54 protein-coding genes are annotated in these 55213 nt (G+C 72.4%); 29 read left to right on the plus strand and 25 right to left on the minus strand.

Features of this window, described 5'->3' with window-relative positions; translation table 11 throughout:
- From G3I41_RS18995 to G3I41_RS19035, 9 genes are all read left to right on the plus strand, one after another.
- Positions 1-521: WS/DGAT domain-containing protein (locus G3I41_RS18995; RefSeq protein ID WP_164401412.1), on the plus strand; the 521-nt coding region annotated here is incomplete at its 5' end.
- Between the two features lie 117 nt (positions 522-638).
- Entirely contained in the window at positions 639-1622 is a 984-nt protein-coding gene (locus tag G3I41_RS19000) for an aldo/keto reductase (RefSeq protein ID WP_164401522.1), read from the plus strand.
- A gap of 1 nt (position 1623) precedes the next feature.
- A complete protein-coding gene (locus G3I41_RS19005; protein WP_164401413.1) occupies positions 1624-1935 on the plus strand; it encodes an L-rhamnose mutarotase in 312 nt (103 codons plus the stop codon).
- A 1-nt stretch (position 1936) separates the two neighbouring features.
- On the plus strand, positions 1937-2794 hold the full coding sequence (locus G3I41_RS19010; RefSeq protein ID WP_164401414.1) for an amidohydrolase family protein: 858 nt from the start codon (positions 1937-1939) through the stop codon (positions 2792-2794).
- A gap of 33 nt (positions 2795-2827) precedes the next feature.
- Positions 2828-3688 (plus strand): DNA-formamidopyrimidine glycosylase family protein, encoded by an 861-nt coding sequence (locus G3I41_RS19015; protein ID WP_164401415.1) that lies wholly within the window; start codon positions 2828-2830, stop codon positions 3686-3688.
- 41 nt (positions 3689-3729) lie between these two features.
- Positions 3730-4485, plus strand: coding sequence for a LytTR family DNA-binding domain-containing protein (locus G3I41_RS19020; RefSeq protein ID WP_164401416.1), 756 nt, complete (start codon positions 3730-3732; stop codon positions 4483-4485).
- Between the two features lie 64 nt (positions 4486-4549).
- Positions 4550-4912, plus strand: coding sequence for a hypothetical protein (locus G3I41_RS19025; RefSeq protein WP_164401417.1), 363 nt, complete (start codon positions 4550-4552; stop codon positions 4910-4912).
- The gene (locus G3I41_RS19030) at positions 4909-6387 is read left to right on the plus strand and encodes a cation acetate symporter (protein WP_164401418.1); all 1479 of its coding nucleotides are present in this window, start codon (positions 4909-4911) and stop codon (positions 6385-6387) included. Before G3I41_RS19025 ends, G3I41_RS19030 begins: the two co-directional genes overlap by 4 nt.
- A complete protein-coding gene (locus G3I41_RS19035; RefSeq protein WP_164401419.1) occupies positions 6384-7574 on the plus strand; it encodes a histidine kinase in 1191 nt (396 codons plus the stop codon). The genes G3I41_RS19030 and G3I41_RS19035 overlap by 4 nt, the downstream gene beginning before the upstream one ends.
- Positions 7575-7614: 40 nt before the next feature.
- Here G3I41_RS19035 and G3I41_RS19040 read toward each other — a convergent pair whose 3' ends face one another.
- The 3 genes from G3I41_RS19040 to G3I41_RS19050 all read right to left on the minus strand — a co-directional run bounded on the left by G3I41_RS19040 (position 7615) and on the right by G3I41_RS19050 (position 9425).
- On the minus strand, positions 7615-8109 hold the full coding sequence (locus G3I41_RS19040; RefSeq protein WP_164401420.1) for a hypothetical protein: 495 nt from the start codon (positions 8107-8109) through the stop codon (positions 7615-7617).
- A gap of 134 nt (positions 8110-8243) precedes the next feature.
- Positions 8244-8801 carry a sigma-70 family RNA polymerase sigma factor gene (locus tag G3I41_RS19045; RefSeq protein WP_164401421.1) on the minus strand — a complete coding sequence of 186 codons (558 nt, stop codon included), beginning with the start codon at positions 8799-8801 and terminating at the stop codon, positions 8244-8246.
- 162 nt (positions 8802-8963) lie between these two features.
- The gene (locus G3I41_RS19050) at positions 8964-9425 is read right to left on the minus strand and encodes a universal stress protein (RefSeq protein ID WP_164401422.1); all 462 of its coding nucleotides are present in this window, start codon (positions 9423-9425) and stop codon (positions 8964-8966) included.
- A 162-nt stretch (positions 9426-9587) separates the two neighbouring features.
- Here G3I41_RS19050 and G3I41_RS19055 point away from each other — a divergent pair, with 162 nt between their 5' ends.
- On the plus strand, positions 9588-10430 hold the full coding sequence (locus tag G3I41_RS19055) for a polysaccharide deacetylase family protein (protein ID WP_164401423.1): 843 nt from the start codon (positions 9588-9590) through the stop codon (positions 10428-10430).
- 8 nt (positions 10431-10438) lie between these two features.
- Here G3I41_RS19055 and G3I41_RS19060 read toward each other — a convergent pair whose 3' ends face one another.
- Positions 10439-11098 carry a class F sortase gene (locus G3I41_RS19060; protein ID WP_164401424.1) on the minus strand — a complete coding sequence of 220 codons (660 nt, stop codon included), beginning with the start codon at positions 11096-11098 and terminating at the stop codon, positions 10439-10441.
- 313 nt (positions 11099-11411) lie between these two features.
- On the opposite strand from G3I41_RS19060, the gene G3I41_RS19065 reads away from it, so the two are divergent.
- Positions 11412-12077: a hypothetical protein gene (locus G3I41_RS19065; RefSeq protein WP_164401425.1), complete on the plus strand. Its 666-nt coding sequence runs from the start codon at positions 11412-11414 to the stop codon at positions 12075-12077.
- Positions 12078-12172: 95 nt separating this feature from the next.
- On the opposite strand, the gene G3I41_RS19070 is transcribed toward G3I41_RS19065, so the two are convergent.
- From G3I41_RS19070 to G3I41_RS19080, 3 genes are all read right to left on the minus strand, one after another.
- Entirely contained in the window at positions 12173-12727 is a 555-nt protein-coding gene (locus G3I41_RS19070; protein ID WP_164401426.1) for a hypothetical protein, read from the minus strand.
- Between the two features lie 164 nt (positions 12728-12891).
- Entirely contained in the window at positions 12892-13659 is a 768-nt protein-coding gene (locus G3I41_RS19075) for a DUF4239 domain-containing protein (RefSeq protein ID WP_164401427.1), read from the minus strand.
- Positions 13660-13674: 15 nt separating this feature from the next.
- Entirely contained in the window at positions 13675-14205 is a 531-nt protein-coding gene (locus G3I41_RS19080; RefSeq protein ID WP_343242168.1) for a hypothetical protein, read from the minus strand.
- A gap of 570 nt (positions 14206-14775) precedes the next feature.
- Between G3I41_RS19080 and G3I41_RS19085 the strand changes: the two genes are divergently transcribed.
- Positions 14776-15594: an SAM-dependent methyltransferase gene (locus tag G3I41_RS19085; RefSeq protein WP_164401429.1), complete on the plus strand. Its 819-nt coding sequence runs from the start codon at positions 14776-14778 to the stop codon at positions 15592-15594.
- Positions 15591-17765 carry an EAL domain-containing protein gene (locus G3I41_RS19090; RefSeq protein WP_164401430.1) on the plus strand — a complete coding sequence of 725 codons (2175 nt, stop codon included), beginning with the start codon at positions 15591-15593 and terminating at the stop codon, positions 17763-17765. The genes G3I41_RS19085 and G3I41_RS19090 overlap by 4 nt, the downstream gene beginning before the upstream one ends.
- Before the next feature lie 21 nt (positions 17766-17786).
- Here G3I41_RS19090 and G3I41_RS19095 read toward each other — a convergent pair whose 3' ends face one another.
- Entirely contained in the window at positions 17787-18689 is a 903-nt protein-coding gene (locus G3I41_RS19095; protein ID WP_164401431.1) for a LysR substrate-binding domain-containing protein, read from the minus strand.
- A 95-nt stretch (positions 18690-18784) separates the two neighbouring features.
- On the opposite strand from G3I41_RS19095, the gene G3I41_RS19100 reads away from it, so the two are divergent.
- Genes G3I41_RS19100 through G3I41_RS19110 form a run of 3 tightly spaced genes read left to right on the plus strand, consistent with a single transcriptional unit; the run spans position 18785 to position 22186 of the window.
- Complete coding sequence (locus G3I41_RS19100; protein WP_164401432.1) at positions 18785-19492, plus strand: succinate dehydrogenase; 708 nt, start codon at positions 18785-18787, stop codon at positions 19490-19492.
- 1 nt (position 19493) lies between these two features.
- Positions 19494-21443: a fumarate reductase/succinate dehydrogenase flavoprotein subunit gene (locus G3I41_RS19105; RefSeq protein ID WP_164401433.1), complete on the plus strand. Its 1950-nt coding sequence runs from the start codon at positions 19494-19496 to the stop codon at positions 21441-21443.
- Positions 21440-22186 (plus strand): succinate dehydrogenase/fumarate reductase iron-sulfur subunit, encoded by a 747-nt coding sequence (locus G3I41_RS19110; protein WP_164401434.1) that lies wholly within the window; start codon positions 21440-21442, stop codon positions 22184-22186. Before G3I41_RS19105 ends, G3I41_RS19110 begins: the two co-directional genes overlap by 4 nt.
- A 54-nt stretch (positions 22187-22240) precedes the next feature.
- Here G3I41_RS19110 and G3I41_RS19115 read toward each other — a convergent pair whose 3' ends face one another.
- Together G3I41_RS19115 and G3I41_RS19120 are read right to left on the minus strand one after the other, a co-directional pair.
- Entirely contained in the window at positions 22241-24010 is a 1770-nt protein-coding gene (locus G3I41_RS19115; protein WP_239081710.1) for a glycosyl hydrolase family 18 protein, read from the minus strand.
- Between the two features lie 248 nt (positions 24011-24258).
- Positions 24259-26682, minus strand: coding sequence for an excinuclease ABC subunit UvrA (locus G3I41_RS19120; RefSeq protein WP_164401435.1), 2424 nt, complete (start codon positions 26680-26682; stop codon positions 24259-24261).
- Between the two features lie 90 nt (positions 26683-26772).
- On the opposite strand from G3I41_RS19120, the gene G3I41_RS19125 reads away from it, so the two are divergent.
- On the plus strand, positions 26773-27258 hold the full coding sequence (locus G3I41_RS19125) for a hypothetical protein (protein ID WP_164401436.1): 486 nt from the start codon (positions 26773-26775) through the stop codon (positions 27256-27258).
- A 36-nt stretch (positions 27259-27294) separates the two neighbouring features.
- Here the strand turns inward: G3I41_RS19125 and G3I41_RS19130 are convergent, their stop codons facing one another.
- Positions 27295-27510, minus strand: coding sequence for a dodecin (locus G3I41_RS19130; protein ID WP_164401437.1), 216 nt, complete (start codon positions 27508-27510; stop codon positions 27295-27297).
- 201 nt (positions 27511-27711) lie between these two features.
- Here G3I41_RS19130 and G3I41_RS19135 point away from each other — a divergent pair, with 201 nt between their 5' ends.
- Complete coding sequence (locus tag G3I41_RS19135; RefSeq protein ID WP_164401438.1) at positions 27712-28968, plus strand: extracellular solute-binding protein; 1257 nt, start codon at positions 27712-27714, stop codon at positions 28966-28968.
- Between the two features lie 51 nt (positions 28969-29019).
- On the opposite strand, the gene egtD is transcribed toward G3I41_RS19135, so the two are convergent.
- Genes egtD through egtA form a run of 4 tightly spaced genes read right to left on the minus strand, consistent with a single transcriptional unit; the run spans position 29020 to position 33384 of the window.
- Positions 29020-29982: an L-histidine N(alpha)-methyltransferase gene (gene egtD, locus G3I41_RS19140; protein ID WP_164401439.1), complete on the minus strand. Its 963-nt coding sequence runs from the start codon at positions 29980-29982 to the stop codon at positions 29020-29022.
- A complete protein-coding gene (gene egtC, locus G3I41_RS19145; RefSeq protein ID WP_164401440.1) occupies positions 29979-30734 on the minus strand; it encodes an ergothioneine biosynthesis protein EgtC in 756 nt (251 codons plus the stop codon). Before egtC ends, egtD begins: the two co-directional genes overlap by 4 nt.
- Positions 30734-32068, minus strand: a complete 1335-nt coding sequence (egtB, locus tag G3I41_RS19150) for an ergothioneine biosynthesis protein EgtB (RefSeq protein WP_164401441.1) — start codon at positions 32066-32068, stop codon at positions 30734-30736. The genes egtC and egtB overlap by 1 nt, the downstream gene beginning before the upstream one ends.
- Positions 32065-33384, minus strand: a complete 1320-nt coding sequence (gene egtA / locus G3I41_RS19155; RefSeq protein ID WP_164401442.1) for an ergothioneine biosynthesis glutamate--cysteine ligase EgtA — start codon at positions 33382-33384, stop codon at positions 32065-32067. Before egtA ends, egtB begins: the two co-directional genes overlap by 4 nt.
- 147 nt (positions 33385-33531) lie before the next feature.
- Here egtA and G3I41_RS19160 point away from each other — a divergent pair, with 147 nt between their 5' ends.
- Positions 33532-34371, plus strand: a complete 840-nt coding sequence (locus G3I41_RS19160; protein ID WP_164401443.1) for a TIGR02452 family protein — start codon at positions 33532-33534, stop codon at positions 34369-34371.
- Between the two features lie 60 nt (positions 34372-34431).
- Here G3I41_RS19160 and G3I41_RS19165 read toward each other — a convergent pair whose 3' ends face one another.
- The gene (locus G3I41_RS19165) at positions 34432-34899 is read right to left on the minus strand and encodes a type II toxin-antitoxin system PemK/MazF family toxin (protein ID WP_164401444.1); all 468 of its coding nucleotides are present in this window, start codon (positions 34897-34899) and stop codon (positions 34432-34434) included.
- 76 nt (positions 34900-34975) lie between these two features.
- Between G3I41_RS19165 and G3I41_RS19170 the strand changes: the two genes are divergently transcribed.
- Together G3I41_RS19170 and G3I41_RS19175 are read left to right on the plus strand one after the other, a co-directional pair.
- Complete coding sequence (locus G3I41_RS19170) at positions 34976-35998, plus strand: LacI family DNA-binding transcriptional regulator (RefSeq protein WP_164401445.1); 1023 nt, start codon at positions 34976-34978, stop codon at positions 35996-35998.
- A 126-nt stretch (positions 35999-36124) separates the two neighbouring features.
- A complete protein-coding gene (locus G3I41_RS19175; protein ID WP_164401446.1) occupies positions 36125-36460 on the plus strand; it encodes a hypothetical protein in 336 nt (111 codons plus the stop codon).
- 27 nt (positions 36461-36487) lie between these two features.
- Here the strand turns inward: G3I41_RS19175 and trxA are convergent, their stop codons facing one another.
- Entirely contained in the window at positions 36488-36877 is a 390-nt protein-coding gene (gene trxA, locus G3I41_RS19180) for a thioredoxin (RefSeq protein ID WP_164401447.1), read from the minus strand.
- 119 nt (positions 36878-36996) lie between these two features.
- On the opposite strand from trxA, the gene G3I41_RS19185 reads away from it, so the two are divergent.
- The gene (locus tag G3I41_RS19185; protein ID WP_239081711.1) at positions 36997-38433 is read left to right on the plus strand and encodes an NAD(P)/FAD-dependent oxidoreductase; all 1437 of its coding nucleotides are present in this window, start codon (positions 36997-36999) and stop codon (positions 38431-38433) included.
- 22 nt (positions 38434-38455) lie between these two features.
- Here G3I41_RS19185 and G3I41_RS19190 read toward each other — a convergent pair whose 3' ends face one another.
- The 4 genes from G3I41_RS19190 to G3I41_RS19205 form a co-directional block, all read right to left on the minus strand.
- Positions 38456-41479 carry a WD40 repeat domain-containing protein gene (locus tag G3I41_RS19190; protein WP_343242174.1) on the minus strand — a complete coding sequence of 1008 codons (3024 nt, stop codon included), beginning with the start codon at positions 41477-41479 and terminating at the stop codon, positions 38456-38458.
- Positions 41480-41481: 2 nt separating this feature from the next.
- Positions 41482-42333, minus strand: coding sequence for a serine peptidase (locus G3I41_RS19195; RefSeq protein WP_164401449.1), 852 nt, complete (start codon positions 42331-42333; stop codon positions 41482-41484).
- Positions 42330-44372: an ATP-binding protein gene (locus G3I41_RS19200; RefSeq protein ID WP_164401450.1), complete on the minus strand. Its 2043-nt coding sequence runs from the start codon at positions 44370-44372 to the stop codon at positions 42330-42332. The genes G3I41_RS19195 and G3I41_RS19200 overlap by 4 nt, the downstream gene beginning before the upstream one ends.
- Positions 44373-44477: 105 nt before the next feature.
- The gene (locus G3I41_RS19205) at positions 44478-45065 is read right to left on the minus strand and encodes a histidine phosphatase family protein (protein WP_164401451.1); all 588 of its coding nucleotides are present in this window, start codon (positions 45063-45065) and stop codon (positions 44478-44480) included.
- Between the two features lie 259 nt (positions 45066-45324).
- Between G3I41_RS19205 and G3I41_RS19210 the strand changes: the two genes are divergently transcribed.
- Positions 45325-45540: a CbtB-domain containing protein gene (locus G3I41_RS19210; RefSeq protein ID WP_164401452.1), complete on the plus strand. Its 216-nt coding sequence runs from the start codon at positions 45325-45327 to the stop codon at positions 45538-45540.
- 32 nt (positions 45541-45572) lie between these two features.
- The gene (locus G3I41_RS19215) at positions 45573-46352 is read left to right on the plus strand and encodes a CbtA family protein (RefSeq protein WP_164401453.1); all 780 of its coding nucleotides are present in this window, start codon (positions 45573-45575) and stop codon (positions 46350-46352) included.
- A gap of 65 nt (positions 46353-46417) precedes the next feature.
- On the opposite strand, the gene G3I41_RS19220 is transcribed toward G3I41_RS19215, so the two are convergent.
- Together G3I41_RS19220 and G3I41_RS19225 are read right to left on the minus strand one after the other, a co-directional pair.
- A complete protein-coding gene (locus tag G3I41_RS19220; RefSeq protein ID WP_164401455.1) occupies positions 46418-46912 on the minus strand; it encodes a GNAT family N-acetyltransferase in 495 nt (164 codons plus the stop codon).
- Positions 46913-46978: 66 nt separating this feature from the next.
- A complete protein-coding gene (locus tag G3I41_RS19225; RefSeq protein WP_164401457.1) occupies positions 46979-47326 on the minus strand; it encodes a tetratricopeptide repeat protein in 348 nt (115 codons plus the stop codon).
- A gap of 121 nt (positions 47327-47447) precedes the next feature.
- On the opposite strand from G3I41_RS19225, the gene G3I41_RS19230 reads away from it, so the two are divergent.
- The 5 genes from G3I41_RS19230 to G3I41_RS19250 all read left to right on the plus strand — a co-directional run bounded on the left by G3I41_RS19230 (position 47448) and on the right by G3I41_RS19250 (position 52657).
- A complete protein-coding gene (locus G3I41_RS19230; RefSeq protein WP_164401459.1) occupies positions 47448-48413 on the plus strand; it encodes a pirin family protein in 966 nt (321 codons plus the stop codon).
- A gap of 132 nt (positions 48414-48545) precedes the next feature.
- Positions 48546-49319, plus strand: a complete 774-nt coding sequence (locus tag G3I41_RS19235; RefSeq protein ID WP_164401527.1) for a TIGR03084 family metal-binding protein — start codon at positions 48546-48548, stop codon at positions 49317-49319.
- 92 nt (positions 49320-49411) lie between these two features.
- A complete protein-coding gene (locus G3I41_RS19240; RefSeq protein ID WP_164401461.1) occupies positions 49412-50722 on the plus strand; it encodes an AarF/UbiB family protein in 1311 nt (436 codons plus the stop codon).
- Between the two features lie 214 nt (positions 50723-50936).
- Positions 50937-51959, plus strand: coding sequence for an NAD-dependent epimerase/dehydratase family protein (locus G3I41_RS19245; RefSeq protein WP_343242169.1), 1023 nt, complete (start codon positions 50937-50939; stop codon positions 51957-51959).
- Complete coding sequence (locus G3I41_RS19250) at positions 51956-52657, plus strand: maleylpyruvate isomerase family mycothiol-dependent enzyme (protein WP_164401463.1); 702 nt, start codon at positions 51956-51958, stop codon at positions 52655-52657. Before G3I41_RS19245 ends, G3I41_RS19250 begins: the two co-directional genes overlap by 4 nt.
- Positions 52658-52786: 129 nt before the next feature.
- Here G3I41_RS19250 and G3I41_RS19255 read toward each other — a convergent pair whose 3' ends face one another.
- Positions 52787-53584, minus strand: a complete 798-nt coding sequence (locus G3I41_RS19255; RefSeq protein WP_164401465.1) for a helix-turn-helix transcriptional regulator — start codon at positions 53582-53584, stop codon at positions 52787-52789.
- Positions 53585-53945: 361 nt separating this feature from the next.
- Complete coding sequence (locus G3I41_RS19260) at positions 53946-55001, minus strand: carboxymuconolactone decarboxylase (protein ID WP_164401467.1); 1056 nt, start codon at positions 54999-55001, stop codon at positions 53946-53948.
- Positions 55002-55213: the final 212 nt, after the last annotated feature.

Below are 55213 nucleotides of genomic sequence, written 5' to 3' on the forward strand. Positions count from 1 at the left end.
ACCCGCGCGCCCTGGTCCCGGTCTCGCGGCGCCGGCCGGGCGGCGCGGCCGTGGCGACCGGCAACCGGCTCTCCGCCTACCTCCTGGACCTCCCCGTCTCGGAGCCGGATCCCCGGGAGCGGCTGCGCGCGGTACGCGAGGCGATGGACCGCAACAAGGCCGCGGGCCCGCTGCGCGGCGCAGGAGCGGTCGCCGTGCTCGCCGATCAGCTGCCGTCGCTGGCCCACCGTTTCGGTGCCCCGCTCGCCGGGAACGCGGCCCGGATGCTCTTCGACGTCCTGGTCACCAGCGTGCCCCTGCCGCGCTCCCGCCTCTCGCTGGCCGGCTGCCCGCTGAGCGCGCTGTACCCGATGGCGCCGCTGGCCCGGGGGCAGTCGATGGCCGTCGCGCTCACGACGTACGGCTCGCGCGTGCACGTCGGAGTCGTGGGCGACGGCAAGGCGCTGCCGGGCCTGGACGGGCTGGCGCGGTGCGCCGACGAGGAACTGGACGCGCTTCTCGCAGAGGTGATCCCTACATAGATCGGACAGGTCGGCTCCCTTTCGCCGTAACCGGTGGCCGCAGGGGTGTTGACGCGCCCAAGTGATCCGATGAATATTCGCTGAGTGGCAGCGATCATCGAGGAGGGCGGCGGCAGCATGCGGCGCAACAGGCTGGGCGGCAGCACGGTCGCGATCACCGAACTCTCCTTCGGCGCGGCCGCCATCGGCAACCTCTTCAGCGAAGTGGAACCGGAACGGGCGGCGGCCACCGTCGACGCCGCCTGGGACGCGGGCATCCGCCACTTCGACACCGCGCCGCACTACGGACTCGGCCTCTCCGAACGCCGCCTCGGGGAGGCCCTGCGCCGCCGCCCCCGCGACGCGTACACGCTCTCCACCAAGGTCGGCCGCGTCCTCGAACCGCTGCCCGCATCGGAGACCGCCGCCCCCGACGGGCTCTCCGAGGGCTTCGCCGTCCGCGCCACGCACCGCCGCCGCTGGGACTTCAGCGCGGCCGGCGTCCGCCGCAGCATCGAGGACAGCCTCGACCGCCTCGGCCTCGACCGCATCGACATCGCGTACCTCCACGACCCCGACGACCACGCGGAACCCGCCTTCCGCGAGGCGTACCCGGAACTGGAGAGACTGCGCGCCGAGGGGGTCGTCGGGGCGATCGGCGCCGGTATGAACCAGACCGCGATGCTCACCCGCTTCGTCCGCGACACCGACGTCGACGTCGTCCTGTGCGCCGGCCGGTTCACCCTCCTCGACCAGTCGGCCCTCACCGACCTGCTGCCGGCAGCCGCCGCACGCGGCCGGAGCGTCGTCGTCGGCGGGGTCTTCAACTCCGGTCTCCTCGCCGACCCGCGCCCGGGCGCCACCTACGACTACGCCACCGCCCCGGCCGGCCTCCTCGACCGTGCCCTCCGGCTGCGGGCCGTCACCGAGGCCCACGGCGTGCCGCTGCGCGCCGCCGCCCTGCGGTACCCCCTCACCCACCCGGCCGTCGCGGGGGTGCTCGTCGGCACCCGCTCCCCGGACGAGGTGCGCGACGCCGCCGCGCAACTGCGCCGGGAGATCCCCGGCGCGCTCTGGGACGAGCTGCGCGACCAGGGCCTGCTGCCCGGGAACGGACACTGACATGCGCATCGCCCTGCACACCAAGGTCCGCGCCGACCGCATCGCGGAGTACGAGGCCGCGCACCGCGAGGTCCCGCCGGAGCTGATCCGGGCGATCCGCGCGGCCGGCGCCGGCTCCTGGACGATCTGGCGCAGCGGCACCGACCTCTTCCACCTCATCGAGTGCGACGACTACGCCCGCCTCCTCGCCGAGCTGGAGCAACTTCCCGTCAACGTCGCCTGGCAGGCCCGGATGGACGGCCTCCTGGACGTCGTCCACGACTACTCCGCCGAGGGCGCCGAAGCCGGGCTCCCCGTCGTCTGGGAGCTGTGAGATGACAGCACGGCCCCGCGTCGTGGACGCCCACCACCATGTGTGGGACCTCGCGGTACGCGACCAGGACTGGATCACGGGTGAGGCGCTGGCCCCCCTGCGCCGCGACTTCGCCCTCGCCGACCTCGAACCGGAGGCCCGTGCGGCCGGGGTCGCCGCCACCGTCCTCGTCCAGACCGTCACCGTGGCCGAGGAGACACCCGAGTTCCTGGCCCTCGCCGACGGAAGCGAGCTGGTCGCCGGGGTCGTCGGCTGGACCGACCTCACCGCTCCGGACATCGCCGACACCCTGGCAGCCCTGCGCGAACTCCCCGGGGGCGACCGGCTCGTCGGACTGCGCCACCAGGTCCAGGGCGAACCGGACCCCGAGTGGCTGCTGCGCCCCGACGTGCTGCGCGGTCTGGCCGCCGTGGCCGACGCCGGGCTCGTCCACGACCTGGTGATCCTCCCGCACCAGCTGCCCGCCGCGACCCGGGCAGCCGCCGCGCTCCCGGGGCTCGTCCACGTACTCGACCACGCGGGGAAGCCGCCGATCGCCACCGGGCGCACCCGGCCCTGGGCCGATGACCTGCGCGCGTTCGCCGCCCTCCCCAACACCGTCTGCAAGCTCTCCGGGCTGGTCACCGAAGCGGACTGGCACGCCTGGACCCCGGACGACCTGCGCCCGTACGCGGAGACCGTCGTCGACGCCTTCGGACCCGGACGGCTCATGTTCGGCTCCGACTGGCCGGTGTGCCGCCTCGCCGCCACGTACACCGAGGTCCTGGACACCGCCCGCGCCCTGATCCAGGACCTGAGCGAGGACGAGCGGGCCGCCGTGCTCGGCACCACCGCGGAACGCGTGTACGGCCTCCGATAGGCGTCCCGCGCGCCGCTGCGGCAGGCTGGGACCATGCCCGAATTGCCGGAAGTCGAAGCCCTGCGGCTCTTCCTCGACGACCACCTCGTCGGCAAGGACATCGACCGCGTCCTGCCCGTCGCCATCAGCGTCCTCAAGACCTACGACCCTCCGCTCACCGCCCTGCACGGCGGCACGGTCACCGATGTCCGGCGGCACGGCAAGTTCCTCGACATCGGCGTCGGCCCGCTCCACCTGGTCACCCACCTCGCCCGGGCCGGCTGGCTCCGCTGGAACGACGCCTTCCCGGCCGCCCCACCGCGCCCCGGCAAGGGCCCGCTCGCCCTGCGTACCGTCCTCACCGGCGGCGACGGTTTCGACCTGACCGAGGCCGGCACCACCAAACGCCTCGCCGTCCACCTCGTGCACGACCCGGCCGAGGTCCCCGGGATCGCCCGCCTCGGACCCGACCCGCTCGGCCCGGAGTTCGACCGGGACGCGCTCGCCGCGCTGCTCGACGGGGAACGCCGCCAGATCAAGGGCGCGCTGCGCGACCAGTCGCTCATCGCCGGCATCGGCAACGCGTACAGCGACGAGATCCTGCACGTCGCCAGGATGTCGCCGTTCAAGCCCACCGCGAACCTCACCGAAGACGAGATCACCCGGCTCCACGAGGCCCTGCGCACCACCCTGGAGGATGCCGTCGCCCGGTCCGGCGGGGTCGAGGCGGGACGCCTCAAGGCCGAGAAGAAGAGCGCGATGCGCGTCCACGGACGCACCGGCCAGGCGTGTCCGGTCTGCGGGGACACCATCCGCGAGGTCTCCTTCAGCGACTCCTCGCTCCAGTACTGCCCGACCTGCCAGACCGGCGGCAGACCGCTCGCGGACCGCCGTCTGTCCCGGCTGCTCAAGTAGGGGCGCGCGCTTCGCGGGGGCACGCCCTACACTCCGGCCTCATGCTCCGCGTACTCGCCGTCGACGACGAAGAACCCGCCCTGGAGGAACTGCTCTACCTCCTGCGCGCCGACCCCCGCATCCGCAGCGCGGAGGGCGCCACCGGGGCCACCGAGGCGCTGCGCCGCATCGGGCACGCCGTCGACGCGGGCCCCGACGACCCGTCCGCCATCGACGTGGTCTTCCTGGACATCCACATGGCCGGCCTCACCGGGCTCGACGTCGCCCAGCTCCTCGCCGGATTCGCCGCGCCGCCGCTCATCGTCTTCGTCACCGCCCACGAGGGCTTCGCCGTGCACGCCTTCGACCTCAAGGCAGTCGACTACGTCCTCAAGCCGGTCCGCCGCGAACGCCTCGCCGAGGCCGTGCGACGCGTCGCCGAGCAGGTGCAGGACCGTTCGGCGCCCGTCGTCCACGACACCGCGCAGGACCAGATGGCCGTCGAGCTGGGCGGCGTCATCCGCTTCATCCCGATCGACGACATCGCGTACGCCGAGGCCCAGGGCGACTACGCCCGGCTGCACACGACCACCGGCAGCCACCTCGTCCGCGTCCCCCTCACCACCCTGGAGGAGCGCTGGCGCACCCGCGGCTTCGTCCGCATCCACCGCCGCCACCTCGTGGCCCTCGGCCGGATCGACGAACTGCGCCTGGACGCCGGCAGCATGAGCGTCCGCATCGGCACCGCGGAGCTCGCCGTCAGCCGTCGCCACACCCGCGCGCTGCGCGACCTCCTGATGCGCGGTACCGGCCGCTGACCAGCCGCTACCCGCCCCGAAACCCCTTCCCAGCAGGGCCGGGTGCCGCCTACACTCCGGCCCCATGTCCGCAGAGCCCACACCCCGGCGCGAAGTGGTGACGGGGGAGCCCCGGCGGGTGCGCCCGCTGCCGCGCTACCGCACCCAGTCGGAGATCGACGAGCAGACCGCGCTCGGCGGCGCCTACGTCCGCTCGCTGATGCGCGGACAGCTGCGGGCCGGGCTGACCGCCTTCGCGGTGCTCGCCGCCGTCGTGGGCACCCTGCCCCTCGTCTTCGAGGCCCTGCACAGCTCCGCCGTCGTCTGGGCGGTCCTCGGCTTCGCCGCCTACCCGCCGCTCACCGTGCTCGCGTGGTGGTACGTGCGCCGCGCCGAGCGCAACGAGCGCGACTTCGCCCGGCTCGTGGAAGGCCGCCCCGCCCCGTGAGCCGCACGTACGCGGTGGCGGCCGTCGCCGCCGTCGTCCTGGCCACCGTCCTCGTCGGCGGCTTCGGACTGCGGATATCCCGCACCACCTCCGACTTCTACGTGGCCTCGCGCACCGTGCGCCCCCGGCTCAACGCCGCCGCCATCAGCGGCGAATACCTGTCCGCCGCCTCCTTCCTCGGCATCGCGGGCCTGGTCCTCGTGCACGGGCCCGACATGCTCTGGTACCCGGTCGGCTACACCGCCGGCTATCTGGTCCTGCTGGTCTTCGTCGCCGCTCCGCTGCGCCGCTCGGGGGCGTACACACTGCCCGACTTCGCCGAAGGGCGCCTGGAGTCCCGGCAGGTCCGCCGGCTCGTCAGCGTGCTCGTCGTCGGCGCGGGATGGCTCTACCTGGTACCCCAGCTCCAGGGCGCCGGACTCACCCTCAAGATCCTCACCGGGGCGCCCGGCTGGCTCGGCGACGTGCTGGTCGCCTCCGTCGTCGTCCTCGCCGTCGCCGCCGGCGGGATGCGCTCGATCACCTTCGTCCAGGTTTTCCAGTACTGGCTGAAGCTGACGGCGCTCCTCGTCCCCGCGATCTTCCTGGTGCTGGCCTGGCGGGATGACGGGCAGCCCCGCATCACCTTCGACGAACACCTCTCCGCGTTCCGCGCCGACCACCCCCTGTACGCGACCTACGGCCTCATCGTCGCCACCTTCCTCGGCACCATGGGGCTGCCGCACGTCGTCGTCCGCTTCTACACCAGCCCCAACGGCCGCGACGCCCGACGCACCACCGTCGCCGTCCTCGCCCTCATCGGAGTCTTCTACCTCCTGCCGCCCGTCTACGGCGCGCTGGGCCGCCTCTACGCCCCCGAGCTCATCCACGGCGGCGACGCGGACGCCGCCGTGCTCCTGCTGCCCGGCCGGGTCGTCGGCGGACTCGGCGGCGACCTGCTCGGGGCGCTCGTCGCGGGCGGCGCGTTCGCCGCGTTCCTCTCCACCGCGTCCGGGCTCACCATGGCCGTCGCCGGCGTCATCACCCAGGACGTGCTGCCCTCACGCGGGGTGCGGCACTTCCGGCTGGCCACCGTCCTCGCGATCTCCGTGCCCCTGGCCGGCTCGCTGATGGTCAGCCGGGTCCCCGTCGCCGACTCCGTGGGCATGGCCTTCGCCGTCTCCGCGTCCTCCTTCTGCCCGCTGCTCGTCCTCGGCATCTGGTGGCGCCGCCTCACCCCGCCCGGGGCGGTGGCCGGCCTCCTGCTCGGCGGCGGTTCCGCGCTGCTCTCCGTCGCCATCACGGTCAGCGGCGCGGTACGCCCGCCCGGCTGGCCGCACGCCCTGCTCGCCTGGCCCGCCGTCTGGTCCGTACCCGTCGGCTTCCTCGCCATGATCCTGGTCTCGCTCGCCACACCGAGCCGTGTACCGCCCGGCACCAACGCCGCGATGACCCGATTCCACCTGCCCGAGGCGCTCACCGGGAGGCACCGGTGACCGGGGCCGGATACGCCGTCATCGTCGTGCTCGCCCTCCTGCTGTTCGGCGGGGGCCTCCTGCTCGGCCGCCGGACCGCCCGGCCCCTGCGCACCAGCGACGTCGGCACGCCCGTCGAGCACGCCACCTTCGAGACCCTGCACACCGCGTCCCTGGCCGCGCCCCCGCTCCGCGCCGGGCTCACCGAGGACAGCGCCCGCCGGTCGGCGCGCCGACTGCGCTCGCTGCTGGGCACCGACGCGCTGTGCCTCACCGACCGCGGCGGGGTCCTGGTCTGGGACGGCGGGGGAGACCACCACGGCCAGGACGTCATGGAGCAGGTCGCGGGCGTCCTGGAGACCGGCCGCGACACCGCCTTCCGCAGCGACTGCGACGATCTGGACTGCCCGCTGAAGTGGGCCGTCGCCGTGCCGCTGACCGTCGACCACCGCGTCCTCGGCACCCTCGTCGCCTACGCCCCGCGCGAATCGGCGGTCCTGGCCCGGGCCGCGGGCGAGGTCGCCCGCTGGGTCTGCGTCCAGCTCGAACTGGCCGAACTCGACCGCTCCCGCACCCAGCTCATCGAGGCCGAGATCAGGGCCCTGCGCGCCCAGATCTCCCCGCACTTCATCTTCAACTCACTGGCCGCCATCGCGTCCTTCGTCCGCACCGACCCGGAGAAGGCCCGCGAACTCCTCCTGGAATTCGCGGACTTCACCCGCTACTCCTTCCGTCGCCACGGCGACTTCACGACCCTCGCGGACGAGCTGCACTCCATCGACCAGTACCTCGCCCTGGTCCGGGCCCGTTTCGGCGAACGGCTCTCCGTCACCCTCCAGGTCGCCCCCGAGGTCCTGCCCGTCGCCCTGCCCTTCCTCTGCCTCCAGCCGCTCGTCGAGAACGCCGTCAAACACGGCCTCGAAGGCGCCGTCACCTCCAGCCGCATCACCATCAGCGCCCTGGACGCCGGCTCCGAGGCCGAGGTCGTCATCGAGGACGACGGCACCGGCATGGACCCCCAGCGGCTGCGCCACATCCTGCGCGGCGAGGGCGGCCGATCGACCGGCATCGGCCTGCTCAACGTGGACGAACGGCTCCGCCAGGTGTACGGGGACGAGTACGGGCTCGTCATCGAGACGGGCATCGGCGCCGGGATGCGGATCACCCTGCGGCTGCCGAAGTACCGCGCCGGGGTGCACGGGTCCTGAGCGGCGCCCCGGTACGGCCGAGCCGCGTACGGGCGCGCCGTCAGTACAGGTGCACCGCCAGATGCCCCAGCGGCAGGCCCAGCTGCCAGGCCGGGGTCCATACCCGCGCCTCCTCCTCGGCACCCCCGCCCGGCTCCCAGGGCGGCAGCTGCCCGACGGCCTCCAGATCGGCGGCCAGCAGCTCGGTCTCCTCCAGCCACCGCCAGGCCGACCGGGCCAGCGCCAGATCCGCCCCGGTGCCGCCCGCCACCGGGGCGGCCAGCCGGGTGCGCACCCAGCGGCGCCACGGCGTCCCGGCCGCGGTGAGCAGCCGCAGCTCGTCCACCCGCGCGGCCGGCAGCGCCCCGGCCACCGCCCCGTCCAGCAGGAAGATGGTCAGCGCCAACGCGTCCCGCCCCGCCCGGAACTCCAGCGTCGCCGGCTCCATCAGGTCGCCGGTGCGCAGCAGCTCGTCGGCCAGGTACTCCGCGTACATCCAGGCCATCGGCACCGGCAGCCCGCCTGCGCCGGACCCCTCATGACGTTCCGGAGGCATCCCGTATCGCCCCATTCCCTCGGTCTCGGGGCCGTACGGCCGGCGGGCTGCCCGGCCGATCGCCCCACGCAGCATTGAACCGGGGGAGCGCGCCCGGCGTGGCCGGAAAGGCGGTATCCGCCGGACCGGTTCCGTCACAGGCACGAGGCGCCGACGACCGTCCGCCCCTGAGAGGGGCGGCGCGTGTAGCCGGGCAGATTCCGGGAGAGCAGCCGCAGTGCGTAGTGCGAACGCGATTTGACCGTGCCCGCCGGTATCCCCAGCACCTCGGCGGTCTCGCCCACGCTCAGCCCCCGGAAGTAGATCTGCACCAGCACCGACCGGTGCTCCGGGCTCAGGGCACGCACCGCCTCGCGCACATCGAGCGCCGCGACCGCGGACTCCGCCGTGTCGGCGCCCGCCGGCGCGCACTCCAGACCGGCGTCGCCGACCTCGGCCGGCCGGGCCAGCCGGGAGCGCCGGGCGTCGATCGCCAGCCGGCGCGCCACGGTGAACAGCCAGGGCCGCATCGACTCGTACGGGCCGTCGAATGCCTCCGGGTGCTGCCAGGCCCGCACCAGCGTCTCCTGGAGCAGGTCCTCGGCCCGCTGCCGGTCACCGAAGGTCAGACCGAGCAGGAAGTGGAACAGGGCGGGGCCGTGTTCACGCTGGAGCTCCGCGAGCGCCCGCTCATCGGTCTTCGTCGTGGTCATGGTGAACGCCCTTCCCGCCAAGGTCCCGCCTCGCTGCCGACCCGGCGTATACGAGCGCATCCGGGCCACGAGCAACAGGACAAACGCCGCACCGTGCGACGAGCGGTCGCTCGGAGCGGCGAATGGTGCGGTGAACGGTCGGGCGGCGCTCCGGGGAAGGCTCTACGGCACGACGGTGACCGGCCAGCGGCCCGCCTTCACCAGGCGGACGGCCACCGAACCGATGAAGCGGTGCCCCGCCGACTCCGACGCGCCGACCACCACGGCGTCCGCCTTGAGCTCGTCGGCGGCGGTCACCAGACCGTTGTACGGGTCACCCCGGAACGTGTGGAACTCCCAGCGGACATCCCATATGTCCTTCATCCGGGCCGTCGACTGCCGGATCTCCTCCACCAGCCCCTCGGCCACCTCGGCGGTCGCGTCGCTGACCGGAGCCCCGAGCGCCGCGCCCGCCGCCAGTACCGGCTGGACGTACACCAGGGCCAGCATGGCCCGCTGGCGCCGTGCGAGCCCGGCGGCGTAGGCCGCCGCGCGCATGGACGACTCGGAACCGTCGAGGCCCGCCACGATCACCTTCGGTCCGTCTGTGCCACGTTCGAACTGGTGGGAGTGCTGATCTGTCACGGCAGTGAGGCTATCGGCTCGCCCCGCGGCCTCCGGCTCGCCCTCCCGGCGTCCGGACCCGCTCACCCCGGACGCCGGGGCCTTCCCGCCATACGGGTGCGAAAACCTCGGTGGCCGGTGTCGCTGAAGCGGGCGGCGAGGCGGACGTGCGAGCAGTGGGGGATGAAGAGTGATCGCAGGCCACCCCTGCGGAGGACGGTCCTGCGGCTGGCCGCCGGCCTGGGCGCCGTCGCCGCCGTACGGCTCGTCGCCCCGGACCCCGTCACCTCCCCGGCCCGTCCGGCGACCCCCGTCCGGGGCGCGGCGGGCCCCCCGGCCGCCGCCTTCCGCGTCCGGGAGCTCGCCTATAGGCTGCGGCCCATGACGGGACAGACGTCGCCCCGGTACCGCCCGGCGGCCCCGCCGGTCCGCACCCGGCCGTTCGAGCAGCTGCCCGACATCGGGCACGCCATGGTGCTGTCCTTCGACGACGGGCCCGACCCGCTCCACACCCCGCACATCCTGGACACGCTGCGCGAGCACGACGTACGGGCGATGTTCTTCCTCTGCGGGGAGATGGCGAACGACAACCGCGACCTCGTCCGCCGGATCTCCGACGAGGGGCACACCGTGGGCAACCACTCGTGGACGCACCCCCTGGTCACCACGCTCACCCGGGCCGGGATCACCGATGAGCTGGGCCGTACCAGCGACGTCATCGAGAAGATCACCGGCGCGGCACCGCTCTGGTACCGGGCGCCCTACGGTGCCTGGAACCGCGACTCCTTCGAGATCGGCGCCGCGCTGGGCATGGAGCCGATGGCCTGGACCGTGGACACCCTCGACTGGACCGTGCCGGGCACCGACACCATCGTCGACCGGGTCAGGCAGGGTGCGGGCCCCGGGGTCGTGGTGCTCTCGCACGACGCGGGCGGCGACCGCTCGCAGAGCGTGGCGGCGCTGCGCCGGTATCTGCCGGAGCTGCTGGACGACGGATACCGGCTCACGGTGCCGCGGCGCCGCTGACGGGACCGTCAGCGCGTGTCCACGAGGCGGGCGAAGACCACGACGTTGCCGTCGTAGCCGTCGGCCTTGGTGTAGCCCCCGCCGCAGGTGATGACCCGCAGCTCCGGCTGCCCGGTGTCGCCGTACACCCGGGCGCCGGGGAAGTCGTTCTTGGCGAAGACCTCGACGCCGTACACCTCGAAGACCGCCACCCGGTCGTCGCTGCGGTCGACCTCGACGCGGTCCCCCTTCTTCAGCGAGCCGAGCGCGTAGAAGACCGCGGGCCCCGCCTTGTTGTCGACGTGGCCCACGATGACGGAGGTGCCGGTCTGACCGGGGGCGATGCCGTTCTGGTACCAGCCGGCCAGGTTGGGGTCCTCCGGCGGCGGGGTCTCGATCCAGCCGTCCGGGTCGAGATTCACATCGATGACCGGCGCGTCGACCTGGATGGAGGGGATCGCCACGCGGGCGACGGGGGCGTACGGGAGCGGCTTGACGACCGGGCCCGCGGCCGGGGGCGCCGGCGCGTTGTTCTGGTGGCCCACGGAGGCGGCGGCGACCGGCTGCGGGGGGCCGGGGGAGAGGTCGGCCCCGTTGCGCATGAGCGCCAGGCCGGAGAGCATCGCCAGGGCGAGTGCGCCCCACGGCGAGTGTCGGATCCGTTCCGGTCGCCAGTTGTCCCGGCCCATGGTTCTCCCTTCGTCGCGACGAGCAGAACGCTAGGCGCGGCGCCACCGGGCGGCGATCAGAGACGGGCGAACGGGTGGCGGCGTACCACCCGGATGCTCATCGGAGTAGCGCGCGGACAAAAATCCTGACGGCCCGTGACCTGGGCTTCCGTCAGCTTGCGGGGTGCCCGCACGGCGTGTCGGATCACCGGTCCGGAGCAGTGCCGAAATGCGTGCGATCAAGAATCTGGTGAGGGTTCGTCATGGGAGGCGTTCTCGTCGATCCATCCCGGCGCACAGGGCCCCGGGGCGCTTCCCGGTGGAGGTTGGAACGATGCGTGCTACACGCGCTCTGGTGGTCGCGGCGGCCGCCGTCGCCGCCCTCGGGGCCGGCGCCCCGATGGCGGCCGCCGGCGGAGACGTCGGGAACAACCAGAACAACAACCAGAACAACAACCAGAACACCGGCAACAACCAGAACGACTGGAACGAGCCGGGCGGCTGGAACAACGGCAACGGCAACAACAACGGGAACAACAACGGCAACAACAACAACGGCAACGGCAATGGCAACGGCAACGGCAATGGCAACGGGCGCAACAACGGCCCGAACAACGTGACCGTCGACCCCGAGCGCGTGCACCAGGGCGCGGCCATGCAGGTCAGCGCCGAGGGCTGCGGCCGGGGCGGCAGCGTCTCGTCCAACGCGTTCCGCACCACCCGGCTCTCGGCCGGCCGGGTCGGCCACGCCCGGGTCCGCATCTTCGACGACGCGACTCCCGGCACGTACAACCTGACGGTCCGGTGCGACGGCACCGACCGGACGGCGGGCCACCGCTTCACCGTGCTCGGCAGCCGGGGTGCCCAGGGCGGGCTCGGCGGCTCGATGGCGGCGACCCCGGCCGAGATGGGCGTCGGCGCCGGTCTCGTCGCCTCGGCGGCCCTCGGCGGAGGCGTGTACATCATGCGCCGCCGGAGGACGGGCCATGGGACGGCCTGACCGCCAGGACGCCCCCGCCGGACCGATAACGAAGTCGCCCCGGATCCTGTGACAGGATCCGGGGCGACTCTCGTTGCCCATTCCGCTCGTACCGGTCAGTGCGAGCGGCTCTCCCTGCGGCGGCGTACGAAGAACACGACGCCCGCCCCGGCGGCCACGGCGAGCGCGGTGCCCGCCACGATCTCACCGGAGTTCACGCTGTCGATGCTGCCGCCCAGACCGCCCTGCACACCGGCCGGCGACGCCGGGGCGGCCGCCGTGCTGGTCGAGCTCGTGGTGGGCGTGCCCGTGGCCGCGCTGACGGTGAGGTTGACCTTGGCCGTGGAGCTGGGCGAGGTGTTGCAGATGAACGTCACCTCGTAGGCGGCGCCCGGCTTGGCGTCCCGGTCGACGGTGGCCTGGGCGCTGCCGTTCATCGGAATGGTGACCGTGTCGAACACCCCCGAGGACGCCGTGGCCGTCGTCGAGCAACCCCGGGCCGCCAGGGTGACCTTGCCCCCGGGCGCGACCACCGACGGCGTCACGGTGTATCCGTTCCCGCCGCCCGACGGGCCGCCCGCGGTCGCGGCGTACGCGGTCACGGCCGGGCCGGTCAGGGCGAGTGCGGCGGCGCCGAGCAGAGCGACGGGGGCGACACGTATTGCGCGCATGGTGAGTCCTCCGGGTCCCCGAGGAGCAGCTGCGGAACGGATTTCCACAAAGTGTCAGAAATGCACCTCGAATGCCGCCCACGCTAGAAGTGGTGCATTTCGCCCGCGATCGGGGTCCGGCGAATGGGGCACCGCTGTCCCCCGGGCGGCGCACCGGTCCTCGGTCAGCCGTCCGCCGCCCCCGGAAAGAGGTCGAGGAAGGGCGCGGCGGTGGCGGAGAAGCCCCGTCCGAACGGGGAGTCGAAGTCCCAGATCAGGAAGAGGAGGAAGGCGATCAGCACGCTGAAGAGCCCCGCGAGCAGGAGTTCCCGGAACGTCCGGCGGATCTGCAGGGTGAAGATCAGCCCGACGGTCACCAGGGCGCCGATGATCAAACCGAACCACACCACCCCGGGCATGGTCGCGCCCGCGCTCTGCCCCCGTGAGCTGCGGGCGTCGTCGGCGGCGGCCACCTGGTCCACCAGGGGCTGGTACGCCTCACCCTCGTGGTCCGTCTTCGGCCGGTAGTCCGTGACGTCGGCGCGTACCTTGTCCAGCAGTTCGGTGCCGCGGTCACTGAGACTCCCGTGCTCGGTCATGGTCCGCCACTCGTCGTGCACCACATAGCTCACGTACGCGTCGACGTCCGCCCGGATGCGGGCGCGCACCTCCTGCGGATAGACCGCGGAGCGCGCGCTCACCTCGTGCAGGGCCTGGGCCTCCTGGCGTACGTACTCCTGCGCGGCGCTCCGGCCCTCCCAGACGCCGGCAATGGCGAGACCGAGCACGATCGCGTAGATCACTCCGATCATCATCGTCATGTACTCGATGACATCGGGGGTTTCGGACGGGTCGTCGTCCTCCGGGAGTCTGCGGTTGCTGAGCACGGCGATGGTCAGGACGACGGCGGTGGCCGCGACCATGGCGAGCGTGAGGACGAGCCATTCCGACATGGGCGTCTCCGGGATTCATCGGGAACGGGGGCGCAGCACCGCGACGGCGAACACCGCGGGCGCCGTGATCATCAAGGTGAGCGTGACCAGGGAGGTGTGACGCTGCGGCGTCTTCCGCACCGGCCGGCGGTAGGCGGGGAGCGCGACGTGGACGGAGGGCGAGGGCCGCACCGATGGCGAAGGGCTCGGCTTCGGCTTCGGTGCGGGCTTCGGGGCCGGCGGCGGCGGGGGTGGAGGCGGGGGCGGTGGTGCCGGTTCGGGTTCGGGTGCCGGGGGTGGCGGAGGAGGCGGCGGTGGGGGTGGTGCCGGTTTCGGGGGCGGCGGTGGCGGAGGGGGTGGCTTCGGTTTCGGTGTGGGCGTCGGAGTGGGCTCCGGCTCCGGGCCGGCGAAGCAGTCGCCGTCGCCGCTGATCACCACCGCCGTGCCGCCGTCCTCCTCCCCGATGGAGGCGTACGCGCAGCTGTCGGCGCTCGCGGGGGTGGGGGCGGTCAGCAGCCAGGTGAGCGCGAGCGCCGCGGCCAGCCGCCAGAAGAGTGATCCGTACACGACCGGGAGCATGTTCCAGGCCGTGCGGCGGCACGCCGGACCTCCTCCGGATTCGCCCGATGGAGGGGACCTGGGGTGCGCGAGGTTTGGCGCCGGTGAAATGGAACGGGCGCACGCGGGGTCCCGGTCTCCGGAAATGGCCGATTGTCGACCCTCTCCCCGGGAATGGCGCCAAAGGGTGTGTCACCGGTCCCGCGCATTCCCGGCCTTGGGACGGCACGGGAGAGGCGCGCGGCGGTCCGCGGGCGCCCGGACGCTTCCGCCCCGCGCCGGGGGCCTCCGGTCCGTGAACGCCAACGTCCCTGACCTTCGCGGAACATGATGCCCGGGCTTCGCCGACGGGGACTTCGCTGACATGCCAAAGTAGTCCGGGAGTGAACTATTCGTTCTCTCCCGTTCGGTGAATGTAACGGGCTGCGACGAGTCGGTTGCACATGCCATGGGAGTGTGACCAATAACGGACGGCTAATTTCCGTTTCGGCTCGCTCTCTTGGCGGACGATCAGTAGCCTCTGGTCCACACTGACCATGGACATGGCCGGATCGCCGTGGCGACTTGTTGGAGACATCGATGGAGCGTCCCGCCTGGGCACCGCAAGGCATTGACATTTCGGTGCCGAGCGTGTCCCGAATGTATGACTTCTATCTGGGCGGCTCGCACAATTTCGAGGTGGACCGGGAAGCAGCCCGGAAGGCCATGGAGTTCATGCCGGGGCTTCCCAAGGTCATGCAGGCGAACCGGGCCTTTATGCGCCGAGCGGTGCGCTACGCGCTGAGCGAGGGGGTCGGCCAGTTCCTCGACATCGGCTCCGGGATACCCACCTTCGGCAATGTGCACGAGGTCGCCCAGGCGATCGACCCCACCGCGAAGGTCGCCTATGTCGACCACGACCCGGTCGCCGTGGCGCACAGCCAGGCCGTCCTCGAAGGCAACGCCGGCGCCACGATCGCCGCGGCCGACCTGCGCCGCCCCCAGGAGATCCGGGACAGCCCCGAGGTGAGCAAACTCCTGGACTTCGACCGCCCGGTGGCGCTGCTGCTCGTGGCCGTCCTCCACTTCATCGAGGACTCCGACGACCCGCAGAGCGCCGTCGCCGCCCTCCGCGACATGCTCGCTCCCGGCAGCCTCCTGATCGTCACCCACGCCGCATACGAGGGCATTCCGCTGAGCCGTGAGGAGGCCGGCGGCGCGGTCGGCGTGTACCGGAACATCCGCAACCCCCTGATCATGCGCACGCGCGACGAGGTCGCCCGCTTCTTCGACGGCTACGAGCTGGTCGAGCCCGGCCTCGTCGCGATGCCGGAATGGCGCCCCGAGAACGCCGCGGCCCCCGAGAACGAGGACCCATACGCCTTCTCGGGCATCGCGGGAGTGGGACGCAAGGCGTGAGCATTCCCGCCCAGTCGTCCGGCGCCCCGGAGGCGGCGCCCGACGGCCCCGAGGACCGGCTCCGGAGATTCGCCACCATCTGGAGCCGGGCCATCTTCCCGTCGACGGCCACCTCCCTGACCCGGACCGAATTCGAGCAGCACCTGCTGCCGCTGGCCCGTACGCTCAGCGAGACCCTGCACGCCCGCCCGTTCGACGCGGCCGCGGCGACCGGGGTGGGCGGTGCGCTCGTCGCCGCCCACTGCACCGACCCGGACGCGCTGAGCTCCACACTCGGCGTCGTCGACTCGTACCTGGTGCTCTACTGCGGCAGCAACGGACCGGTGGCCCTGACCACCGAGGACAGCAGGTCCCGCTGCGCCCGCATCCAGCACGCGGTGGCCGCCGGCTTCACGCAGGCCCTGCGCGAGCGGACACTGGCCGAGCAGGAGGCCATCGCGCGCTCGGCGCTCACCGCCCGCTCCCACGCCGAACAGGCCCTGCACGCCACCGAGGCACGGTTCCGCGCCGTCTTCAAGGACGCGGCCATCGGCATCGGGATCGCCGACCTCGACGGCAATGTGCTGGAGGTCAACGACACCCTCACCCGGATGTTCGGCGGCCTGGAGAACCACGTCCTGAGCCACCGCGTCAACGAGTGGGTCCACCCCGAGGACTCCCCGCAGGTCTGGAAGTACTACAACGAGCTGGTACGCGGCGAGCGCGAGCACTACCGGGTCGAGAAGCCGTACTACCGCAACGACGGCACCGTCCTGTGGACCAACCTGACGGTGTCGCTGCTGCGCGACGCCGAGGGGCGGCCCGAATACCAGCTGGCGCTGCTGGAGGACACCACCGAGCGCCGCCTGCTCAACCTCCGCCTCCGCTACGAGGCCACCCACGACGCGCTCACCGGCCTGCCCAACCGGACGCTGTTCTTCGAGCGCCTGGAGAAAGCGCTCTCAGCCGGCGACGACAGCCGCTTCGGCCTCTGCTACCTGGACCTGGACGGCTTCAAGGCGATCAACGACAGCCTCGGCCACGCGGCGGGCGACCGGCTGCTCGTGGAGGTCGCGGACCGCCTCCAGAGCTGCGCGACCGCCTCCGGCGAGATGGTCGCCCGGCTCGGCGGTGACGAGTTCGTGGCGCTCACGACGAGCTTCGACAGCCCCGCCGAGGTGGACGAACTCGCCTGCCGCATCCTCGGCGTCCTCGGCACGCCCATCCGGATCGACGGGCGCGAGCTGACGGTGCGCGGCTCGATCGGCGTCGTCGAGGGCCCCGCCGGGGAACGCAGCGCCGCCGAGGTGCTGCGCAGCGCCGACATCACCATGTACCGGGCCAAGTCCGCGGGCGGCAACCGCTTCGAGCTGGCCGACGCCGAGGCGGACGCCCGGGCCATCACCCGGCACGGCCTCACCACGGCACTGCCGGCCGCGCTGGAACGCGGTGAGTTCTTCATCGAGTACCAGCCGCTGGTGCACCTCGGCGACGGCACGGTGCACGGCGCGGAGGCCCTGGTGCGCTGGTGCCATCCGCAGCACGGGGTGCTGGGGCCCGACCGGTTCATCACGCTGGCCGAGCACACCGGGCTCATCGTGCCGCTCGGCCGCTGGGTCCTGGAGGAATCGGTCCGGCAGGCCAACTTCTGGCAGGAGCGGCACACCGACGGCGGCCCGCTGCGGATCAACGTCAACCTCTCACCGGCCCAGCTGCACCATCCGCAGCTCGTCGCGGAGACCGTCGAGGTCCTGGAGCGCTCCGGGCTCGAAGCGGGCGCGCTCTGCCTGGAGGTCACCGAGTCGGCGCTGATCGGGGCGGACGAGGACGTGCTGAAGCCGCTGCGCCAGCTCGCCGAGATGGGCGTCGACATCGCGCTGGACGACTTCGGCACCGGTTACTCCAACCTCGCGAACCTGCGCAGGCTGCCGGTGAGCGTGCTGAAGCTGGACCGGTCCTTCACCCAGGGCATGCAGCACCATCCGGCGGACCCGGTCGACCTGAAGATCGTGGAGGGGATCGTGTCGCTCGCGCACAGCCTCGACCTGGCGGTCACCGTGGAGGGCGTGGAGACGGCCGCTCAGGCGGAGCAGCTGCGGCAGCTGGGCTGCGACACGGCCCAGGGCTGGTACTACGCCCGCCCCGGCGCCCCGGACCGCATTCACTCGCTGGTGCTGGCCGACGCGGTGTGAGCCGGGCGGGCACGGCGTCCCTCACCCGGGCGCCGTGTCCGCCCGTCCCGCGAGCAGGACCCGCTGGAGCTCGCGGGCCGCGCGCGGCGGGGCAACGTCGCTGCGATGCGCCAGCGCGATGGTGCGGCGCAGCCCGGGCCGGGCCAGCGGGGTGGTCCGCAGGTCGGCACCGGACCGGGCCGCGACCATGGCCGGGACGACCGCGATGCCCAGGCCCGCGCGGACGAAGCCGAGCACCGCGTCCATCTCGCCGCCCTCCACCGTGAACGACGGCTCGAACCCCTCGGCCCGGCAGGCGGCCACCGTCAGCTCGCGCAGGTCGTAGCCGTGCCGGAACATCACCAGCGGCTCGCCCTCCAGGTCCGCGATCCGGACCCGCCCGCCCCGGCCCGGCCGGGGGCGCTGCGCCGACGAGACGACCACCAGGTCCTCCCGGAGCAGCTCGACCGTGGTCAGCGCCGGTGACGCGGCCGGCAACGGCAGGACCACCAGGGCCAGATCGAGCGCCCCGCGCGCCAGCTCCCGTACGAGATCGTGCGAGCCGCCCTCCTCCAGCAGCAGCTGGATGCCCGGGTGCAGGTCGTGGAAGGCGCGCAGCACCTCCGGCAGCAGGCCCGTGCACACGCTGGGCGTCGCCCCCAGCCTCACCCGGCCCCGGCGCAGCTGGGCGAGCTCCTGCACCTCGTGGCGCGCCGTGTCGGCGTCGGCCAGGATGCGCCGGGCCAGCGGGAGCAGCGCCTCGCCCGCGTCCGTCAGGGTGATGTTGCCGCGTGCCCGGCTGAACAGCTCGGCGCCCAGCTCGTTCTCCAGGGCCCGGATCTGCTGGGAGAGCGAGGGCTGCGAGACATGCACCTCCTCGGCGGCGCGGGTGAAGTGCCGGGCCTCGGCGACGGCCACGAAATAGGTGAGCTGCTGGAACTGCATCACCCCACGCTACCCCGCATCATAGACAGAGGCTATGGAGATCAGCTGTTCCATGACTTGGACTGATCGGACCCCCCGGCCCTAGCGTCGTGTCCATGGCATTGGCAACCCGGACGGACCGACGGCCGTCCATGACGCGTACGCTCTGGGGCTCGACCGTCGGCAAGAAGGCGATCATGGCCGTCAGCGGTCTGGTCATGCTCCTCTACCTGGTCGTCCACATGGTCGGAAACCTGAAGATCTTCTTCGGGGCCGGCGAGTTCAACGGCTACGCGCACTGGCTGCGCGTGATGGGCGAGCCGTTCCTGCACCACGAGTGGGCGCTGTGGATCGTGCGCGTGGTGCTCGTCGCCGCCGTGGTGCTGCACGCGGTCTCCGCGTACCAGCTCAGCAGGCGCGACCTGCGGGCCCGGCCCAACGGGTACGTGCACAAGCGGCCGCGCGCGAGCTACGCCACCCGCACCATGCGCTACGGCGGGGTCATCCTCGGGCTGTTCATCGTCTGGCACATCCTGGACCTGACGACCGGCACCGTGCACTCCGGCGGATTCCAGTCCGGCCACCCGTACCAGAACGTCATCGACACCTTCTCCACCTGGTACGGCGATGTCATCTACATCGTCGCGATGCTCGCCCTGGGGCTCCACGTCCAGCACGGGTTCTGGAGCGCCGCGCAGACCCTCGGCGCCGGCCGCGCGAGCCGCGACCGCGTCCTGAAGACCCTCGCCAACGTCCTCGCGCTGGTGCTGACGGTGGGCTTCATCTCCGTACCCGTCGCCGTCATGACCGGAGTCGTGAGCTGACATGAACGACTACACGCACTACACGACCGGCGAACCCGTCGCCGACACCAAGGCTCCCGCCGGCCCCGTCGCGGAGCGCTGGGACACCCGCCGCTTCGAGGCCAGGCTGGTCAACCCCGCGAACCGGCGCAAGCACACCGTCATCGTCGTCGGCACCGGCCTGGCCGGCGGCTCGGCCGGCGCGACCCTGGCCGAACAGGGCTACCACGTCGTCCAGTTCTGCTTCCAGGACTCGCCCCGCCGCGCCCACTCCGTCGCCGCGCAGGGCGGCATCAACGCCGCCAAGAACTACCGCAACGACGGCGACTCGGTGCACCGCCTCTTCTACGACACGGTCAAGGGCGGCGACTTCCGCTCCCGCGAGTCCAACGTGCACCGGCTCGCCCAGATCTCCGTCGAGATCATCGACCAGTGCGTCGCGCAGGGCGTCCCCTTCGCCCGCGAGTACGGCGGTCTCCTCGACAACCGCTCCTTCGGCGGCGTGCAGGTCTCCCGCACCTTCTACGCGCGCGGCCAGACCGGACAGCAGCTGCTCCTCGGCGCCTACCAGGCGCTGTCCCGGCAGATCGCCGCGGGCAACGTCGAGCTGCACCCCCGTACCGAGATGCTCGACCTGATCGTCGTCGACGGCCGGGCGCGCGGCATCGTCGCCCGCGACCTCGTCACCGGGAGGACCGACACCTACTTCGCCGACGCCGTGGTCCTGGCCAGCGGCGGCTACGGGAACGTCTTCTACCTGTCGACCAACGCGATGAACTCCAACGCCACCGCCATCTGGCGGGCCCATCGGCGCGGCGCCCACTTCGCCAACCCCTGCTTCACCCAGATCCACCCCACCTGCATCCCGCGCACCGGTGACCACCAGTCCAAGCTGACGCTGATGAGCGAGTCGCTGCGCAACGACGGCCGCATCTGGGTCCCGAAGGCCAAGGGCGACACCCGTCCCGCCAACGAGATCCCCGAGGACGAGCGCGACTACTACCTGGAGCGCCAGTACCCCTCCTTCGGCAACCTGGTGCCCCGCGACATCGCCTCCCGCGCCGCGAAGAACGTCTGCGACGAGGGACGCGGCGTCGGCCCCGGCGGCCAGGGCGTCTACCTGGACTTCGCCGAGGCCATCGCGCGGATGGGCCGGGCCAAGGTCGAGGAGAAGTACGGCAACCTCTTCGACATGTACGCCCGGATCACCGCCGAGGACCCGTACGTGACGCCGATGCGGATCTATCCGGCCGTGCACTACACGATGGGCGGCCTCTGGGTCGACTACGACCTCCAGACCACGATCCCCGGCCTCTTCGCGATCGGCGAGGCCAACTTCTCCGACCACGGCGCCAACCGCCTCGGTGCCTCCGCGCTGATGCAGGGGCTCGCCGACGGCTACTTCGTCCTGCCGTCCACCATCAACGACTACCTCGCCCGCAACCCGCACCACGACGACATCGACGCCTCGCACCCCGCCGTCGAAGAGGTGGTCGCCGAGACCGAGGACCGGCTCAACCTGCTGCTGGCCGTCGACGGCGACCGCACCCCCGACTCCTTCCACCGCGAGATCGGCGAACTCATGTGGGAGTACTGCGGGATGGCCCGTAACGAAGAGGGGCTGCGCACCGCGCTCGCCCGGATCCCGCTGATCCGCGAGGAGTTCTGGCGCCGCATCAAGGTGCCCGGCACCGGCGACGAGCTCAACCAGTCGCTGGAGAAGGCCAATCGCATCGTCGACTACCTGGAGCTCGCCGAGCTCATGTGCCTCGACGCCCTGCACCGCGCCGAGTCCTGCGGCGGCCACTTCCGCGAGGAGTCCCAGACCCCGGACGGCGAGGCCGCCCGGCGCGACGATGAGTTCTCCTACGGCGCCGCCTGGGAGTTCACCGCCACCGGCGAGGCCCCGGTCCTGCACAAGGAAGACCTCGTCTTCGAGTACGTCCACCCCACTCAGCGGAGCTACGCATGAAGCTCACCCTGCGCGTCTGGCGCCAGAAGAACGCCGACGCCCCCGGCGCCATGTCCACGTACGAGGTGGACGGCATCTCGCGGGACATGTCGTTCCTGGAGATGCTCGACACCCTCAACGAGGAGCTCATCCTCGCCGGTGACGACCCCGTCGCCTTCGACCACGACTGCCGCGAGGGCATCTGCGGCGCGTGCAGCCTCGTCATCAACGGCGACGCCCATGGGCCGGAGCGCACCACCACCTGCCAGCTCCACATGCGCGCCTTCCAGGACGGCGACACGATCGACGTCGAACCCTGGCGCGCCTCGGCCTTCCCGGTCGTCAAGGACCTGGTCGTGGACCGCTCGGCCTTCGACCGGATCATCCAGGCCGGCGGCTACATCTCCGCACCGACCGGTACGGCACCGGACGCGCACGCCACGCCGGTGCCGAAGCCGGACGCCGACTTCGCCTTCGAGCACGCCGAGTGCATCGGCTGCGGCGCCTGTGTCGCGGCCTGCCCGAACGGTTCGGCGATGCTCTTCACCTCGGCGAAGGTCAACCACCTCAACGTGCTCCCGCAGGGCGCCCCCGAGCGGGAGACCCGGGTGCTCGACATGGTGGAGCAGATGGACAGCGAGGGATTCGGCGGCTGCACGCTCACCGGCGAGTGCGCCACCGCCTGCCCCAAGGGCATCCCGCTGCCGTCGATCTCGGCGATGAACAAGGAGTGGCTGCGGGCGACCCGCAAGGCCCGCCGCTGAGCCGCCGCACCGCCGAGGGCCCCGGAGGCCGCCCGTCTCCGGGGCCCCGCGCGGTCAGGACTTGGTCACGGAGAGGTCGTCCCCGTACACCGTGCCCTGGCCGTACCAGCCGTGCAGGTAGACCGTGACCGAGCCGCTGGAACCGGTGGTGAAGGTCACCGACTGCTTGGTGTAGCCGCTCGACAGGCCCCAGGTGCTCGCCGTCGCGCCGCCCCGGACCCCGAGGTAGGCGTAGTTCCCCTGGACGTAACCCTGAAGGGTGTACGTGGTGTTGGGGGAGAGGGTGAGCGTCTGGGCGCACTCGCCGGTCTGCGACGAGGTGGCCGCGACGGACAGCGCGTGCGCGCCGCCGTGCACCGGCGAGGAGACGACCGTGCCACCGGACTCGCAGGTCCAGGGGCCCAGCGCGCCGGTCTCGAAGTCACCGTTGACCAGCGCCCCCGTGCCACCGCCGGCACCGGGCACCGTCAGGGTGAACGAGGCCGAGTGGCTGAGGGTGCCGGAGGTGCCGGTCACAGTGACGGTGTACGTGCCGGGGGCCGCCGACGCCGAGGCACTGAGCGTCAGCGTGGCGGAGCCGCCCGCCGTCACCGAGGTCGGGCTGAGCGCGGCGGTCACCCCGGCCGGGGTGCCGCTGGTGGTCAGCGCGACCGTCTTGGCGGCGCCCGAGGTCACCGCGGTCTTCACGGTGGCGGTCGTCGACTTGCCCGGCTCGACCGTGGCCGAGGAGGGGGTCACGGCCACCGAGTAGTCGTCGGTCACCGGTCCGCTGCCGCCGCTGGTGAACGGGGCGAAGGTGTGGGTGAAGTACCAGGTGTCCTGCGCGATGCCGGAGCAGGTGTCGCTCCCGCCGGTGCCGGGGCAGCCGCCGTTGTCGCGCTGGAGCGCCCAGAACGACAGGGTGTTGACGCCCTTGGAGACGGCCCAGTCGTACACCACGGGCGCGTTGGCCGTGGTGAAGGTCTCGGCCGGTCCGTAGTCGTCGATGCCGGGCATCTCGATGATGCCGGTCATGCCCCACAGCTGGGCGTCGGTCTTCGACGGGTACAGCGAGGCCAGCTGGCCCTTCAGCCCGGTGATGGACGTCTGGGTGTCCTTGGCCATGTCGTGCGCGGCGCCGTCGTAGTAGTCGAACGTCATGAGGTTGACGACGTCGACCTTGGTGCCGTTGGACACCGCGTTCTCCAGCACCGCGAGCCCGGACTCGGCGAGCCCGTGCGTGGTGGTGGGCAGGGTGTACGAGATCTGGAGCGGGCGCCCACTGGCGGCGGCCCAGTCCTGGACCTTCTTGAGCGCCTTGTTGCGGCGGTCGATGCCGGCGCTGTTGGTCAGCGAGTTGTCCTCGATGTCCATGTCGAGGCGGGATACGTCGTAGGTCGTGATGACCTTCTCGTACGCGGCGGCGATCGAGTCCACGCTGGTGCAGCTGTCGGCGATCTCGGTGCCGGTGTTGTCCGCGGTGTAGCCGCCGAACGACGGGATCACGTCACCGCCGCGCGACCGCATGGTGGCGAAGTCGGCGCCGAACTCGGACTGGGCGATCGGCATGCCCGAATCGCCGTTCCAGTACGGGGTGCAGGAGCCGCGGGACGCCGTCTGGATGAAGGCCATGGTCAGGTACTTGGCACCGGACGCCTGGGCGAGCGCGGCCGGGCTGTCGCCGTTCCACGCCTCGAAGTACGGGGCGAAGACGTGCGCGGGCATGGGGGTGGCGGCGGTGGTGGCGGCCTGCGCGCCGGCACCTGATCCGAGGACCAGGCCTGCGGACGCGACGGCGGTGGCCAAGGCGCTCAGGACGGCGCCGACAGTTCTTGGACGTCTCATGGGGAATCTCCCAGCGGGGTGGGACGACGGGCGGACGCACGACTCGGCCGCGCCCGGTGAGGGGCGCGGCCCGTTCCTGTGATTCCCGGCCGGGGGTCACATGCCGCACGGCCGTGTACGACCGTGTGGCATGCCCATGATTGGTATGGACCAGATAACTGTCAACATTCTTTACTGTTTCATTTCCCTTCCCCTGTGCCGGCCATCAACCGGCCTGCCCTTCAGAGGAGTTGGAGCCGGTCGAGCGGTCAGGCAAGTCCCAGGGCCGCCCGCAGGTACCCCGCCGTGCGGCTCCCGGGCGCCCGTGCCACCTCCACCGGAGGCCCCTCGGCCACGATCCGGCCGCCCCGGTCACCGCCGCCCGGACCGAGGTCGACCACCCAGTCCGCCCCCGCGACCACGGCCATGTCGTGCTCCACGACCACCACCGTGGAACCCGCGTCCACCAGCCCGTGCAACTGGCGCGTCAGCACGTCGACATCGGCCGGATGCAGCCCCGTCGTCGGTTCGTCCAGCAGGTACAGCGTGTGTCCCCGGCGCGTCCGCTGGAGCTCCGCCGCCAGCTTGATCCGCTGCGCCTCGCCGCCGGACAGCTCCGTCGCGGGCTGCCCGAGCCGCAGATAGCCGAGCCCCACGTCCAGTAGCGTCCCCAGGCTGCGCTCGGCGGCCGGGGTCTCCGCGAAGAACCCGGCCGCCGACTCCACGGTCAGGTCCAGCACCTGGGCGATGTTCAGCCCGCGCAGCGTGACATCCAGCGTCTCCGGGTTGTACCGCGCGCCGTGACAGTCCGGGCAGGGCGCGTACGTGCTCGGCAGGAACAGCAGCTCCACCGAGACGAACCCCTCGCCCTGGCACGTCTCGCACCGCCCGCCGGTCACGTTGAACGAGAACCGCCCGGCCCGGTACCCCCGCTCCCGCGCCAGGGGCGTGGCCGCGAACAGCTTGCGCACCACGTCGAACAGGCCGGTGTACGTCGCCAGGTTGGAGCGCGGCGTACGCCCGATGGGCCGCTGGTCCACCTGTACCAGCCGGTCCACCGCGTCCAGCCCCTCGGCGCGGGCGTATCCGGCCGCCACCTCCTCCCGCTCGCCGGAGTCCGGCCCGGCGCCGCTCCGGTCCGCCAGGGCACCCGCCAGCACCTGCCCCACCAGCGTCGACTTGCCGGAACCGGAGACCCCGGTCACCGCCGTGAACACGCCCAGCGGGAACGCCGCGTCCACCCCCCGCACGTTGTGCCGCTCCACCCCGTGCAGCCGCAGCCATCCCGAGGGCGCGCGGACCTCGCGCGGCGGGGGCGGCTCCTCCGGGAACAGGAAGCGGCGGGTGGCCGACTCCGCGACCCCGGCGAGCCCGGCGGGCGGCCCGCTGTGCAGGACCCGGCCGCCGTGCTCACCCGCCAGCGGCCCGACGTCGACGAGCCAGTCCGCCTGCCGCACCACGTCCATCTGGTGCTCCACCACGAAGACCGTGTTCCCGGCCTCCTTCAGCCGCCCCAGCACCGCGAGCAGCGCCTCGGTGTCCGCCGGGTGCAGACCGGCGGACGGCTCGTCCAGGACGTACACCACACCGAAGAGCCCCGCGCGCAGCTGGGTCGCCAGGCGCAGCCGCTGGAGTTCGCCGGAGGAGAGCGTCGGCGCCGTGCGATCCAGGCTCAGGTAGCCGAGGCCCAGTTCGGTGACGGTCCCGATGCGGGCGAGCAGGTCCGCCGTCAGCACCCGGGCGGTTCCGTCGCCACCCGCCGCCGCGAGCACGCCGGCGAGCTCGGTGAGCGCCAGGCCCGCGAGCTCCGCGATGGTGCGCCCCGCGAACGTGACGGCCATGGCCTCCGGCCGCAGCCTGCTGCCCCCGCAGACCGGACAGGGCTCGCTGGCCAGGAAGCGCTCGGCCTTCGCCCGCAGGGTGGCGCTCTTCGAATCGGCGAACGTGTGCATGACGTACCGTCGCGCGCTCGTGTACGTGCCCTGGTATGGCCGCTGGATGCGCCCCGCCTCGCGCACCGGATGGACGGTCACCACCGGCTGCTCGTCGGTGAACAGGATCCACTCCCGGTCGGCCGGAGCCAGTTCCCGCCACGGCCGGTCCACGTCGTAGCCGAGGGCGTCCAGCACATCGCGCAGGTTCTTGCCCTGCCAGGCCCCCGGCCAGGCGGCGATCGCCCCCTCCCGGATCGACAGCTCCGGGTCCGGGACCAGCAGTTCCTCGCTGGTGCGGTGGACCCGGCCGAGGCCGTGGCAGCGGGGGCACGCCCCGGCGGCGGTGTTCGGCGAGAACGCGTCCGAGTCCAGCCGCTCGGCCCCCTCCGGATAGTCCCCGGCCCGCGAGAACAGCATCCGCAGCGAGTTGGACAGCGTCGTCACCGTGCCCACGGACGACCGGGCGCCCGGCGCCGATCTGCGCTGCTCCAGCGAGACGGCCGGCGGCAGCCCGGTGACCTCGCCGACGGCGGGCGCGCCGACCTGATGGATCAGCCGCCGGGCGTAGGGGGCCACGGACTCGAAGTAGCGCCGCTGGGCTTCCGCGTAGATCGTGCCGAAGGCCAGCGAGGACTTGCCCGAGCCGGAGACGCCGGTGAAGACGGTGAGAGTGTCGCGGGGGATGTCGACGTCGGCGTTCCGCAGGTTGTGCTCGCGGGCGCCTCGGACCCTGACGTACGGATCGTGGGGCGAGGTCATGGGGGAGGTGTCTCCGTACTCGGTGCGGGTCGGCCGGCCGGTGGCCGCGCCGGTTCGCCGGATGGTGCCGCCGCTTGGTTTGCTGGCCGCATGAGAAACGACGTCCGGCCGGTGGCCGTGTTCGATCTTGACGGTACGCTCGCCGACACCGCGCACCGCCAGCACCATCTGGAGGGCCGCCGGAACTGGTCCGCCTTCTTCGCCGCCGCCGTGGACGACCCGCCGCTGGACGAGGGCGTACGGCTCGCGCTGAGCAGCGCCGAGGAGTGCGAGATCGTCTACCTCACCGGGCGGCCGGAGCGGTGCCGCAAGGACACCGTGGCCTGGCTGGCCCGTCAGGGGCTGCCCGAGGGGCGGCTGCACATGCGGCGCAACGACGACCGCCGGCCGGCGCGCCGGACCAAGCTGGAGATCCTGGAGCGGCTCGGCCGCGACCGTACGGTGCGCATGCTCGTGGACGACGACGAGCTCGTCTGCGACGCCGCCGAGCTGGCCGGATTCACCGTCGTGCGCGCCCGCTGGACCCCGGCCTCGCCCGCGCTGAAGGACGCGCAGGAGCGAGACGGGCGCACCTGAACCGGTCGCCCCCGCGCGGGGTGTCGGGCCGGCGCGTCACTTCGGGTCGTCGAGCCGGAAGCCCACTTTCAGGCCGACCTGATAGTGCGCGATTCGGCCATCTTCGATCTGCCCGCGCACCTGGGTGATCTCGAACCAGTCGAGATTGTGCAACGTTTCCGAGGCTCTTGCGACACCGTTGCGAATCGCCTCGTCCACGCCCTCATGGGAGGTTCCTACGATTTCGGTGACACGATACGTGTGATTTGACACGGTTTGTCTCCTCTCGTCCTTACCAAGGTGCCCTACCTCGGCCCGGTTCGCGAGAGGTCGCGGACACCCCGCATGTCCGGAACGGCGCTTGACCAAAGTATTGGTCCATACCAAAATCCAGCCACGCCCGTGCGAGCGCAGCCCGCAGTCCCCCACACCGGGTCCGCAAATTTCGTCCTGCCGTTCCGCAGAAGGTGAACCGTGAAAAACCGCATGCTCGTCGGAGCTGTCGCCCTTATTTCCACTGCTGCGCTGGGTGGCTGCGGCGTGATCCCCGGAACTGGCGGCTCCGGTGACGAGAAGGTCACGATCTGGCTGATGAAGGACAGCGTCACCGCCGACTTCCTGGACCGTTTCAAGAAGTCGTACGAGGACGAGCACTCCTCGGTCGAACTGGAGTTCAAGATTCAGGAATGGGGCGGCATCGGCCCGAAGGTCCTGGAGGCGCTCGCGGGCAAGGACACCCCCGACGTCATCGAGGTCGGCAACACCCAGGTCGCCCAGTACGCCGACAGCGGCAACCTGCGCGACCTCACCCTCGAATCCATGCGTGACCTGGGCCGGGAGGACTGGCTGCCCGGCCTCGCCGAGCCGGGGAGCATCGGCGGCGTCCAGTACGGCATCCCCTGGTACGCGGCCAACCGCGTGGTGATCTACAACAGGGACATCTTCGAGGACGCGGGCATCAAGAACCCGCCGAAGACGCGCGCGCAGTGGATCACCGACACCCAGAAACTGAACCGCGACGGAATCCAGGGCATGTACCTGCCGGGCCAGAACTGGTACGTCCTCGCCGGGTTCATCTGGGACGAGGGCGGGCAACTCGCCAGTAACGACGAAGGCGACTGGGAGGGCACTCTCGACACGCCCGCCGCGCTCAAGGGCATGCGGTTCTATTCTCAACTCCAGGCGCTGGGCGACGGACCCAAGGACGCCGACGAGGAAAAGCCCCCGCAGGCCGATGTGTTCGCCGAGGGGAATGTCGCCCAGATCATCTCCACCCCCAGCACGGCCACCCTGATCGAGAAGAAGAACCCGGAACTCAAGGGAAAGCTGGGCTACTTCCCGATTCCCGGCAAGTCCGCCAAGGCACCCGGTTCCGTGTTCACCGGCGGCTCCGACCTGATCGTGCCGCGGAAGTCCGACCAGCGCGCCGCCGCCTACGAGGTCATCAAGGCGCTGGCCGGGGCCAAGTGGCAGGAGGACCTGGCCAAGACGATGAGCTACGTGCCCAACAAGCCCTCCCTCGCCCATGTCATCGAGGGCGAGGAGAGCACCGCCGCGATGGCCGAGGGCGCGGCGCAGGGTCACGCCACACCCAACTCCCCGCAGTGGGCCGCGGTCGAGGCCGACAACCCGATCAAGTCGTACATGACGGCGGTCCTCCAGGGCGGCGACCCGGCGACCGAGGCGAAGACCGCCTCCGAGAAGATCACCGCGGTGCTCGCCGGCAGCTGACCTCCGGGCGGGTACGGGGCCGGACAACCGCCGGCCCCGTACCCGTACCCGTCAGTCCACCGTGGACAGGGACAGTGCGAACCTGCCCTCGCCGTCGGTCCACCAGTGCGCCAGGCGGAGCCCCGCCCCGGCCAGCTCACCGCGCACCCCGTCCTCGCGGAACTTCGCGGACACCTCGGTGCGCAACTCCTCACCCGCCTCGAAGGGCACCACCAGATCCAGTTCCGGAATCTTCACCGTCAGGGACCGGCGGGCCCGCAGTCGCATCTCGATCCACTCCTCCTGAGGATTCCACCGCGCCACGTGCGCGAAATCCTCCGGTGCGAAGTCCGCGCCCAGCTCCCGGTCGACGACCGACAGCACGTTGCGGTTGAACGCCGCCGTCACCCCCGCCGCGTCTTCGTACGCCGCGACCAGCACCTTCTCGTCCTTCACGAGATCCGTGCCGAGCAGCAGCGTGTCCCCGGGCGCCAGCAGAGCGCGTACCGACTTCAGGAACACCGACCTCTCACCCGGCAGGAGGTTGCCGAGGGTGCCGCCCAGGAACGCCACCAGCCGCGGTCCGGGTGTGTCCGGCAACGACAGCCCGGCGGTGAAGTCGGCGATCAGCGCGTGCACGGACAGCCGCGGCCGCTCCTTCAGCAGGACGTCCGCCGCGCCGCGCAGCGCGCTCTCACTGACGTCGACCGGCACGTAACTGTGCAGATCCGTCAGCGCGTCCAGCAGGTACCGGGTCTTCTCCGACGAGCCGGAGCCCAGCTCGACCAGGGTGCGGGCGCCGGAGGCCGCGGCGATCTCGCCCGCCCGGTCGATCAGGATCTCCCGCTCGGCGCGCGTCGGGTAGTACTCGGGCAGACGGGTGATCTCCTCGAACAGTTCGCTGCCCCGGGCGTCGTAGAACCACTTGGGCGGCAGTGTCTTCGGGCGCCGGGACAGGCCGTGCAGGACATCGGCGCGCAGCGCCGCGTCCGTCGCGTCCTCGGGCAGGGTGCGGGTCAGCAGGAAGGGACTCACGTGCGGGGCTCCTTCAGCGGGGTCAGCAGGACGTCGCCGGCGGTCGCGGTCAGCAGGGTGCGGTCGGGTACCTCGTGCCAGCGGGGGTCGTCGTCGTACGGCTCCGAGGCGACGACCGTGCGCAGGCCGGGCTCGGTGAGATGCCACAGGGTGTCGCCCCAGGCGGTCGCCACGATGGTGCGGCCGTCGGTGAGCAGCAGATTGAGCCGGGAGCCCGGCGCCGCCTCCGCCACCTCGGGCACCGTGTCCGCCACGGCCTGCGCGAGCGGGTCGCCCGTCGCGAGCCGGTGCCGCACCAGGGCCCACACCAGGGCGGAGTCGCTGCGCGCCGCGAGCCGCAGCAGCTCGGCCGGGGGCAGGGTGGCCGCCACGGACGCCATCGAGCGGGGCCAGCCCAGCACCGCGCCGTTGTGGCTGAACAGCACCTGGTCCGACGCGAACGGAGCCGCGGCCGCCTCGCCGTCCGGATCGGCGCCGGTCGCGTCCCGGACCGCGGCGAGCAGGGCATGGCTGCGGACCACCCGGACCAGGTCGGCGAAGGTCTGGTCGCCCCAGACGGGGCCCTGGCGCCGGTAGCGGCCCGGGACCGGGTCGCCCTCCGCGTACCAGCCGACCCCGAAACCGTCGGCGTTGACCGTGCCGTGGCGCTGGCGGCGGGGCTCCCAGGACTGCCGCACCAGGGAGTGCGCCGGGCGCGACAGCACCTCGCCCAGGGCGACCGGGGGCCCCAGGTAGGCGATGTGCCGGCACATCAGAGGTCCCTCGCGGTACGGAACCCGGCGAAGATCTGCCGCCGGACCGGCAGGTCCCAGTTGCGGAACGTGCCCCGGCAGGCCACCGCGTCCACGGCGAACGAGCCACCCCGCAGCACCTTGTGCTCCGGACCGAAGAACACCTCCGAGTACTCGCGGTACGGGAACGGCGCGAACCCCGGGTACGGCAGGAAGTCGCTCGCCGTCCACTCCCACACGTCACCGATCAGCTGGCCCGCCCCGCACGGAGCCCGCCCGGCCGGGTACGCCCCGGCGGGCGCGGGCCGCAGATGGCGCTGTCCCAGATTGGCCCGCTCCGGCGTCGGGTCCTCGTCGCCCCACGGATAGCGGCGCGAGCGCCCCGAGACGGGATCGTGGCGCGCCGCCTTCTCCCACTCCGCCTCGGTCGGCAGCCTGCGGCCCGCCCAGCGCGCGTACGCGTCGGCCTCGTACCAGCTGACGTGGACCACCGGCTCGTCGTCGGGCACCGGCTCGGTCACCCCGAAGCGCCGCCGCAGCCACTGCCCGCCCTCCCGGCGCCAGAACAGCGGGGCGCCCAGCTCGTGCTCCCGGACCATGGCCCAGCCCTCGGGCGTCCACCAGCGCCGCTCGCCGTAACCGCCGTCCTCGATGAACGCCCGGTACGCGCCGCACGTGACCGGAGCCGTGTCGATGACGAACCCGGGGACGTCCCGCCGGTGCGCGGGGCGTTCGTTGTCCAGCGCCCACGGCTCGGCCGACGTTCCCATGGTGAACGGGCCGCCGGGCACCAGGACCTCCGCGGGCAGCGCCGGGGCGCCGATCGCCGGGCGTGGCGGCTCCGGGGCCGTCAGGGCGGCCGGCCCGGACCGCAGCTGATGGGTGATCAGCATCGTCTCGTCGTGCTGCTGCTCGTGCTGCGCGATCATCCCGAAGGCGAAACCGGACCTGACCAGCGCGGGCCCGTCACCGAGCGGGGCGGACTCCAGTACGTCCAGTGCCCTGCCGCGCACCTCGGAGGCGTACGAGCGCGCCTCCTCGGGCGCCAGCAGCGGCAACGAGGGCCGGGTGGCGCGCGGATGCTCGAAGGCGTCGTACAGCCCGTCGATCTCCGGGCGCATCGCCTCCCGTCCGGCCACACCGCGCAGCAGCCACAGCTCCTCCTGGTTGCCGATGTGCGCCAGGTCCCAGACCAGCGGCGACATCAGCGGCGAGTGCTGGGCGGTCAGTTCGCGGTCGTCGACGCTGTCGGTGAGGAGCGCGGTGCGCCTGCGGGCGGTGAGCAGCGCGGCCAGCGCGTGCCCGCGCAGCGCCTCGGCGTCCCCGGCGTGCGGGGGCGCGGGGGATTCGGTCATGACAGGGTCCCCTTCGGATGGGCCGGGCGGCGCGCCCCGCCCGTGGTGAGCAGGTCCCGCAGGTCGTCGGCCGGGCATCTGCCCCGGGCGACGAAGCGGTCGTGGAAGCCGGCGACCGCGTCCCGCACCGCGACGCTCGCGCCCAGCCGGGGCAGCGCCTCCAGGGCGAGCCGGAAGCAGGTGTCCGCCGCCTGGCGCAGCTCCGGGTCGGCCAGGCCGTCGCGGGCGGCCGCGGTCCACAGCGGATTGCGCGGAGCGGCACCCGCACCGGCCGTCTCGGCGAGCGGCTTCACGGTCCGGTACACCGTCTCCGCGGCCTCCGGGTCGTCGAACAGGGCGGTCGTGACCGCGAGGGGCACGATCCAGCCGTCGTCGCCGGACTGCGCGTCGATCATGCGCAGCTCCAGGTGACCGCGCGGCCGGGCCGGTGGGAACAGCGTGGTGACGTGGTAGTCGAGGTCGCTCCGGTCCGGGCGGCGCCCGGTCGCCCCGGACCGGATCCAGTCGCGGAAGGTGAGCCCGTCCGGCACGTGCCACGGCCCCTCGCCCCGTACGCACAGCACGGATGTGTCCAGGACGTGCGCGGCCCAGGCGTCCCGGGGCGGCAGCAGCCCGTCCGGGGCCAGCGTCCGCTTCGGGTCCAGGCCGGCCCACAGCGCCTGGCGGGCGGACCGCCACGGCGTCGGCGCGCCCTCCCGGAACGGCGAGTTGGCGAAGGCCGCCACGAGGACGGCGCCCAGCAGATGGGCGAGCTGCCAGCGCCGCGCGTAGCCGAGCGGACCGGGTTCCTCCTCCCCGGAGTCCAGGCAGACCTGGACCGAGGCGGTGGTGCACATCATGGCGCGGCCGGCCGGGCCCCACCGGTCGAAGGCCGTCTCCATGGCCTCGTACCGGGGCTCGCGCAGGACGCGGCGCGGTGTCTGCCAGGGATCGACCCCCAGGCCCGCCGGAGCCAGGCCCAGTCCGCCGAGGGCGGCGCGTACGGCGGTGAGATCGGCGGCGGTGTCCTCGACACACGCCATCAGGGAAGGGGCGGGGCGCGAGCTGAGTTCCAGCTGGCCGCCGGGTTCGAAGGTGAGCGCCGCGCTCAAGGGCAGCGCCCGGACGGCCGTCGCGGCCGCCTCCAGCAGGTGGCGCGGGACGGTGCGACGCGGTTGGTCACGGTCGTGCAGGAGCCATTCCAGCTCGACCCCCACCGTGCGCGGCGGTCCCGTCTTGAAACAGATGCCGCGCAGTAAATCCTCCGCCTCGCCCTCACCGAGGGGCGGGGCCTGACCAGGTGGCGGACCATGGCCGCCGGGTGTCTCGGATGACATGCCGGGCCTCCTTGTTCCGGTGCGTCCGTCCTACCCAAACCGCTGCTGAGGCATCGCACAAGAGCGCCTTCTCCGCCGGATATTCGCTTGCGTGTCCGGGTGGAGAACGCCGATCATGCCCCGTATGCACCATAAGGGGGAGGGTCGATGAGCGCCCGGCTGCGCGGGATCGCGCGCGAAACCGAGGCCATCGTCCGGGCGGGTTCCTACCGCGCCGGCAACGGGCGCGAGATCAGCATCGGGAAGGACGTGGCGGCCGCCCTCGCGGGTACGCGGCTGTACGGCCCCGAGCCGGTGCCGGCGGCCCCCGGCCGGGACCGGACCCCGGTCATCGAGGTCACCGGCGAGAGCAGCCTCCAGGCCGCCGCCCGGATGGCCCGCGAACGGCCCGGCGAGGTCGCCGTCCTGAACTACGCCTCCGCCCGCAACCCCGGCGGCGGGTATCTCAACGGCGCCCAGGCCCAGGAAGAGGCTCTGTGCCGGGGCTCCGCGCTGTACGCCACGCTGCTGCGGGCGCCCGGCTTCTACGCCCACCACCGCTCCGATCGCAGCGCGTTCTACACCGACCGGGTCATCCACTCACCCGGTGTGCCGGTCTTCCGCGACGACCGGGGCCGGTTGCTCGACGCCCCGTACACGGCCGGATTCCTCACTTCCCCGGCCCCCAACGCCGGGGTCGTCCGCGCCCGCACCCCGGAGGACGCCCCTCGCGTTCCGGCCGCGCTCGCCGCCCGGGCCGAACGGGTACTGGAAGTCGCGACGGTGTGCGGCTACCGCAGGCTGGTCCTGGGCGCCTGGGGCTGCGGCGTGTTCCGCAACGACCCGGCGCAGGTGGCGGGCGCCTTCCGCGCGCTGCTCACCGGAGGGGGCCGCTTCGCGGGCCACTTCGAGCAGGTCGTCTTCGGCATCCTCGGCCGCGACGACGACTCGCCCACCCGGGTGGCGTTCGATCGTGTGTTCGCCGACCGGGTGCGACCCTCACCCTGAAGCCGAGGGTGAGGGCCGCGTATGCCGGACGGGGCGGGCGAGGGGCACGCCAGGACGCCCTCACGTCCAGCCGTAGCGCTCCCTCAGCCGCCCGGCGACCAGGTCGAACCTGGCCCGGTCCAGGGCGCACGCCTCGCGCCGCATCCCGTCCTCGTGCACCCGCAGCACCCGGTCCAGATCCACCCAGGACTGACGCCCCGAGCTGTCCCAGGGGCCCGCGCCCAGCGCCACCCACTCCCGGTCCATGTCGTGCTGCTTGCTGGACAGCTGCACGGCCAGCAGCGTGCCCGCCGCCTCCCGCGCCACGACCAGGACCGGCCGGTCCTTCCCGCGTCCGTCGTTCTCCTCGAACGGCACCCAGGTCCAGACGATCTCGCCGGGGTCGGGGGCGCCGTCCCGGTCGGGGGCGTACGAGGTGCGGACCGGGCCCACATCGCGTGGATCGGCCTCGGCGGTCGCCGCGGAACCGGTCCGGCCGGGGAAGACGCCCGGATCGTCGTAACTGTCGCTGCGGTGCTGGATCGTCATCGCAACACCCTAGGCGGTCCGCCCGTACAGCCTGCGCGCCGGTGCGTCACAACGGTCTGGAAGACTGCCCGGAGCCATGAGTCAGTTACCCGATCAGCCCGCCGAAGGCCCCGTCCCGACCAGCGCCGACGTGGCGCGGCTCGCCGGCGTCTCCCGGGCCACCGTGTCCTACGTCCTCAACAACAACGCGCAGGTGCGGATCAGCGATCAGACCCGCCGCCGGGTACGGGAGGCAGCCGACGAACTCGGCTACGTGCCCCACGCCGCCGCCCGCACCCTGCGCGCCGGCCACTCGCGCATGGTGCTGCTGCCCACCGGCAACGTGCCGACCGGACCCCTGCACCTGCGCTTCCTGCGCGACCTGGAGGCGGGGCTCCGGCGCCTGGACTACACGGTCGTCCAGTACGGCTCGCTCGGCCTCGCCGCCGACGACGCGGCCCGGGCCTGGGCGGAACTGCGCCCCGCCGCCGTCATCGTGCCGGGCTCCGTCCCGCTCGCCCCGCGTGGCACCGCCGTGCTCCGGCGCTCCGGAGCCAAGGCGGTCATCACCCTGGGCCCCCACCCGGTGGAGGGCGCCCACGCCCTGATCATGGATCAGCGGGAGGTCGGCGGCTGCGCGGTGCGCCATCTGCTGGAACGCGGCAGGCGCCGCATCGGCGTGGTGATGCCCGAGGACCCCGCCACCGCGCTCTTCGCCGCCCCGCGCCTGGCCGGCGCCCGGGAGGCCGCGCTGAACGGCGGCGCCCACGTCGAGGTGCTGCCGCTGCGCTACGAGGAGGAGTCGGCCGCGTCCCTGGCCGCCCGCTGGCCCGCGCTCGGCCTGGACGCCGTCTTCGCGTACGACGACACCTACGCCATGCTCCTGATGCGGGCACTCCAGGACGCCGGCATCGGGATACCCGCCGAGGCCGCCGTGGTGGGCGCGGACGACTCGATGCTCGGGCGGCTGCTGCGGCCGAGGCTCAGCAGCGTACGGATGGAGCTGGCGACCGCCCAGCCGCTGGCCGACCTGGTGGACCGGCTGGTACGCCACCCGAGGACCCCGCCCGAGCGGCACGACCTGCTGCGCGCCCGCACCGTACGACGGGAATCCAGCTGAGCCGGCCCGACGACGTGCGCGGCGCACCGCCCGTGCCCAGGGCCTGTCCGGCGGATCTTCGTGGATCAGCACGCACCAGACGCCGCGTGCTGATCCACGAAGATCCGCCGGACAGGCCCTAGCGTCATGACCATGAGCGATCCGCAGAGCTACGAAATCCTCATCGTCCCCGAGTTCGCCGACGACAAGGCCCCCGCGACCGGAGAGGGTGCGACGGGGGCCAGCGTCCGGGGCGCGGCGTCCACGGGCTCCGACGGCGGGGGACCGGGCGCCGCCATCCGGTCGGCCGTGGTCACCGCCACGGGTGAGACGGGCGAGACCGGCTATCCCCGGTACGCCGGGGACGGCATGGTGGCGGACATCGACCCGAGGACCAAGGCCGTCGAGGGCCTCCTCGTCGACGGGTCGGAGCTCGCGTACGGGCTCTCGGCCCGGGTCGCGGAGCGCGCCGCGGAGGCCTGAGCCCGCCCTGCGGGGGGAGGGGCGGTGCTACGGCTGCTGTCCCTCCGCCTTGCCCTTCTGCTGCTCGGCCTCCACGGCCTTGCGCACCTCGTCCATGTCCAGCTTCCTGGCCTGGCCGATGACGTCCTCCAGGGCCGCCTCCGGCAGTGCGCCGGGCTGCGCGAAGACCGCCACGTTGTCCCGGACGATCATCAGCGTGGGGATCGACCGGATCTCGAAGGCCGCCGCCAGCTCCTGCTGCGCCTCCGTGTCGACCTTCGCGAAGACCAGGTCCGTGTGGCGCTCGGACGCCGCGTCGTACACCGGGGCGAACTGCCGGCACGGGCCGCACCAGGAAGCCCAGAAGTCGATCAGGACGAACTCGTTGTCGCTGACGACCTGGTCGAAGTTTTCCTTGGTGAGCTCTACGGTGCTCATGCGTTGCTCCCTCTTCCTGTGCCCGTATGAGACGTGTCCGGGTCAACGGTGCCCGTTCTCGTGCTATTCCGTGCCTGCCCATGTGGCCGACGTCCACACCCCCCGCCAGAATGGGCCGCATGACACATGGAGCGCAGCCTGTCGAGTACGACGTCGTGGTCATCGGAGCGGGTCCGGTGGGTGAGAACGTGGCGGACCGGGCCCGGGCCGCCGGGCTGACCACCGCGGTGGTCGAGGCGGAGCTGATCGGCGGTGAGTGCTCCTACTGGGCGTGCATGCCGAGCAAGGCGCTTCTGCGCCCCGTCGTCGCCCGCGCCGACGCCCGCCGCGTCCCCGGCCTGAGCGGCGCCGTCCAGGGACCGCTGGACGCCGCCGCCGTCCTCGCCCACCGCGACGAGTACGCCTCGCACTGGAAGGACGACGGCCAGGCCGCCTGGCTCGACGGCATCGGCGCCGACGTCTTCCGCGGCCACGGCCGGCTGACCGGTCCCCGACAGGTCACCGTCACCGCGCCCGACGGCACGGAGCACCGGCTCACCGCCCGGCACGCCGTCGCGGTCTGCACGGGCAGCAAGGCCGTGGTCCCCGGCCTGCCCGGCATCGAGGACGCCCGCCCCTGGACCAGCCGCGAGGCGACGAGCGCCAAGGCGGTCCCCGGCCGGCTCGTCGTGGTCGGCGGGGGAGTCGTCGGCGTCGAGATGGCCACCGTGTGGAACGCGCTCGGCGCGAAGGTCACCATGCTCGTACGCGGCGAGGGGCTCCTGCCCCGGATGGAGCCGTTCGCCGGTGAGCTGGTCGCCGAGGCGCTCACCGAGGCCGGCGCGGACATCCGTACCGGCGTCTCGGCCACCGCCGTACGGCGCGCGGCCGGCGAAGGACCGGTCACCGTGGAACTCGACAACGGCGAGAGCGTCGAGGCCGACGAGGTCCTCTTCGCCACCGGCCGCGCCCCGCGCACCGACGACCTGGGCCTGGAGACGGTCGGCCTGGAACCCGGCTCCTGGCTCACCGTCGACGACACCTGCCGGGTCGAGGGCACGGACTGGCTCTACGCGGCCGGCGACGTCAACCACCGGGCGCTCCTGACCCACCAGGGCAAGTACCAGGCACGCGTCACGGGTGACGCGATCGGGGCCCGCGCGCAGGGCAAGCCGCTGGACACCGCCCGCTGGGGCGCCCACGCGGCGACCGCCGACCACGCGGCCGTCCCCCAGGTCGTCTTCACCGACCCGGAGGCCGCTTCGGTGGGCCTCTCCCTGGCCGAGGCGGAACAGGCCGGCCACCGCGTCCGCGCCGTCGACTACGACCTCGCCTCCGTGGCCGGGTCGGGCCTGTACGCGGACGGCTACCGGGGCCGCGCCCGCATGGTGGTGGACCTCGACCGCGAAGTCCTGCTGGGCGTCACGTTCGTCGGTCCCGGCATCGGCGAACTGCTCCACTCGGCGACGATGGCGGTCGCGGGCGAGATCCCCGTCGACCGGTTGTGGCACGTGGTCCCGTCGTACCCGACGATCAGCGAGGTGTGGCTGCGGCTGCTGGAGACGTACCGCGGGTAGGAGCCGCCGGGGCGACGGCGGGTCAGTGCACCTGGCTTCCCGTCGGCAGGTGGAACCTGCGGTGGCCGCAGGCGACGCACGGAGCGCCGTGAATGCCGCGCAGCCTCTGCAGAGGCAGGGGACGCGCCGTGTCGTTCCTCGCGGACGGCGCGGGAGCGACCAGGGCCCGGCCCTTCGGTTCGAGTGCGTAGCCGAGGGAGCCGGCGTGCGCCGGGCGGATGAGCCCTTCCTGGATCAAGGAACGGATCGCTGCCTTCACGGCTCGCCGCGGCACGTGCCGGCAAAGGAGCCCCGCCAGTTTCGGGCCGTCGTGACCCTCCCATTCCAGGAGGAGCGCCAGAAGGGTCGTGTGGAGCGGAACGCGGCTGCGACGACGGCTGGGAGCGACGGCGGAAGCCTTCCGCTGCGCGGAGTGCGGGTGCACGTCGTCCTCGACGGGTGGAGGCGGAGGAGGATGAGCGGCGGCGGTGAAGGCCGCCAGCTCACGGCCGTAGGCCACGGTCAGTATGTGGTGGTCGAACGAGAGTGCCTGGACCGTGTCGGGCAGCCACAGTTCGGTGTTGCCCACGCCGGTGTCCGCGTCCCAGACGCGTACCCCGTTGTCCGGACCGCCGACCGCGACCACGGCTCCGTCAGGTGTGCTCCCGAGCCCGAGTACCGGGGCGGCCCCGCCTTCGACGGGAGCGCCGAGACGCACGGTGCTGAGCAGGCGGCCGGTCTCGGCATCGATGACGCGCACGCCGTGATGGCCGGTACGGAGGTGCTGAGAGGCCACACGCGGACCGGAGGGGCCCGCGACCATGCGCACGGCGGCGACGTACGGTGCTTCGCCTGCCGGGCTCAGCACGCGTCGGACGGCACCCGACACCAGGTTCCACAGGACGATCTCGCCGTCGGCGCGGCCGGTGACGATCACGGGCGCGTCGCGGATTCGGCCCAGCGCCACGGACGACACCCCCTCGTACCGGCTCAGAGGACCGCCGCGGGGGCGGCCCGAGCCGAGGTCCCACAGGTGTAGCGAACCCCGGGCGTCGAGGGCCGCCAACACCGGGCGTCTGCGTGACCCTCCTGCCGAAAGGGCGACGACGGGGCTGTCCGGCTGATGGCTCCAGAGAAGGGCCCCGGTTTCGGCCAGCCGGACGACGATGCCCTTTCCCGAGTCGACGGAAGCGATCACGGGACCTTCGCGGGTCGCCCCCAGCGCTACCGCGTACACGGGACTGTCCCCGGCCATGCGTGCGCTGAGGAGGCTGCCGGTGCGGCTGTCCAGGACTCGCAGCCGGTTGTCGCCGCAGGCGGTGACCACCAGGGGACGGCCCCGGGAGGTGTCCGATGCCAGTGCTTCGATGCGCCCCGGGTGGATGGCTCCCGCGACGTGCTCGGTCCGGTCGGAGAGGTCCCAGACACGTCCCGTCGCGTCGTCGCCGCAGCTGACCGCCTTCCACCGGTCGGAGGCCGTCGGAAGGTCGAATGCGACGACGCGGCGGACGGGGCCTGTGTGGCCTGTGTACGTGTGCAGTTCTCCGCCGCTCTCGGCGTGCCAGCTTCGGACGGTGTCGTCCGCCGAGGCCGACAGGATGATGAGACTGGCCGGGGTGAGGCGGCTGTTGCGCCGTTGCGTGACTGATCGGACATGCTGGCGGAAAACACTCCGATCCATCTGCCGCTCGTCGAGCTCGGGATCGGTGCCCTCCTGCGCCGCGTACGGGACGTGGACGGAGTCGAGGGCCAGAACGGCCTTGTGGTGGCCCTCCAACTGCTGCAGGCGCTCGCCCGTGTAGAGGTCCCAGACCCGGATCGTGCCGTCGGCTCCACCGGTGACCGCCATGCAGGGGGCCACGTCGTTCTCGGCCGTCAGATGCAGCACGTCCAGGTCGCCAGGACGCCCTCGTCGGCTGAACGTCAGCGGGGAGCGGCCGGTTGGGGCGTCCCAGAGGCGTCCGGTTCCGTCGGCGAAGACCGCCACCGCGATGGGGGTCCCGTCGGACTCGCCGCACTGAAGACCCGTCACTTCCGCGGTGCACTGGAGGGTGTAGAGGATGAGCCCTGCCTCGATCCCGACGGCGACCACCCGTGCGGGCTCCTCGCCCGTGGCGGACACGGCGGTGAGTGCGACGGGCTCATCCGGAGACCCGGCGAGGGCGAGCAGCCCGCGCAGAGTCCCGGACGCGGCGGTGACAAGCACCCGGGAGCGCCCCCGTTCGAAGTCCGTGACACGGAGTGCTCCGTCGTGGCCGACGCTCACAGCAGACAGATGTCCGTCATGGACAAGCGTCTTCAGTCCGGTCACGGGGCCGTCGTGGGCCGCGACGGCCCAAGCGGCCCGGCCGGTCCGCGCGTCCCACACACGCAGCCACCCGCCGGCGTCCCCGGTGACGATGAAGGCGCCACTGCCACGCGCGTGCGAGGCCAGCGAGGTGACGCCCCCGCCGTGACCCTTCCAGGCATGGCGCAGGGCACCGGTGCCGGCATGGAAGAGCCGGACCGTCTCGTCCGCACCCGCCGTGACGGCGAAGGTCTCGCCGTCGACCTCCGCGAGGGCGAGTTGGTGCAGGGCCCGGCTGTGTCCGGTGAACGAAGCCCGTAGCGCCGGCGAGATATTGGCAGCGGTGGACCACGCACACTGCCAGGCCGGGCTCTGTTCGCCCGGTGGGACGTAGAGAGCGCGGCTGATGCCGGGCTGTTGATGGCGCACGGCGTCCACTGCCAGGATGTGGCGCCGTTGCGCGGCCCGTGCCGTGGCGTGGTGAGGCAATGACGTGCGGTAGATGGTGAGAGACGTGTGGTCCTGCCACCCGGCCGGCGACGAGGCGAGGATGCTCCGCGCATCACCGTGGACGAGGAACTCCCAGTCCTCCAGCAGCAGATCCAGACGACCGGCCTCAGCCGCGTGTTCGGCGCTGTGGCGCAGAAGGTACGGCGAGGCCCGCTCCCAGCGGAGGACGTCTCCCTCCGCCACCTCGGCGGTCAGCAGGTCGAAGACACGCTGCGCCACTCGTGTGCGAGGGGCAGCGCTCCCGTCGTCGTCGAAGTCGCCGGGCGGCATGTTCACGCCTGTCGCGCTCCCTCTGCCCATGGAGCGGCCAGCAGCTCGGCCACCTCCGGCGTCTTCAGGTACTCCTCCACATGATGGAAGCGATACGTCCGGTGAACGGAGCAGTGCCGGTCGCTGTCCACTCCGTCGAACACGGCGGAGATGCCACGGACCGGCAGTGCGACGAGGTCGCCGGGATCCGCGAGGTTGACCCAGCGCCGCAGCGCCTGCGGCCTCCGGCCGCGGCCGCGCTCGGGGCTGGGGGTCAGCCGGTGGAAGACCGCCTTAGGCAGAGCCAGCGGCGAGCCCAGCGTGATGAGGAGCGGCACTTCCAGGGCTCCGCAGTCATGGAGGGCCTCGTAGGCGACGACGCTGCCCAGCGAGTGCGCGATCACCACATCGGGCCGGTGCGCGGTGAGCGCGGCACGCACGCGCTCCAGGACGGCCATCCGGGCCGGGCCGGGCTGCAGGTAGTGGTGCACTTCCTTGGCGAACCGGACCACGAACCATTCCATGAGGCCGGGGGAGCACGCTTTGGACGCGACGATGTCCTGGAGCTGGGAGCGCAGCAGGTAGGTGAGCCAGCCCTGGGCGACACCCGCCTGGGCCGCGGACGGTTCCAGCAGCGCGAACATGTCCGCCAGAATCGTCTCCTCGGGACCCGAGAGCTCTTCCAGGCGGCCGTCCTCGCCCTGGTGGCCACTGTCCTGGAGCAGGTCCGCGTAGTAGGCGACACGTACATCGGCGTCCCGCGTGCCGCCGGTGGTCAGATGCTTCCCCCAGAGGGCCGACATATGGCCGGCCACGGCCACGGGGTCCTCGTTCACACGGAGGTTGCCGATGCCGTGGATACCCAGGATTCTCATGCGGCCTCGCTGTCGAGTGGGTACGGGCGGTCCTGGAGGTAGTCGGACAGCCCTTGGTGGAAGAGGCGGTACAGGACCGAGCCATCGGTTTCGACGCCCGTACGCAGATAGAAGGAGCCCGCGTCGAGCAGCCCGCGGACGTGCTGCAGCAGTCTCCGGCCAGTCGCCCCCCGCAGCCCACTGCCCGGTGCCGCCGCTGGTTCGGGAGCGAACTCGGGCGCGACGGCCGCTACCGCCTCGATCGGGAAGCCGTCGCCCTTGGCGAAGGCGACCGCGGCCAGTACCGCACGGAGGTCCGCGCTGTCCGGCCGGTTGCCGATGTCGAGTTCGAGGACGCCCGGCAGGCTCCTGGGAACCGTGCGGCCACGGGCGACCGCGGCATCCACGCTGCCGGGCGCCGGCTCGCCGGCCAGGACGTGGCCGAAGACGCGCGCCACGAGGAACGGCCCCCACTCGTGCATGCGGTCCGCCTCGTCGGTGAGTGTCGCGGCCACCGTCTCGGCCAGTGCCGTGCGGATGGGCCGTTGCTCGGGAGCGCCGTACTGGGGCAGGGAGGAGAGCCGGCGCAGTACGTGATTCCGCAGGTCACTGCGGATCTCCTGGACCGGGACGTCATCCAGGTCCAGGAGACCGCTGTCCCGATCGGCCAGGGTCAGCAAGGGGCCCGCTCTCCATCGGCGCGTGCCGACCAGCAGCCGCACCGATGACCGGCCGTCCGCGCGCACCGCCCTGGCCAGCGGCATCAGCAGTGACCTCATGAGGCCGTCGGGGTCCTCCGCCTCGTCCAGGGCGTCGAAGACGAGGGCGGGTACGGCGGGGAGTGCGCTGGTCTCGGAGATCAGGTCGGCCACGGTCCACTGTCGCTCCGGCTCGATCGGCAGCTTCCACTGAAGAGCGATCGAGGCCAGGATCGAGTCGATGTCGCGGCCACGGGAGTGGACCGCGGCCAGAAACGGGTTGGGGGAACACACTCCTTCCGGGTTCTGCGCGCTCAGGTATGCGCGAATGTCGGGAGCGGCGTCTATGACGGTCAGATGTCCCGAGCAGACGAGAGCGCCCAGAAGGGCCGACTTCCCCGAGCCGGGCGCGCCGGTGACCACGCGCAGTCCGCCGGCCCGATCGTCGTCCAGCCAGGCCGCCAGCCATTCCAGTTGGGACTGACGTCCCACGAAATGATCGCCCACCCGGCTCATGAAGTGTTCGGCATCGAGGTCTGCCACGAAGGCCCGGACCGGAGGCGTGACGTCGTTCAGCCTTTCCAGCCGGACGTCGGGGCGCCAGCGCGGGTTCGGGAAGAAGGGGAGCTCGGGCAGTTCCTGCGAGACGTCCACCCGCGTGGTGTGGATCACCTGCCTGCTGCCGAGTGCGTTCAGACTGCTCTGAATCGCTCGGGTGACCCGGTCCCAGCGGACGAAGCGAATCGAGGGAGAGGTGTCGAGACCGTGGTCGGCGATCCGTTCGAGGACGTCCGCCACAGCCTCGCTGAAGCGACCGTCGTAGGCGGGGAGATCGGGACTCGTCGCCGCGATCACCCATGCGTTCAGCTCACCGTCGGGGACCCGGGTCAGTTCGGACAGGCGCGCCGCACGACCGGCACGGCACAGGTCGACGACGAACAGGGTGGGTTCCCGCTGCTGGTGTGCGGTTCTCACCCACTGGCTCACATCGGTGCCGGTGCCGAGCGTCCCGCACGTGGGAACCATGTGGATGTGCTCCTGACCGGCCGCGGCCGGCGAGCGGTGGAGATCTGCCGCGGTAGCGCCGTGCGACATGGTGTGCACGATCCGCGTTGTGCCGGACGTGACGGCGTCGTCGCTGTGGAGTGTCACGGCCCTTCTGTCCGGTTCGGCGACCGACAGCACGTCGTACCCGACGCGCTTGTAGGCGAGGCCGAGTCGGGACAGCAAATCCGGGACGAAGCTGAGCCGAGGCCAGTCGGTGCGGCCCGCTGCGGGCTCGTCGCGCGGGTCCGTTGTGGTGGGGAACTGCTCGACACCCATGAGCAGCACCTGCCCCGTGCCCGCTTCTCCTGTCTCCACGTGCACCCCGTCCCTCCCCAGTGCGGTCCCCCCGGACGCTACAAGAAGCTTCCACGACAAGGGTATGTGGCGGTCGGAGCCCTTCGTACGCCCCGAGGGGCCCTCTCAGATCGGCCGACCGGCCGGTTCCGCTACGAGCGGCCGTCCGACGCGCAGGTTCCAGCGCCCCGAGCGGCCGCTCAGCTCCGTCAGCGTGAGCGGGGCGACGTCGAGGCGCCAGAACGCCAGAGGCGGCAGCGCGAGCGCGTGGACCACGGCCGCGCGTACCAGGGAGGGCTCGGCGACGGCCAGCACGCGGCCGGCACCGCTCACCGAGTCGAGCCAGGCCCCCGCTCGCGCGCACAGGCCGTGCAACGACTCGCCGCCGTGCGGGGCGGCCGAGGGGTCGGCCAGCCAGGCGGCCACCCCTTCCGGCTCGCGCGCACTCACCTCGTCCAGCCGGGCACCCGACCAGCGGCCCAACTCCCAGTCTTCCAAAGCGGGTTCAGCCGTGGAGTGCAACCCCAGTGCCTCCGCGGTACGGGCGCACCGCTCGGACGGGCCGTGCACCGCCCGGTCCGCGTCCGGGACATGGGGTGCGGCCAGCCGAGCCGTACGCACCCCCGACGCGTCGAGTGCGGCGCCACCGGCGAACCGGGTTTCACGCAACGCCGCGTTCATCGCCGGTGAGATCAACATCACCCGAACCGTCATACCCGCCCTCAACTCCCGGACCAGGGGCCCCACGGCCCAGCACACCATGGCATCCGGACCCGCAGGCCGCGTGCAGGGGGCATGGCGGAGCCGGTGCCCAGGCGGTATGGTCGCGGCGACATGACGAGGGTGTGACGGAAGTCCGGTGAGAATCCGGCACGGTCGCGCCACTGTGTACCCGCGCACGCGGGAAGTCAGACCCAGCACCTTCGTCTCAGGCACCACGAACGGGACGCGTGTTCCCACAGGAGGTTCTGCCATGGCACAGAGTGCTGCCCCCGCAACCGGCGCATCCGCCATCACCCCCATCTCCCTGAAGGCCATCGCCCCTTGGGCGGTCTTCTTCGGCATCCTCATGCTGGTCCTGCTCTACTTCGTCGGCGCCGAACAGGGTGCCACGGCCCTCATCTCGGGCGAAGGCGTCCACGAGTGGGTGCACGACGGCCGTCACCTGCTCGGCTTCCCCTGCCACTGACCGCCCTGCCGGCTGATCCAGGGGAATCCCACATGAACTCCATATCCGTCAGAGCCCTGTTGATCCGTGGCATGCTGGCCGGACTGGCCGCGGGCGCGCTCGCGCTGCTCGTCGCCTACTTCCTCGGCGAGTCCAGGGTCGACGCGGCCATCGCCCTCGAAGAGGCCGCGCACAGCGCCCACGGCCACCACCACGGCGCCGGCGAGGAACTCGTCAGCAGGAGCGTGCAGTCCACCGCCGGCCTGGCCACCGGTGTGCTCGTCTTCGGCGTCGCGGCCGGCGGCATCGCCGCGCTCGTCTTCTGCTACGCGCTGGGCCGGGCGGGCCGGTTCGGCCCCAGGGCCACGGCCGCGCTGATCTCGGGCGCCGCGCTGCTCAGTGTGTACGTCGTGCCGTTCCTGAAGTACCCGGCCAACCCGCCGGCCGTCGGCAACCCCGACACCATCGGCAGACGCACCGCGCTGTTCTTCCTGATGGTCGCCCTCAGCGTGCTGCTCGCGGTCGCCGCCGTCATCGTCGGCAGGCGGCTGGCACCCCGTCTGGGCAACTGGAACGCGACGGTCGCGGCGGCGGCCGGTTACGTCCTGCTGATCGCCCTCGCCTACGTGTTCCTGCCCTCGTTCAACGAGGTCGGCAAGGACTTCCCGGCCACGCTGCTGTGGCAGTTCCGGCTGGCCACGCTCGCGGTGCAGGCCACCCTGTGGACCGCGTTCGGACTGCTCTTCGGCCACCTCACCGAACGGCTGCTGGTCCCGAGGGGCGACGCGCTCGCGGACGGCCGGACGAACCGGACGGCCGCCGCCGTGAGCTGAGGGCCGCCGTACGCGCGGCTACGGGCGGGGCCCGCCGGGTGGCCACCCGGCGGGCCCCGCCCGCCCTACGCCGCCCACTCGGCCAGGTAGTACCTGAGCGAGGCGTCCTCGTCCACGAGGCGCATCCCGGCGGCCGTCATGACGCGCTGCGAGGGGATGTTGCCGGTGTCTGCGTCCCCGCGCACCCGGGAGACGCCCTGTTCGCGGGCGAACAGGAGCATTGCCCGCAGCGCCTCGGAGGCGTAACCCCGGCCGCGCGCCGACTCCACGAGCCCGTACCCGATCGTGACGCTGCCCCGATCGTCCGGCGCGCCGTGGAAGCCGATGCCGCCGATGACCACACCGTCGGCCCGGAGCCGTATCTCGTACGAGCAGAACGGGGTGGGGTCGCCGGTGTCCGCGCAGGTCGTGAGGAAGCGCGAGGCGGCACCCCGCTCGCCGGGGGAGGGGTAGCCGGGAGCCCAGCGCGCCCCGGCCGGCGGTGAACCCGCGGCGACGTGCTCGGCGTCGGCGGGGCTGATGGGGTGCAGGAGCAGGCGCGGCGTCTCAAGGTCGTTCATGGTCCTGTGGAGTACCACGCGGCTGCCGTTCCCGGCACCCGGTTTACGCCGGGTGCCGGGACGCGCTCACGCCGGACCGAGGTCGCCGGAGAGGGCGGCGGCCAGCCGCAGCTGGGTGTCCGCCTCGGCCTGCCGCCCCTGGCGCTCCAGGGTCCGGCCCAGCATCAGGCGGGCGTAGTGCTCCACCGGGTCGCGCTCCAGAACCGCCCGCAGCTCCGTCTCGGCCCGTCCGAGGCTCGCCGAGTGGTAGTAGGCGCGGGCCAGCAGCAGCCGGGGCGCGACCTGCTCCGGGACCTCCGCGACGAGGCCGCCCAGGATGCGTGCCGCGGTCCCGTACTCCTTCGCGTCGAAGAAGAACCCCGCGCGCTCCCAGCGCTCGGCGGCGGTACCGAACTCGTAGTAGCTGTCGCTCATGTCGTCTCCTCGGTCGGGCGGGTGTCCGATCCGCACAACACCCAGAGGTGGTTTAACATTCCACTAATCGTTCGGCGTGGGTGCCACCCGCCCCCGCCCGCATCGGAATAGGTTGAGCGTCATGAGCAATCTCGATCGCCAGGCCGTCCCCACCGTCTGCGGGGGCCGGGGTTTCGTCGTCGCGGAGCCCGTACGTGAACTGCTGGCCCCGCGCACGGTACGGCTCGGCGAGTCCACCGAGGTCCGCAGGCTGCTGCCCAACCTGGGGCGCCGGATGGTCGGTGCCTGGGCCTTCGTGGACCACTACGGCCCCGACGACATCGCCGACGAACCCGGGATGCAGGTGCCCCCGCACCCTCATATGGGCCTCCAGACCGTCAGCTGGCTGCACGAGGGCGAGGTCCTGCACCGCGACAGCCTCGGCAGCCTCCGGACGATCCGCCCGCGCGAACTCGGCCTCATGACCTCCGGCCGCGCGATCAGCCACTCCGAGGAGAGCCCCGAGCAGCACGCCGCCCTGCTCCACGGCGCCCAGCTCTGGGTGGCGCTCCCGGACGCGCACCGCTTCACCGAACCCCACTTCCAGCACCACAGCGAGCTGCCCGCGGTCACGGCACCCGGCCTCACGGCCACGGTGATCCTGGGCGACCTCGACGGCGCCACCTCGCCCGGCACCGCGTACACCCCGATCGTGGGCGCCGACCTCTCCCTGACCCGAGGCGCGCGGGCCCGGCTCCCCCTGGACCCCGACTTCGAGTACGCCGTGCTCTCGATGTCCGGCGAGGCCGAGGTCGACGGCGTCCCGGTCCTCCCCGGCTCCATGCTCTACCTCGGCTGCGGCCGCACCGAACTCCCGCTCCGCGCGGAGTCCGACGCGGGCCTCATGCTCCTGGGCGGCGAGCCGTTCGAGGAGGAGCTGATCATGTGGTGGAACTTCGTGGGCAGGACCCAGGACGAGATCGCGCGGGCCCGCGAGGACTGGATGGGCGGCGACCGGTTCGGCACCGTACACGGCTACGACGGCCCCCCGATCCCGGCCCCGGTGCTGCCGGACGTGGCGCTGAAGCCGCGGGGGCGGGTGCGCTGATCTGCGGATCTCCGCTCGCGCGGAGGCGGAGAGCACGTGCGAAGAAGCGGCGGCCCGCCCGCGCCCGGATGATGGACGCGGTTCGCCCGCTGCGTTCCCCGGCGCCTCGAAAGGAAGGGCCACGTGACCGCGATGCAGGACGTGTACGCCGATCTGGCTGCGGAGGGCACCGAACTCGGTGATCTCGTGTCAGGACTGACTCCCGGGGAATGGGCGGCGAAGACCCCCGCCGCCTCCTGGACGGTCCGCCACCAGGTGGCTCACCTGGCGTACGTAGCCCGTCTGGTCCGGCTCGCGGTGAGCGACGAGGGTGCCTTCGCTGCCGAGACCGCGCAGGTCCGGGAGGACTTCCAGTCCGGGATGGACGCCGGGCTCGCCAAGTACGTCGCGGAGCCGGCCCCCCGTCTGCTGCGTCGCTGGACCGAGGAACGGGTTGCCGCCGAGAAGGGGCTGTCCGCACTGGAGCGCCGTGACCTGGTGCCGTGGCCCGCCGGGCCGCTGCCGGCCAGTGTGCTCGCCGCGGTCGCGCTGACGGAGCTGTTCGCGCACGGCCAGGACATCCGCGACGCCCTCGGGCGTCCGCGCGTGCTCACCGACCGGATCGGCCACATCGTCTTCCTCGGGACCCGCACCCGGGACCTGGCCTACCGGGCCCGGGGTCTGCGGCCTCCGGCCGAACCGTTCCGTTTCGAGCTGACGGCCCCGTCCGGGGAGCTGTGGGCCTTCGGGCCGCCGGAGGCCGGGCAGCGGATCGCCGGCCCGGCCCAGGACTTCTGCCTGCTCGTCACCCGGCGCAGACACCGTGACGACCTCGCGCTGACGGCGGTCGGGGCGGAGGCCGGCCACTGGCTGGACATCGCACAGTCCTACGTCGGACCGCCCGGCACGGGCCGGGCACCACAGTGAGCAATATGGCGTATAGATCACCGGTCCGGGGGCTGCTTTCCTAGCTGGCGGGCCTTCTTCGGTCCGCCCGACACGAGGGATCTGGGGTTGCCGTGCGAGAACAACGGACCACCTGGTGGCTGCTGCCGAAGCGGGCCTGTGCCACCGCCCTGATCGTCACCGGACATCTGATCGCCGCACTGCCGCACACGATGACCCGCGGCGGCCGGGCCAGGCTGGCGCACCGCGCTCCCCGGCTGCTGACCGCGCTGGGGCCGTTCTTCGTCAAGGCCGGGCAACTGCTCAGCACGCGCCGTGACCTGGTCCCCGAACGCTGGTGCGAGGCGTTGGGCGAACTCGCCGACGAGGTGCGGCAGCCGAGACGGGCGGCGGTGGCACGCACCCTCGCCGAGGCCGGATTCTCCGACGCCTTCGCCGAGTTCGACTGGGAGCCGGTGGCCTGCGGCAGTATCGCCAGTGTGCACCGCGCACGGCTCGCCGACGGCACCGAGGTCGCCGTCAAGGTGCAACGGCACGGCATCCGCCCGGTGCTGGAGGCCGATCTGCGGCTGGCCCTGCTCGGCGCGCGGGCCGGCCGGCTGCTGCCGAGCATGCGGGACCTGCCCGCCGAGGAGATGATCGGACAGCTCGGCGGCGCCGTCCTGCGCCAGCTCGACTTCACCGCCGAACACGATGCCCTGCTCGCGCTGCGCGGGAACCTCTCCGGCCACACCGAACTGCGCATCCCCGCACCCGTCGAGGGACTGTGCGGACCGACGGTGCTCACCATGGAGTTCGTCCCGGACATCGGCCGGTTCAGGCCCCACGGCATGTCGATGGCCCGCCGCCAGGAGGTGGTCCGAGACGTCCTCCGGGCGGTCTACCGGATGCTCTTCGTGGACGGCGTGGTGCACTGCGACCTGCATCCGGGCAACCTCTGCCTGGACGGTGAGGGACGGGTCGTGGTGCTGGACGCCGGCTTCGTGGTGCGGCTGCCCGACGCGGTGCGGCGCTCCTTCGCCGGCTTCTTCCTCAACATGGCCCAGGGCAACGGCCCGAAGTGTGCGGACATCGTGCTCGACAGCGCCGCGCGGCTCCCCGCGGACTTGGACCGGGAGGGCTTCCGCGGCGCGGTGACGGAGCTGGTGGACGAGGTGGCCGGGGCGCTGTCGAAGGACTTCGACCTCGGGGCGTTCGCGCCGCGGCTGTTCAAGCTCCAGAAGGATCACGGCGTCTTCGCCGCGGCCGAGTTCGCCTTTCCGCTGCTGTCGCTGCTGGTGCTGGAAGGAATGATCAAGGAGTTCGACTCCGAGGTCGACTTCCAGGCCGAGGCGGTTCCCGTACTCATGGCCTCCTTCGCCAAGGACGTCCAAGTGGACTCCGCGCGCCGCGAGAACGGCCCGTCCGGCGGGTGGGCCGCCTGAGAACCGTGCCGGCCCCGCCGCACCCCGCACGGTCAGCGGTCGCCCGTACGCGCCCTCGTGCGGCCCGGGCCGGACGGCACGAGCCGCCGCCTGGCGGACATCACCCGACAGCTCCTGCCGGACCGGCTGCGCGCGCCCGCGGACCGGCCGCGCCGGCGGGCGAAACGGCAGGACGAGCAGGGGACGGAAAAGGAGGAACGACATGTTGGTCTGTGTGACAGGAGGCACCGGCTTCCTCGGCTCGCACACGGTCGCCGCCCTCGTGGCCGGTGGGGCACGGATCCGGCTGCTGGTGCGCGACCCGTCACGGCTGGCGCCCGCGCTCGGCCCGCTCGGAGTCGACCCGGACACGGTGGAGACCGTCACCGGCGACGTCGCCGACGGGGCGGCGGTGGCCCGCGCGGTACGCGGCGCCGACGCCGTGATCCACCTGGGATCGGTCTATTCCTTCGACCGCCGGCGCCGTGACGACATCACCCGCACCAATGTGGCGGGCACCGAAGCGGTCCTGAAGGCGGCGGTCCGGGCGGGGACCGGCGCGGTGCTGTACGTCTCGACCGTTGGCGCGCTGATTCCCACCACCGAATCCGAGCTGCGCGCCGAAAGCCCGGTGGGGGACCCCGACGAGCCCTACCTGGCAAGCAAGGCGGCCTGCGAGACGCTCGCCCGGCGGCACCAGGACGACGGGGCGCCGGTCCACATCGTCTACCCCCCGGCCCTGCTGGGCCCGGACGACCCGAGGCTCGGTGACCAGACCGGCCGGCTGCGCGACGCGCTGCGCGGCCTGATGCCGCTGTGGCCCACCGGCGGTTTCCCGCTGGGCGACGTGCGTGACACCGCCGCGGTACTCGGGGGACTGGCCCTCGGCCCGCCGCCGGACAAGCCGGTACGGATCTTCGGGCCCAACCGGTACGTGACGACGGCCGACTACCTGACGGAGCTCCGCGCGGCCACCGGCCGCAGGCTCACGACGCTGCGGCTGCCGGTGCGGGCCATGCTTCCCGCCGCCCGGGCCGCCGATCAGGTCCAGCGGTGGTGGCCGTGGCACATACCCGCCGAGTTCGGCGCCGCCTACACCTGCGGGCACGCGGTGCCGGTGGCCCGAGCCGCAACGGCCGACGTCCTCACGGCGCGGCCGGTCGCGACGACGATGGCCGACACCGTTCACTGGCTCCACCGGGCCGGTCTGCTGACGCGGCGCCAGGCCGGTACCGCGGGCGAGCGGAGCGGGTCATGACGGCGGCGGGGACCGGGCACGATCCGGCCGAGCAGTACCGCGCCTACCGTCGGACCAGGAGGAACATCACCGGTCTGGTCACCCGGACGCCGGACACGGCCGCCGCCGGCGTACCCGCCTGCCCCGACTGGACCGTGCGCGACCTGATCGGGCACCTGGTCCACATATGCGAGTCGTTCGTCGCCCTGGAGGAGAACCAGATAGGTCTGCGCCCGTCGGAGGGCGCTGACCTGCCCGTTCTGCTGGACCGGTGGGACGTCCTGGACGGCGAGTTGCGCGAGGCACTGGACCGCACCCCCGAGCTGCGGCGGCGCATCCTGCTGCTCGACGTGTTCTCGCACGAGATGGACCTGCGCGTCGGTCTGGGCGAGACGGTCGCGCCGTCCGGCCATCCGGCGTTCCCCGGCGCGCTGGATCTGGCCACCATGGGCTTCGGCCTCGCGTTGCACGGAGGGAATCTGCCGGCGCTGCGGATCGACACCCCGGAGCGGAGCTGGGTGGTGGGAGAGGGAGAGCCCGTCGCCACGGTCCACGGCCCGGCCTTCGACGTGTTCCGGTCGCTGACCGGCCGCCGCACGCGGCACCAGATCGAGGACCTGCGCTGGTCCGGGGACCCGTCGGCGACCTGGATGCCGGCCTTCGTCTGGGGGCCGTTCGCGCCGCCCGCGAACGAGGTGGAGCCGGTCCACGGGTTCTGATCCACCGGGCCGCGAGGGCCACGGCAGGACCGCACCGGACGGGGCCGGCGTACGGACGGGGCCGCACCGCTCTTCAGCGGTGCGGCCCCGTCCGTACGCCGGCCTGTGCGTCCCCTTCGCGCCTACGGGTCAGGTGCCGGTGATGGCGGGCAGTGCGAAGGGAGCGCCGCCCGCCTTCGGCAGGCCCGAGAAGTCCAGCTCCGGCAGCGCCAGCAGGATCGGCAGGTCGAGGGGGGTCAGCGGACGCCCGATCAGGTCGACCCGGGTGTCCTGGTCCCGCCGCACGTTCAGCAACTGGCTCGAAGCCACCAGCAGCGGGCGCCGCTGACCGAGCGGCGAGGGCGGGTCGTCCATGGCGAGTACGGCCGCCCGGATGTACCAGGCGCCGTCCGGCAGGCGCAGCGAGAACGAGCCGGGCCCGTCCAGGATCGCGCAGGCGGTCGGACGGCCCTGCACGATGGACTCGCGGAACGCACCGACGTAGATCCGTACCGGCTGTGCGGTGCCCGGGAGACGAATCGTTCCTTCGAGGTCACTGGTGGGCCGGGCACCGTCGAGGAGCTGCTGCGGCCCCGCAGTGGACCCGCCGCTCGGCGCGAGCAGCCCGGCGCGGGCCAGCGCCCGGTAGCGGGCCGGGGAGTGGCTCACGCTGCGGGTGAAACGACTGGTGAAGGTGCCGAGACTGTTGTAGCCGACCCGGTAGGAGATCTCGGTGACGCTGAGATTGGTCTCCAACAGCAGGCTCTTCGCCTGGTGCAGCCGGACCACGGAAAGGAATCGGCCCGGAGAGGTCCCGGTGAGATTGCGGAAAACCCGGGAGAAGTAGAACTTGCTGAGAATCGCGGTATTGGCGATCTCGTCGAGCGAGAGTGGTTCCTCGTATCGGTCCCACATCGTCGCTATCGCGCGCTCAACGGCGACCTGCATGGCAGTGCTCCAAGCTTGTCGATGAATCGAATGCGTCCTGACGGAAATGGCCGAGCAACATCTCAGAACTGACGCTCTGTCGGTGCGATAATGTGTACCGCAAAGATGTGCACGGTATTTCTCCGAGCGTGCCGATGAAGCGAGTGCGTCCTGACCGGACGCGCAGGGCAGCGCCTGACGGCCGCAGGGCGGCGGGGAAAAAAGGATCCCGCCTTTCGGGCACGGCACGAAGGTGTTGGATTCCGCTGCGGTGCGTCGGGAATCAACACCTGGAGAACTCAGGGCGCACGGACCTTGTATCGGAACACCACCGCGAGGCGGTGGGCGGAGCAACTGCTGACGACCCCGAGGGGGGAGCTGTTCAGTTGTCGCGGAGCAGGTGGCCGCTGCGCAGCCGGGCCGCCCGCTGGGCGGCCCACGACGTGACCGCGAGGATCTCCCGGTCCCCCCCGCCGTTCTGCCGGAAGGCCGCGATGACCTTGTCGTCCACCCGGTAGGAAGCCAGGGCGGTGAGCAGCGCGAGGGTGCCCGCCGGTCGGTCGGCCGGCGGCAGTTCCCGCAGCGGTGCGTCCAGCCAGGCCCGGCCGAGGCCGGGGTCGCCGCCGTCCCAGCGGGCCAGTTCGGCGGCCACCAGGTCCCGGACCGGCTCCGGCACGAGTTCGGCCGCTGTCAGCTCGACGGCCGCCGTACTGCGGGCCAGCGCCGTGGCGATCCGCGGATCGGCCGCCGCCCAGCCCAGGTCCGCCGGCAGCGGTGCGTCGGGCAGGAGGGACAGTGACGTCCCTGCTCGGGGTCCAGCCCGGACGGAGCTGCGCATCAGGCCGGTCAGCACCCGCAGCACGGGGCCCACCGCCCGGTCCGGGGCGTGCGGCGGCAGCGGTTGCGCGCCCAGGAAGACGTTGACCATCCGGTTGAGGTACTGGAGGCAGAGCGCCGTACCGGCCAGCTCCGGTACCAGTTCGGGTGCGAACGGGGGCCTGCCCGTCGAGCTGATCCACGTCGTCAACTGGTGCGGCGCCGTCCCCGCGCCGCCGTTCGGTCCTGCCTTCACGCCCCGCCCGGAGGAAGTGGGCCGGGCGGCCAGGGAGTTGTGCATCGTGGAATGCATGGTGGTGCAGAAGGGGCACTGGTTGTCCCGGGACACGGCGGCGGCCACCGCTTCCTTCGCGGCCCGCGGCACCAGCCCGTCGACCAGCATGGTCTCGCGCAGTGTCATCCAGGAAGCCGCGAGCAGTTCCGGCACCGGGGCGTGCAGGGCGACGGGCGGGGCGAGCACCCCGAAGTCCTGCTCGAGCTCCCGGTAGACCCGGGCGGTGTCGCCGGTCGCCTCGCCGAACTGCACGGTCGCGATGTGCCGGACCTGGAGCAGGGACAGCCTCCTGAGCGGCGACTGGACGAGTAGTCTCGGGTCCTTCATGCGTCCGCTCCGGGATCCCGACCGGTGACGTCGCGCCCCGGTGGCTCCGCGTGGCCTTCAAACATCGGTGGCACTTCCCTCAGCTCCTCGGCGGATGTCCTTCGGTGCGCCAGTCAATCGTCACACCGATGCGGGGTTCCTCCTTCTTCATTCTTGCGGTCTGACGGCCGGCGCCAAACGAGTTGAAGGCGCGGCCTGCCGTCAGGTTCCGC

Source organism: Streptomyces sp. SID9727 (assembly GCF_010550605.1).
Taxonomy (GTDB): domain Bacteria; phylum Actinomycetota; class Actinomycetes; order Streptomycetales; family Streptomycetaceae; genus Streptomyces.

Excerpts from the sequence above, each read along its gene's own strand:
- G3I41_RS19000 (WP_164401522.1), top strand. The coding sequence starts at position 639 with ATGCGGCGCAACAGGCTGGGCGGCAGCACGGTCGCGATCACCGAACTC.
- G3I41_RS19005 (WP_164401413.1), top strand. The coding sequence starts at position 1,624 with ATGCGCATCGCCCTGCACACCAAGGTCCGCGCCGACCGCATCGCGGAG.
- G3I41_RS19010 (WP_164401414.1), top strand. The coding sequence starts at position 1,937 with ATGACAGCACGGCCCCGCGTCGTGGACGCCCACCACCATGTGTGGGAC.
- G3I41_RS19015 (WP_164401415.1), top strand. The coding sequence starts at position 2,828 with ATGCCCGAATTGCCGGAAGTCGAAGCCCTGCGGCTCTTCCTCGACGAC.
- G3I41_RS19020 (WP_164401416.1), top strand. The coding sequence starts at position 3,730 with ATGCTCCGCGTACTCGCCGTCGACGACGAAGAACCCGCCCTGGAGGAA.
- G3I41_RS19025 (WP_164401417.1), top strand. The coding sequence starts at position 4,550 with ATGTCCGCAGAGCCCACACCCCGGCGCGAAGTGGTGACGGGGGAGCCC.
- G3I41_RS19040 (WP_164401420.1), bottom strand. The coding sequence starts at position 8,109 with ATGCCTCCGGAACGTCATGAGGGGTCCGGCGCAGGCGGGCTGCCGGTG.
- G3I41_RS19045 (WP_164401421.1), bottom strand. The coding sequence starts at position 8,801 with ATGACCACGACGAAGACCGATGAGCGGGCGCTCGCGGAGCTCCAGCGT.
- G3I41_RS19055 (WP_164401423.1), top strand. The coding sequence starts at position 9,588 with ATGAAGAGTGATCGCAGGCCACCCCTGCGGAGGACGGTCCTGCGGCTG.
- G3I41_RS19060 (WP_164401424.1), bottom strand. The coding sequence starts at position 11,098 with ATGGGCCGGGACAACTGGCGACCGGAACGGATCCGACACTCGCCGTGG.
- G3I41_RS19065 (WP_164401425.1), top strand. The coding sequence starts at position 11,412 with ATGCGTGCTACACGCGCTCTGGTGGTCGCGGCGGCCGCCGTCGCCGCC.
- G3I41_RS19070 (WP_164401426.1), bottom strand. The coding sequence starts at position 12,727 with ATGCGCGCAATACGTGTCGCCCCCGTCGCTCTGCTCGGCGCCGCCGCA.
- G3I41_RS19075 (WP_164401427.1), bottom strand. The coding sequence starts at position 13,659 with ATGTCGGAATGGCTCGTCCTCACGCTCGCCATGGTCGCGGCCACCGCC.
- G3I41_RS19085 (WP_164401429.1), top strand. The coding sequence starts at position 14,776 with ATGGAGCGTCCCGCCTGGGCACCGCAAGGCATTGACATTTCGGTGCCG.
- G3I41_RS19095 (WP_164401431.1), bottom strand. The coding sequence starts at position 18,689 with ATGCAGTTCCAGCAGCTCACCTATTTCGTGGCCGTCGCCGAGGCCCGG.
- G3I41_RS19100 (WP_164401432.1), top strand. The coding sequence starts at position 18,785 with ATGGCATTGGCAACCCGGACGGACCGACGGCCGTCCATGACGCGTACG.
- G3I41_RS19105 (WP_164401433.1), top strand. The coding sequence starts at position 19,494 with ATGAACGACTACACGCACTACACGACCGGCGAACCCGTCGCCGACACC.
- G3I41_RS19110 (WP_164401434.1), top strand. The coding sequence starts at position 21,440 with ATGAAGCTCACCCTGCGCGTCTGGCGCCAGAAGAACGCCGACGCCCCC.
- G3I41_RS19115 (WP_239081710.1), bottom strand. The coding sequence starts at position 24,010 with ATGAGACGTCCAAGAACTGTCGGCGCCGTCCTGAGCGCCTTGGCCACC.
- G3I41_RS19120 (WP_164401435.1), bottom strand. The coding sequence starts at position 26,682 with ATGACCTCGCCCCACGATCCGTACGTCAGGGTCCGAGGCGCCCGCGAG.
- G3I41_RS19125 (WP_164401436.1), top strand. The coding sequence starts at position 26,773 with ATGAGAAACGACGTCCGGCCGGTGGCCGTGTTCGATCTTGACGGTACG.
- egtC (WP_164401440.1), bottom strand. The coding sequence starts at position 30,734 with ATGTGCCGGCACATCGCCTACCTGGGGCCCCCGGTCGCCCTGGGCGAG.
- egtB (WP_164401441.1), bottom strand. The coding sequence starts at position 32,068 with ATGACCGAATCCCCCGCGCCCCCGCACGCCGGGGACGCCGAGGCGCTG.
- egtA (WP_164401442.1), bottom strand. The coding sequence starts at position 33,384 with ATGTCATCCGAGACACCCGGCGGCCATGGTCCGCCACCTGGTCAGGCC.
- G3I41_RS19160 (WP_164401443.1), top strand. The coding sequence starts at position 33,532 with ATGAGCGCCCGGCTGCGCGGGATCGCGCGCGAAACCGAGGCCATCGTC.
- G3I41_RS19165 (WP_164401444.1), bottom strand. The coding sequence starts at position 34,899 with ATGACGATCCAGCACCGCAGCGACAGTTACGACGATCCGGGCGTCTTC.
- G3I41_RS19170 (WP_164401445.1), top strand. The coding sequence starts at position 34,976 with ATGAGTCAGTTACCCGATCAGCCCGCCGAAGGCCCCGTCCCGACCAGC.
- G3I41_RS19175 (WP_164401446.1), top strand. The coding sequence starts at position 36,125 with ATGACCATGAGCGATCCGCAGAGCTACGAAATCCTCATCGTCCCCGAG.
- trxA (WP_164401447.1), bottom strand. The coding sequence starts at position 36,877 with ATGAGCACCGTAGAGCTCACCAAGGAAAACTTCGACCAGGTCGTCAGC.
- G3I41_RS19185 (WP_239081711.1), top strand. The coding sequence starts at position 36,997 with ATGACACATGGAGCGCAGCCTGTCGAGTACGACGTCGTGGTCATCGGA.
- G3I41_RS19190 (WP_343242174.1), bottom strand. The coding sequence starts at position 41,479 with ATGCCGCCCGGCGACTTCGACGACGACGGGAGCGCTGCCCCTCGCACA.
- G3I41_RS19195 (WP_164401449.1), bottom strand. The coding sequence starts at position 42,333 with ATGAGAATCCTGGGTATCCACGGCATCGGCAACCTCCGTGTGAACGAG.
- G3I41_RS19205 (WP_164401451.1), bottom strand. The coding sequence starts at position 45,065 with ATGACGGTTCGGGTGATGTTGATCTCACCGGCGATGAACGCGGCGTTG.
- G3I41_RS19210 (WP_164401452.1), top strand. The coding sequence starts at position 45,325 with ATGGCACAGAGTGCTGCCCCCGCAACCGGCGCATCCGCCATCACCCCC.
- G3I41_RS19215 (WP_164401453.1), top strand. The coding sequence starts at position 45,573 with ATGAACTCCATATCCGTCAGAGCCCTGTTGATCCGTGGCATGCTGGCC.
- G3I41_RS19220 (WP_164401455.1), bottom strand. The coding sequence starts at position 46,912 with ATGAACGACCTTGAGACGCCGCGCCTGCTCCTGCACCCCATCAGCCCC.
- G3I41_RS19225 (WP_164401457.1), bottom strand. The coding sequence starts at position 47,326 with ATGAGCGACAGCTACTACGAGTTCGGTACCGCCGCCGAGCGCTGGGAG.
- G3I41_RS19230 (WP_164401459.1), top strand. The coding sequence starts at position 47,448 with ATGAGCAATCTCGATCGCCAGGCCGTCCCCACCGTCTGCGGGGGCCGG.
- G3I41_RS19235 (WP_164401527.1), top strand. The coding sequence starts at position 48,546 with ATGCAGGACGTGTACGCCGATCTGGCTGCGGAGGGCACCGAACTCGGT.
- G3I41_RS19250 (WP_164401463.1), top strand. The coding sequence starts at position 51,956 with ATGACGGCGGCGGGGACCGGGCACGATCCGGCCGAGCAGTACCGCGCC.
- G3I41_RS19255 (WP_164401465.1), bottom strand. The coding sequence starts at position 53,584 with ATGCAGGTCGCCGTTGAGCGCGCGATAGCGACGATGTGGGACCGATAC.
- G3I41_RS19260 (WP_164401467.1), bottom strand. The coding sequence starts at position 55,001 with ATGAAGGACCCGAGACTACTCGTCCAGTCGCCGCTCAGGAGGCTGTCC.